Annotated in this window: 52 protein-coding genes and 1 other RNA gene (1 of these 53 running past the window's edge); 46 read left to right on the top strand and 7 right to left on the bottom strand. The window is 44.2% G+C overall.

Going from position 1 to position 57,671, the window contains the following annotated elements:
* Positions 1 to 302: 302 nt before the first annotated feature.
* From NBH03_RS03935 to NBH03_RS03745, 39 genes are all read left to right on the top strand, one after another.
* Positions 303 to 1,703 carry a citrate/2-methylcitrate synthase gene (locus NBH03_RS03935; RefSeq protein ID WP_284703425.1) on the top strand — a complete coding sequence of 467 codons (1,401 nt, stop codon included), beginning with the start codon at positions 303 to 305 and terminating at the stop codon, positions 1,701 to 1,703.
* Positions 1,704 to 2,051: 348 nt separating this feature from the next.
* Complete coding sequence (locus NBH03_RS03930; protein WP_250797328.1) at positions 2,052 to 2,510, top strand: Na+/H+ antiporter subunit E; 459 nt, start codon at positions 2,052 to 2,054, stop codon at positions 2,508 to 2,510.
* 1 nt (position 2,511) lies between these two features.
* Entirely contained in the window at positions 2,512 to 2,835 is a 324-nt protein-coding gene (locus tag NBH03_RS03925; RefSeq protein ID WP_250797326.1) for an MrpF/PhaF family protein, read from the top strand.
* On the top strand, positions 2,825 to 3,151 hold the full coding sequence (locus NBH03_RS03920; protein WP_015513986.1) for a cation:proton antiporter: 327 nt from the start codon (positions 2,825 to 2,827) through the stop codon (positions 3,149 to 3,151). The genes NBH03_RS03925 and NBH03_RS03920 overlap by 11 nt, the downstream gene beginning before the upstream one ends.
* Positions 3,148 to 3,411 carry a hydrogenase subunit MbhD domain-containing protein gene (locus NBH03_RS03915; protein WP_015513987.1) on the top strand — a complete coding sequence of 88 codons (264 nt, stop codon included), beginning with the start codon at positions 3,148 to 3,150 and terminating at the stop codon, positions 3,409 to 3,411. Before NBH03_RS03920 ends, NBH03_RS03915 begins: the two co-directional genes overlap by 4 nt.
* Entirely contained in the window at positions 3,404 to 4,378 is a 975-nt protein-coding gene (gene mbhE / locus NBH03_RS03910; protein ID WP_250797322.1) for a hydrogen gas-evolving membrane-bound hydrogenase subunit E, read from the top strand. The genes NBH03_RS03915 and mbhE overlap by 8 nt, the downstream gene beginning before the upstream one ends.
* A 1-nt stretch (position 4,379) precedes the next feature.
* Positions 4,380 to 4,751, top strand: coding sequence for a sodium:proton antiporter (locus NBH03_RS03905; protein ID WP_015513989.1), 372 nt, complete (start codon positions 4,380 to 4,382; stop codon positions 4,749 to 4,751).
* Positions 4,752 to 6,245 (top strand): complex I subunit 5 family protein, encoded by a 1,494-nt coding sequence (locus NBH03_RS03900; protein ID WP_250797317.1) that lies wholly within the window; start codon positions 4,752 to 4,754, stop codon positions 6,243 to 6,245. It begins immediately after the preceding gene.
* Positions 6,246 to 6,258: 13 nt separating this feature from the next.
* Complete coding sequence (locus tag NBH03_RS03895) at positions 6,259 to 7,734, top strand: complex I subunit 5 family protein (RefSeq protein ID WP_215689369.1); 1,476 nt, start codon at positions 6,259 to 6,261, stop codon at positions 7,732 to 7,734.
* A gap of 15 nt (positions 7,735 to 7,749) precedes the next feature.
* Positions 7,750 to 9,225 carry a complex I subunit 5 family protein gene (locus NBH03_RS03890; protein ID WP_227081412.1) on the top strand — a complete coding sequence of 492 codons (1,476 nt, stop codon included), beginning with the start codon at positions 7,750 to 7,752 and terminating at the stop codon, positions 9,223 to 9,225.
* Positions 9,226 to 9,240: 15 nt separating this feature from the next.
* On the top strand, positions 9,241 to 11,364 hold the full coding sequence (locus NBH03_RS03885; protein ID WP_117527981.1) for a complex I subunit 5 family protein: 2,124 nt from the start codon (positions 9,241 to 9,243) through the stop codon (positions 11,362 to 11,364).
* Between the two features lie 183 nt (positions 11,365 to 11,547).
* Complete coding sequence (locus tag NBH03_RS03880) at positions 11,548 to 12,756, top strand: 5-bromo-4-chloroindolyl phosphate hydrolysis family protein (RefSeq protein ID WP_250797315.1); 1,209 nt, start codon at positions 11,548 to 11,550, stop codon at positions 12,754 to 12,756.
* Between the two features lie 2 nt (positions 12,757 to 12,758).
* Positions 12,759 to 13,916, top strand: a complete 1,158-nt coding sequence (locus tag NBH03_RS03875) for a toxic anion resistance protein (RefSeq protein WP_215689372.1) — start codon at positions 12,759 to 12,761, stop codon at positions 13,914 to 13,916.
* Positions 13,917 to 14,038: 122 nt separating this feature from the next.
* The gene (mutY, locus tag NBH03_RS03870; RefSeq protein WP_250797313.1) at positions 14,039 to 15,091 is read left to right on the top strand and encodes an A/G-specific adenine glycosylase; all 1,053 of its coding nucleotides are present in this window, start codon (positions 14,039 to 14,041) and stop codon (positions 15,089 to 15,091) included.
* Positions 15,092 to 15,115: 24 nt separating this feature from the next.
* Positions 15,116 to 16,126, top strand: a complete 1,011-nt coding sequence (locus NBH03_RS03865; protein ID WP_015513997.1) for a deoxyguanosinetriphosphate triphosphohydrolase — start codon at positions 15,116 to 15,118, stop codon at positions 16,124 to 16,126.
* 15 nt (positions 16,127 to 16,141) lie between these two features.
* A complete protein-coding gene (gene dnaG, locus NBH03_RS03860; RefSeq protein WP_215689374.1) occupies positions 16,142 to 17,923 on the top strand; it encodes a DNA primase in 1,782 nt (593 codons plus the stop codon).
* A gap of 39 nt (positions 17,924 to 17,962) precedes the next feature.
* Positions 17,963 to 19,060 carry an RNA polymerase sigma factor RpoD gene (rpoD, locus tag NBH03_RS03855; RefSeq protein WP_117539431.1) on the top strand — a complete coding sequence of 366 codons (1,098 nt, stop codon included), beginning with the start codon at positions 17,963 to 17,965 and terminating at the stop codon, positions 19,058 to 19,060.
* A gap of 13 nt (positions 19,061 to 19,073) precedes the next feature.
* Entirely contained in the window at positions 19,074 to 19,793 is a 720-nt protein-coding gene (locus NBH03_RS03850; RefSeq protein WP_250797311.1) for a tRNA (adenine(22)-N(1))-methyltransferase, read from the top strand.
* Entirely contained in the window at positions 19,771 to 20,553 is a 783-nt protein-coding gene (locus NBH03_RS03845) for a Nif3-like dinuclear metal center hexameric protein (RefSeq protein ID WP_250797306.1), read from the top strand. The genes NBH03_RS03850 and NBH03_RS03845 overlap by 23 nt, the downstream gene beginning before the upstream one ends.
* Positions 20,554 to 20,586: 33 nt before the next feature.
* Positions 20,587 to 22,248, top strand: coding sequence for a nucleoside kinase (locus NBH03_RS03840; RefSeq protein WP_250797302.1), 1,662 nt, complete (start codon positions 20,587 to 20,589; stop codon positions 22,246 to 22,248).
* A 45-nt stretch (positions 22,249 to 22,293) separates the two neighbouring features.
* Positions 22,294 to 22,659: RNase P RNA component class A (gene rnpB / locus NBH03_RS03835), an RNA gene on the top strand.
* A gap of 153 nt (positions 22,660 to 22,812) precedes the next feature.
* On the top strand, positions 22,813 to 23,511 hold the full coding sequence (locus NBH03_RS03830) for a response regulator transcription factor (RefSeq protein WP_015514003.1): 699 nt from the start codon (positions 22,813 to 22,815) through the stop codon (positions 23,509 to 23,511).
* Positions 23,501 to 24,718 carry a sensor histidine kinase gene (locus NBH03_RS03825; protein ID WP_250797298.1) on the top strand — a complete coding sequence of 406 codons (1,218 nt, stop codon included), beginning with the start codon at positions 23,501 to 23,503 and terminating at the stop codon, positions 24,716 to 24,718. The genes NBH03_RS03830 and NBH03_RS03825 overlap by 11 nt, the downstream gene beginning before the upstream one ends.
* On the top strand, positions 24,715 to 26,934 hold the full coding sequence (locus tag NBH03_RS03820) for a DUF8725 domain-containing protein (protein ID WP_250797296.1): 2,220 nt from the start codon (positions 24,715 to 24,717) through the stop codon (positions 26,932 to 26,934). The genes NBH03_RS03825 and NBH03_RS03820 overlap by 4 nt, the downstream gene beginning before the upstream one ends.
* The gene (locus tag NBH03_RS03815) at positions 26,927 to 27,868 is read left to right on the top strand and encodes an ABC transporter ATP-binding protein (protein WP_015514005.1); all 942 of its coding nucleotides are present in this window, start codon (positions 26,927 to 26,929) and stop codon (positions 27,866 to 27,868) included. Before NBH03_RS03820 ends, NBH03_RS03815 begins: the two co-directional genes overlap by 8 nt.
* Entirely contained in the window at positions 27,846 to 28,823 is a 978-nt protein-coding gene (locus tag NBH03_RS03810) for an ABC transporter permease (protein ID WP_250797292.1), read from the top strand. The genes NBH03_RS03815 and NBH03_RS03810 overlap by 23 nt, the downstream gene beginning before the upstream one ends.
* 86 nt (positions 28,824 to 28,909) lie before the next feature.
* Positions 28,910 to 29,782 (top strand): CPBP family intramembrane glutamic endopeptidase, encoded by an 873-nt coding sequence (locus NBH03_RS03805; RefSeq protein WP_250797288.1) that lies wholly within the window; start codon positions 28,910 to 28,912, stop codon positions 29,780 to 29,782.
* Positions 29,783 to 30,100: 318 nt separating this feature from the next.
* Positions 30,101 to 31,192, top strand: a complete 1,092-nt coding sequence (gene recA / locus NBH03_RS03800; protein ID WP_250797279.1) for a recombinase RecA — start codon at positions 30,101 to 30,103, stop codon at positions 31,190 to 31,192.
* 5 nt (positions 31,193 to 31,197) lie between these two features.
* Entirely contained in the window at positions 31,198 to 31,830 is a 633-nt protein-coding gene (locus NBH03_RS03795; protein ID WP_250797277.1) for a regulatory protein RecX, read from the top strand.
* Positions 31,821 to 32,753, top strand: coding sequence for an AEC family transporter (locus NBH03_RS03790; RefSeq protein WP_250797274.1), 933 nt, complete (start codon positions 31,821 to 31,823; stop codon positions 32,751 to 32,753). The genes NBH03_RS03795 and NBH03_RS03790 overlap by 10 nt, the downstream gene beginning before the upstream one ends.
* A gap of 142 nt (positions 32,754 to 32,895) precedes the next feature.
* Entirely contained in the window at positions 32,896 to 34,437 is a 1,542-nt protein-coding gene (rny, locus tag NBH03_RS03785; RefSeq protein WP_117527955.1) for a ribonuclease Y, read from the top strand.
* Between the two features lie 209 nt (positions 34,438 to 34,646).
* The gene (locus tag NBH03_RS03780; RefSeq protein ID WP_015514010.1) at positions 34,647 to 35,480 is read left to right on the top strand and encodes an Mrp/NBP35 family ATP-binding protein; all 834 of its coding nucleotides are present in this window, start codon (positions 34,647 to 34,649) and stop codon (positions 35,478 to 35,480) included.
* 21 nt (positions 35,481 to 35,501) lie between these two features.
* On the top strand, positions 35,502 to 36,323 hold the full coding sequence (locus NBH03_RS03775; protein ID WP_015514011.1) for an FAD binding domain-containing protein: 822 nt from the start codon (positions 35,502 to 35,504) through the stop codon (positions 36,321 to 36,323).
* On the top strand, positions 36,317 to 36,775 hold the full coding sequence (locus tag NBH03_RS03770) for a (2Fe-2S)-binding protein (protein ID WP_015514012.1): 459 nt from the start codon (positions 36,317 to 36,319) through the stop codon (positions 36,773 to 36,775). The genes NBH03_RS03775 and NBH03_RS03770 overlap by 7 nt, the downstream gene beginning before the upstream one ends.
* Positions 36,772 to 39,102 (top strand): xanthine dehydrogenase family protein molybdopterin-binding subunit, encoded by a 2,331-nt coding sequence (locus tag NBH03_RS03765; RefSeq protein WP_015514013.1) that lies wholly within the window; start codon positions 36,772 to 36,774, stop codon positions 39,100 to 39,102. Before NBH03_RS03770 ends, NBH03_RS03765 begins: the two co-directional genes overlap by 4 nt.
* Positions 39,102 to 39,845, top strand: a complete 744-nt coding sequence (gene yqeC, locus NBH03_RS03760; RefSeq protein WP_250797265.1) for a selenium cofactor biosynthesis protein YqeC — start codon at positions 39,102 to 39,104, stop codon at positions 39,843 to 39,845. Before NBH03_RS03765 ends, yqeC begins: the two co-directional genes overlap by 1 nt.
* Positions 39,838 to 40,434, top strand: coding sequence for a nucleotidyltransferase family protein (locus tag NBH03_RS03755; protein WP_178438213.1), 597 nt, complete (start codon positions 39,838 to 39,840; stop codon positions 40,432 to 40,434). The genes yqeC and NBH03_RS03755 overlap by 8 nt, the downstream gene beginning before the upstream one ends.
* Positions 40,427 to 41,245: a selenium-dependent molybdenum cofactor biosynthesis protein YqeB gene (gene yqeB / locus NBH03_RS03750; RefSeq protein ID WP_284703418.1), complete on the top strand. Its 819-nt coding sequence runs from the start codon at positions 40,427 to 40,429 to the stop codon at positions 41,243 to 41,245. The genes NBH03_RS03755 and yqeB overlap by 8 nt, the downstream gene beginning before the upstream one ends.
* Before the next feature lie 2 nt (positions 41,246 to 41,247).
* Positions 41,248 to 42,267 carry a molybdopterin-binding protein gene (locus NBH03_RS03745; protein WP_250797263.1) on the top strand — a complete coding sequence of 340 codons (1,020 nt, stop codon included), beginning with the start codon at positions 41,248 to 41,250 and terminating at the stop codon, positions 42,265 to 42,267.
* Between the two features lie 354 nt (positions 42,268 to 42,621).
* Here the strand turns inward: NBH03_RS03745 and NBH03_RS03740 are convergent, their stop codons facing one another.
* The 4 genes from NBH03_RS03740 to NBH03_RS03725 form a co-directional block, all read right to left on the bottom strand.
* A complete protein-coding gene (locus NBH03_RS03740) occupies positions 42,622 to 43,203 on the bottom strand; it encodes a xanthine phosphoribosyltransferase (RefSeq protein WP_250797258.1) in 582 nt (193 codons plus the stop codon).
* A 122-nt stretch (positions 43,204 to 43,325) separates the two neighbouring features.
* Positions 43,326 to 44,099 (bottom strand): ABC transporter permease, encoded by a 774-nt coding sequence (locus NBH03_RS03735; RefSeq protein WP_250797253.1) that lies wholly within the window; start codon positions 44,097 to 44,099, stop codon positions 43,326 to 43,328.
* Between the two features lie 11 nt (positions 44,100 to 44,110).
* The gene (locus tag NBH03_RS03730) at positions 44,111 to 44,836 is read right to left on the bottom strand and encodes an ABC transporter permease (protein ID WP_250797248.1); all 726 of its coding nucleotides are present in this window, start codon (positions 44,834 to 44,836) and stop codon (positions 44,111 to 44,113) included.
* A complete protein-coding gene (locus tag NBH03_RS03725; protein WP_250797247.1) occupies positions 44,833 to 45,597 on the bottom strand; it encodes an ABC transporter ATP-binding protein in 765 nt (254 codons plus the stop codon). Before NBH03_RS03725 ends, NBH03_RS03730 begins: the two co-directional genes overlap by 4 nt.
* Before the next feature lie 151 nt (positions 45,598 to 45,748).
* Here NBH03_RS03725 and NBH03_RS03720 point away from each other — a divergent pair, with 151 nt between their 5' ends.
* From NBH03_RS03720 to NBH03_RS03705, 4 genes are all read left to right on the top strand, one after another.
* Positions 45,749 to 46,453 (top strand): response regulator transcription factor, encoded by a 705-nt coding sequence (locus NBH03_RS03720; RefSeq protein WP_250797245.1) that lies wholly within the window; start codon positions 45,749 to 45,751, stop codon positions 46,451 to 46,453.
* 1 nt (position 46,454) lies between these two features.
* On the top strand, positions 46,455 to 47,870 hold the full coding sequence (locus NBH03_RS03715; protein ID WP_250797243.1) for a sensor histidine kinase: 1,416 nt from the start codon (positions 46,455 to 46,457) through the stop codon (positions 47,868 to 47,870).
* 72 nt (positions 47,871 to 47,942) lie between these two features.
* Positions 47,943 to 48,623: a response regulator transcription factor gene (locus NBH03_RS03710; protein ID WP_215632763.1), complete on the top strand. Its 681-nt coding sequence runs from the start codon at positions 47,943 to 47,945 to the stop codon at positions 48,621 to 48,623.
* Positions 48,624 to 48,634: 11 nt separating this feature from the next.
* The gene (locus NBH03_RS03705; RefSeq protein ID WP_250797242.1) at positions 48,635 to 50,260 is read left to right on the top strand and encodes a sensor histidine kinase; all 1,626 of its coding nucleotides are present in this window, start codon (positions 48,635 to 48,637) and stop codon (positions 50,258 to 50,260) included.
* Positions 50,261 to 50,414: 154 nt separating this feature from the next.
* Here NBH03_RS03705 and NBH03_RS03700 read toward each other — a convergent pair whose 3' ends face one another.
* Positions 50,415 to 50,618 carry a DUF6465 family protein gene (locus tag NBH03_RS03700; protein WP_250797240.1) on the bottom strand — a complete coding sequence of 68 codons (204 nt, stop codon included), beginning with the start codon at positions 50,616 to 50,618 and terminating at the stop codon, positions 50,415 to 50,417.
* 299 nt (positions 50,619 to 50,917) lie between these two features.
* Here NBH03_RS03700 and hisH point away from each other — a divergent pair, with 299 nt between their 5' ends.
* The 3 genes from hisH to NBH03_RS03685 are packed head-to-tail and all read left to right on the top strand — an operon-like array spanning position 50,918 to position 53,016.
* Positions 50,918 to 51,529 (top strand): imidazole glycerol phosphate synthase subunit HisH, encoded by a 612-nt coding sequence (gene hisH / locus NBH03_RS03695; protein ID WP_250797234.1) that lies wholly within the window; start codon positions 50,918 to 50,920, stop codon positions 51,527 to 51,529.
* Positions 51,530 to 51,543: 14 nt separating this feature from the next.
* Positions 51,544 to 52,305, top strand: a complete 762-nt coding sequence (hisF, locus tag NBH03_RS03690; protein ID WP_250797227.1) for an imidazole glycerol phosphate synthase subunit HisF — start codon at positions 51,544 to 51,546, stop codon at positions 52,303 to 52,305.
* Between the two features lie 36 nt (positions 52,306 to 52,341).
* A complete protein-coding gene (locus NBH03_RS03685; RefSeq protein WP_015514023.1) occupies positions 52,342 to 53,016 on the top strand; it encodes a uracil-DNA glycosylase in 675 nt (224 codons plus the stop codon).
* A 292-nt stretch (positions 53,017 to 53,308) separates the two neighbouring features.
* On the opposite strand, the gene NBH03_RS03680 is transcribed toward NBH03_RS03685, so the two are convergent.
* Together NBH03_RS03680 and NBH03_RS03675 are read right to left on the bottom strand one after the other, a co-directional pair.
* Positions 53,309 to 54,973 (bottom strand): alpha-glucosidase, encoded by a 1,665-nt coding sequence (locus NBH03_RS03680; protein ID WP_250797224.1) that lies wholly within the window; start codon positions 54,971 to 54,973, stop codon positions 53,309 to 53,311.
* 316 nt (positions 54,974 to 55,289) lie between these two features.
* Positions 55,290 to 57,671 carry the 3' portion of a 2-hydroxyacyl-CoA dehydratase gene (locus NBH03_RS03675; protein WP_250797222.1) on the bottom strand. The gene runs 1,863 nt beyond the window's last position, so 2,382 of the gene's 4,245 nt are visible here — the last part of the coding sequence; the start codon falls outside the window, past its right edge; the stop codon is at positions 55,290 to 55,292.

Raw genomic sequence — 57,671 nt, 5'->3', positions numbered from 1 at the left:
AGAAGTCTCCTCCTTAACCCTACCACAACATTAGAAGAAGATTTGAATAGTAAGTTTCTGATTTATTCACAAAAAAACTTCCATATTATTGCTTTATGGGCGCAATAATATGGAAGTTTTTTGGTTGTACAGTAATTATCGCCTGTACGAAAATAAATTTTTTATAAATTATCAAAAAAAAATATGAAATATCATAAAGAAAATAGACGTTGTGTTGACTTTTAAAAATCATTCGTTATAATTAAACAATAAATCTAATTTGCATCATGAATGACTGAAAGGAGGACACGTCTGTGGACAATATGAATCACTTATTATTTGATTTTTTAGATAAGCATGCGGATATGTATGAGGGAAAAGATGCGATCAATCCGGAATTGTATGATTTATATAAGGTAAAGCGTGGTTTGAGAGACAAGAATGGCAATGGTGTTGTAGCGGGGCTGACAACGATTTCGACCATTGAGGCTTTTGATATCAGTGGAGATCAGAAAGTTCCCTGCGATGGGCGCTTGTACTACAGAGGATACGATGTGAGGGAACTGGTTTCGGGAACGGTAAGAGAGAAACGTTTCGGCTTTGAGGAAGCTGCGTATCTGCTGATGTTTGGCTGTCTTCCGGACAGGAGAGAACTGAAACAGTTTTGTGATGTGCTGGGGAGTATGAGAACACTTCCAACGAATTTTGTGCGTGATGTTATTATGAAGGCACCAAGCCGTGATATCATGAATTCTCTGATGAAGAGTATTCTGACCCTGGCATCTTATGACAGTCGTGTCAACGACCTGAGTGAAGTGAATGTACTCAGACAGTGTATGATGCTTATCAGTGAAGTACCGATGATGGCTGTTTACGGTTATCATGCCTATAATCATTACGAATGCGAAGAGAGTATGTATATTCATCGGCCGTCTCCGGAGCTGTCAACTGCTGAGAATATTCTCATGATGCTCAGGCCGGATAAGAAGTATACAGAACTGGAGGCACGTGTACTGGATGTGGCTTTGATGCTGCACATGGAACATGGTGGCGGTAATAATTCCACATTCACAACGCATGTTGTTACTTCATCCGGGTCTGACACATACTCGGTTATGGCGGCAGCCCTGGCTTCCCTGAAGGGACCGAAACACGGTGGCGCCAACATCAAGGTTATGGAGATGATGGATGACTTGAGAGCCAATGTCAGCGACACGAAGAATGAGGACGAGATCAGAAAATATCTTGACCAACTGGTAGACAAACAGGCTTTTGACAAGAAAGGACTGATCTACGGCATGGGTCATGCCGTTTATTCACTGTCTGATCCGAGAGCCGTTGTATTCAAAAGTTTTGTTGAAAGCCTTGCGAAGGAAAAGGGCAGAATGGATGATTACCATCTGTATACCACAATAGAACGTCTGGCTCCGGAGGTTATTGCTGAGAAGAGAAAAATTTATAAAGGCGTCAGTGCCAATGTGGATTTTTACAGTGGATTTGTGTACAGCATGCTTGGTATTCCGGTGGAATTATACACACCAATTTTTGCAATGGCAAGGGTTGTGGGCTGGAGCGCCCATCGTATGGAAGAGCTGGTGAATGCGGATAAGATTATTCGTCCGGCTTACAAGAGTGTTGCAGAAAAACGTATTTATCAGCCAATCGATAAAAGACAGGAGCGAGAGCTGGCCGGGGGAAATTATCGTAAAATCGAAGAAAAATAATACAAAACAGGATTGTACTTGATTTAGTACAATTTCAAAAAATGCATAACAGAATCACAAAAATATAATAACAAAAATACTTTTAATAAGTAGAAACACGATACATGTATGTTAAAAAAATATCATACCCATTTTCAATGAGTATGATATTTTTTTAGTTTGCATGCGAAATTTCTATTATATATCTTTGCCATATCTTAAAAATATACCAAAAATGTTAAATAAATAACAAATAAATAAATCAAAAATAAATTACAACCAAATGTTTTGTGGGATTTAATACTTATGGACAATAAAAAATAGAATATGTTATAATTATTGCATAAAAAGTATGAGAAGAGGTTGCGTATGTTTGTGTTATTCTTTTTGTTCTGGGTGATGCTCAACGGTCGGATAACAGTTGAGATTACTCTGTTCGGGTTGGTCATTTCAGCGGCTATGTATGTATTCGTATGCAAATTCACAGAATTCAGTTTCAGAAAGGATATGTGGATTGTAAAGAAACTGCCGTGGATCATTGGATATTGTTTCATTTTGATTAATGAGATTATTAAAGCCAACCTGACAATGATTCACTATCTGCTTTCACCGCAGATTCTTCCGGAGCCGGCCCTGGTGCGTTTTCATACGGATTTAAAGACCCGTACAGCACAGGTCCTTCTGGCAAATTCGATTACCCTGACACCCGGCACGATCACTGTAGAGATGAAGGATGGCGAATACCTGATTCATTGTTATGACAAGACAATGGGAGAGGGTCTTGATTCATCTGTTTTTGTCTCTATGTTAAAGAAACTGGAGGAATGAAATGGACGCTGCATTTAAATCATTTTTTCTTGTATGTATTATTGTCCTGGCAGTCCTGACATTTTTCTGTCTGGTCAGAACCATCAAAGGACCACGTCTTGTTGACCGCATTGTCGGAACGAATATGATCGGAACGATGACAATTGCCATTATTGCACTTCTTGCAGCTTATCTGAATGAGAGCAGTATTCTGGATATTTGTCTGATCTATGCAATTATGAGTTTTGTGGCTGTCATTGTACTGACAAAGATTTATATTGGTATTTATAAAGAGAAAAAGAGTAGACAGAGCAGAATAGAGGAGGAGAGTCAGGATGAATATTAGTCTGATTCGTTTTATCATCGCGGCTGTGTTGATCATGATCGGGATATTGATCATGGTGATACAGACTTTTGGTGTATTTAAGCTGAACTATGCATTGAATCGTATGCATGCTGCAGCAATGGGAGATTCACTGGGAATCATGATGATTGTTCTGGGCATGATGGTGATATACGGTATTTCCTTTGCTTCTTTGAAGCTTTTGACCGTACTTGTTGTTTTCTGGTTTGCATCACCGGTATGCAGCCATTTACTGGCCAAGCTTGAAGTCAGCACGAATGAACAGATTGAGGATGAATGTGAGGTGCCGAAAGAATGACTGGTTTGAGAATATTATTGCTTGTGCTGCTGATCATCTGTACTATCGCAGTGAGCTTTTCAAAAAATCTGCTGGTTTCTGTTGTTATTTATATGGCATTTAGTTTGGTTATGTCGATTATATGGCTTATTCTGGAGTCTCCTGACCTGGCGATTACAGAAGCCGCTGTAGGTGCCGGCGTTACAAGTATCCTTTTCTTTGTAACTCTTAAGAAGATACGTTCTATACGAACGACGGCAGAGGAGGACATTGATGAGTAAGAAGAATCCGAATTATCGTAATAGTTTCGCCGATAAGTTTACCCGTTGGGTAAAGGGTGATTATGATCCAATTGCGGGTCAGATGGAGATGAATGCACCGGATAAGGAAGTCTTTGGTGATGAGAGAATCCGTTACGTGCATTTACATATTGTCAAATCCAACAACTACAGTGAGCGTATGTTTGAGGAAGGGCTTGCCAAGAATGTCAGAAGGTTTACAGGACTTTATAAGGTTTTTGGTGCAATTGTGGCAATCTTTATTGCCTGTCTGCTTCTTTGGACGGTAAGTTACCTGCCGAAGTTTGGTGATCCGAACGCTCCGGAGAATAACGAAGTCGCAACCCGTTATATAGAGCAGGGATTAAGTGAAACCGGCGCTGTCAACATTGTAACCGGTATGATTCTTGATTACAGAGCATTCGATACATTCGGTGAGTCCTGTGTATTGTTTGTTGCTTCATGTTGTGTATTGATTCTTTTAAGAGTGGACAAGGATGAGGATCCTGAGTCAAGAGCTATTGAAGATATGAATGACAGACATTACGAGCCGAGAAATGATACGATTCTGCAGAACGTGGCTAATTTCCTGGTACCACTGATGATTATCTTTGGTATCTATGTGGTACTTAACGGTCATATTTCACCGGGTGGTGGTTTCTCAGGCGGTGCGATCATCGGTTCAGGATTAATTCTGTATCTGACAGCCTATGGATTTGAGAAAACACAGCGTTTTATGAATGAGAAGGTTGTTAAGGCGCTGACCGTGGGCGCACTGACATTTTATTGTTTTGCAAAAAGTTATTCATTTTATACAGGTGCGAATCACCTGCACAGCATTATTACACCGGGAACGCCGGGCAATATTCTCAGTGCTGGCCTGATTGTATACCTTAACATCTGCGTCGGCATTGTTGTTGCATGCACGATGTATTCATTTTATACACTGTTCAGAAAGGGAGGAATTTGATATGGGCTCATTTGCGACCAATTATGAAGAAATCGCAGCGGTTCTTCTTTTTGTTATTGGCATGAGTAATCTTGTTTTCCAACCGAATCTGCTCAAGAAAATTATCGGACTCGATATCATGGATTCTGCTGTTTACCTTTTCCTTGCAGCCAAAGGCTATATTGAAGGACGAACAGCGCCAATCGTTGTTGATGGTATTCTGGATGCCAGTCATTATATCAACCCTGTTCCGGCAGGTCTGGTACTTACAGGAATTGTTGTATCTGTCAGTGTCAGTGCGTTGATGATGGCGTTGACTGTCTGTCTTTACAGAGAATACCATACCCTTAACATCGATGAGATTATGATGAAGCTCAGAAAGGAGGAAGACTAAATGGCCTTTGTCCAGAATTTTCCGTTTTTCTGCATTATTTTGTCGATGTTTTCAGCTATCATTTCATTTGTAATGAATGGCAGGGTCGCAAAGTATATTCATGTGGCGATGGTCACTGCAGTATTGATCCTTTCACTGGCAACGCTTTCCTTTGTGGTTGGAACCGGTGAAAGCTACACCTTTATGATGGGGCATTTTCCAGCACCATGGGGCAATGAGATCCGTATTGGTGAACTGGAAGCACTGATGGCAGTATTTTTCAGCCTGATTATGATGCTGTCCGTTTTCGGCGGCATGGCCCATATTGACAGAGAAGTACAGGATTCCAAGAAGAACCTTTTCTACATTCTTCTGGATCTTTTGATGGCTTCACTTCTTGCGTTGATCTATACTAATGACCTTTTCACGGCATATGTTTTTATTGAGATTAATACAATTGCTGCCTGCGGTCTGATTATGATCAAGAAGCAGGGAAGAACCTATGTGTCTGCCCTCAGATATATGATTATGAGTCTTGTGGGTTCGGGCCTTTTCCTGATCGGTCTGACACTTCTTTACAGTATTACCGGACATCTGCTTATGTCTCCGGCTAAGGAAGTACTGGAACAGATTGTTGCCGTACACAGCTATCAAGTGCCGCTGATGGTTATTATTATTCTTGTAACGGTTGGTCTTGGTATTAAGAGTGGTCTTTATCCGTTTCATACATGGATTCCGGATGCCTATGGCTATACAACACCGTCTGCCAGTGCGGTTTTATCTTCACTGGTATCTAAAGGATATATTTTCCTTCTAATCAAGATTTTCTACAGAGTACTTGATTTTGATTCGGTCATCAGCAGCCATATGGTCAACATTCTGTTTGCTTTTGGTGTGGTCGGAATGATTATGGGTTCTGTGGCAGCAATCAAGGAGCAAAATATCCGAAGAATGACGGCGTATTCCTCAGTAGCTCAGATTGGCTATATTTATATGGGTATTGGTCTTGGAACGACAGCCGGTGTTGTGGCTGCACTGTTTCATATCATTTCCCATGGCGCCATGAAGTCTCTGCTGTTTATCAGTATTTCAGGATTGACGGAAGTGTCGGATGGACGCTCAGATTATCTTTCATTGAGAGGCGCGGGACTGCGCAATAAGGTTGCAGGTGCAGCTTTTACAGTGGGTTCATTTTCTATGATCGGTATGCCGCTGCTGACAGGTTTCGTATCCAAATATTTATTTGCCGCTGCTGCAACAACAGCCGGTAGTAAAATGATCACAGCATGGGTTGTGCTGGCAATCAGTACCGTGCTGAACACCATGTATTTTATGCGTACGGTATTGACGCTTTACAGACCTGTACCGGAGGAAACACATAAAGTATATACGGTTGAGAAGTCCAGGATTGAGACAGCAGCGATTATTGGAATGATTCTTTTGAATATCGGGCTGGGTGTTGCATCACAGCCTGTGATTAAGGTAATAGAAGCCGGCCTTGCAATGTTTGGCTGATAAGGAGGAAAAAATGGATATTAATAATTATTTTTTACTTTTTCCGGTGCTTCTGCCGATCATTGCAGGCGTACTGCTGATGTTTATCAAGTTCGGGAAACGGGAGCATATGCAGTTGTATATACTTCTGATACTTGTTATTGACCTGGCAAGCATTGGATGGATCGCACTGCAGCCAGAAGATACATTGACCTTAAGTCAGTTCTTCATTGCGGAAGGACTGCATGTATTTTTCCATGTGGATATGCTTTCAAAGATTTTTTCAGTGCTTATCGCATTTGTATGGCTGATGGTAGGCATTGCGTCTTTTGAGTATATGGCGCATGAGAAGAATGAACAGCGTTTTTATTGTTTTTACCTGGTTGTAGGCGGTGTCCTGTCGGCGCTTGCTTTTTCGGGCAATCTGCTGACAATGTATGTTTTTTATGAAATGATGACTTTGACATCTATGCCGCTTGTTATGCACAACCTGAGCCATGAAGCAATTATGGCAGGGTTGAAATATCTCTTTTATTCAGTAGCAGGTGCTTTTATGGTGCTTTTTGGATTTTTCCTGTTCAATGCAGAGGGAAGAGTACTGTATTTTGCACCGGGCGGTATTATTAATGAACCGAATCCGTCTGGTATCATGCTGTTTGCTGTTTTTCTGATGATTATTGGATTCGGCACAAAAGCAGGTATGTTACCGATGCATGGATGGCTGCCGACAGCCCATCCGGTGGCTCCGGCTCCGGCCAGTGCCGTATTATCCGGTGTCATTACGAAAGCAGGTGTTCTTGGTATCATCCGATCGGTTTATTATGTGGCAGGGCCGGATATGATTAAAGGTACATGGGTGCAGTATACCTGGATTATTTTGTCTATCCTGACTATCTTTATGGGGTCCATGATGGCTTATAAGGAGAAGGTGCTGAAAAAACGTCTGGCTTACTCAACAGTCAGTCAGGTATCTTATATTCTGTTTGGCTTGTCGGTGATGCAGCCGATCGCTTTTGTGGGTGCGTTGATGCATGTGATTTTCCATTCGCTGGTCAAAAATACGCTTTTTGTATCCGCAGGTGCGATTATCTGTAAGACAGGAAAGACAAAGGTGCGTCAGCTTGTAGGAATCGGCAAGGAGATGCCGGTGACCATGTGGTGCTTTACACTTGTGTCTCTGACATTGATCGGTATTCCGCCGACAAGTGCATTTGTCAGTAAGTGGTATCTGATTTCCGGTGCATTGGATTCGGGTATTCCGGGATTTTCATGGGTTGGTCCGGTTGTCCTGCTGATCAGTGCATTATTGACAGCCGGTTATCTGCTGACGATTTCTATCAAAGCATTTTTCCCGGGAGAAGATTATGATTATACGAAACTTGTAAACCATGAACCGACATGGCGGATGCTGCTGCCGATGGTTGTGATGACAGCGTTGGCAGTTATTCTTGGCATCTGGCCGGCGGGTCTGATGAAAATATTTGCAGATATTGCTGCATCAGTACTTTAAGGGAGGAGAAGAAGTATGCCATCTTATTTTATACTAGTACCGATTCTGCTGCCTGTGATCGTGGGTATTCTGCTGCTGATCTTTCCAATTGAGGATGCAAAGAAACGAAATATTTGTATTGAAATTGTGGTTGTTCTCAATACCATCCTTGTTCTGTGGCTTCTGACACACCGTCCGACAGAAAGCTTTTATATGTTCTCGCTGGGGGCACGTCTGCCGCTGACATTGAATATTGATGGTTTGTCCATGTTCTTCGGTGGTCTGGTGGCCTGTCTGTGGCCCTTGGCTTCATTATATGCCTTTGAATATATGAAGCATGAGGAACGTGTCAATACATTTATGGCTTTTTATACGATTACATATGGTGTGACACTTGGCGTTGCTTTTGCAGGCAATATCATTACCATGTATCTCTTTTATGAATGCCTGACAATGGTGACATTGCCGTTGGTGATCCACACGATGACCCGAGAGGCCAGAAAGGCAACAAGACAATATCTGTATTACATGATTGGCGGTACGGCTTTTGCTTTTATAGCTATTGTGTTCTATTCATTATTCTGCAATGATATTGCTTTTGTTCTTGGCGGCAATCTGAATCTTGCGGCCATCAGCAATCATATGGATATTGCGCTGTTGGTCTATGTCTTTGGCTTTTTCGGATTTGGTGTCAAAGCAGCGATTTTTCCGTTCCATGGATGGCTGCCTGCAGCCTCTGTGGCACCAACACCTGTAACAGCGCTGCTGCATGCAGTTGCGGTTGTTAAGTCCGGTGCCTTTGCCATTATGCGTCTGACTTATTATTGCTTTGGTACAGAGGCACTTCATGGCACCTGGGCCCAGGTTGTTGTTTTGATCGCAGCGCTGATCACGATCACTTATGGTTCTACATTGGGTGTCAGAGAAACACATTTCAAACGAAGATTGGCTTATTCGACAATCAGTAACCTTTCCTATATTCTTCTGGCAGTAGCGGCTATGTCACCATTAGGCCTGATCGCCGGTCTCAGTCATATGGCTGTTCATGCCATTATGAAGATCAGTGCTTTCTTCTGTGCCGGTGCAGTTATGCATCAGACTGAGAAGAATTATATCTATGAGCTGGATGGTCTGGGCTTTGAGATGCCGGTGACGTTTATAGCGTTGTTTATCTCTGGTCTGTCGCTGATGGGCATGCCGCTTTTTGCGGGGTTTGTAAGTAAATGGAACATCGTTCATGCATTGCTTGAGCATGAATCGATGATGGGTTATATCAGTGTACTTGTTTTGCTTTATTCGGGTCTGATGACGGGTATTTATATGCTGACGATTATCGTTCGTGCATGGTTCCCACATGTCGGTTATCATAAGGATCTGGTAGAAGAGTTCAGGGATCCGAACTGGCTGATGAAGGGACCGCTGGTTATCTTTTCCGTTTTAACAGTCGTGATTGGCTTTTATGCACAGCCGCTGCTTGATTTTATTCAGAAAATTGCTGTTGGCATTTATTAACAGGAGGGACATAGAATGATTGGTAATCCGATTTTATTGTTATTGGTTGTTGGTCCCATGGCAGCAGCAGTCATTGGATATCTGATTGGACGGGTGAATAAGTCTGCCAGAGATTATTTCGCAGATGCAGTAACAATCCTCACTTTTCTGGCAATGGCCTTTTTCTTTCTGACATATAAAGAAGGCCAGGAAGTATCCCTTGTGGTCCCTGAGGTGTGCGGGATGGGGCTTTCGTTCAAACTGGATGGCTTCAGGATTATTTTTGCCTCTGTGACGGCATTTATGTGGATGATGACCACAATTTTTTCAAAAGAATATCTTGCGCATGCAAGAAACAGAAACAGATACTATTTCTTCCTGCTGGTAACATTCGGTGCGACCATGGGTGTTTTCCTGTCGGATGATCTGTTTACAACCTTTGTTTTCTTTGAGATTATGTCCCTTGCTTCATATGTCTGTGTCATTCACGATGAGAAGAAAGAGACAATGTATGCAGGTGCTGTGTATCTTGCCGTTGCTGTCATTGGCGGTATGGTAACACTGATGGGTCTGCTGATGCTGTATCATGCGGCGGGAACACTGCAGTTAGATGCGCTGCTTTCGGTCTGCGAAGAGATTTTCCCGGAAAATGCCAGATGGCTCTATATTGCAGGCGGCTGTATCCTCTTTGGATTTGGCGCCAAAGCGGGTATGTATCCGCTTCATATATGGCTGCCGATGGCTCATCCTGTAGCACCGGCTCCGGCCAGTGCGCTGTTATCGGGTATTATCACAAAGACAGGTATTTTCGGTGTGATTGTTATTTCCTCACGTATCTTTTTGCACAACGGATACTGGGGAATGGTCATTCTGCTGTTTGGCGTGATCACGATGATGCTGGGCGGTATTCTTGCAGTCTTTTCACTGGATCTTAAGCGGACCTTGGCCTGCTCATCCATGTCACAGCTTGGTTTTATTTTTGTAGGTATCGGTATGCAGGGACTTCTGGGTGAAGAGAATGCACTGGCAGTCCGTGGTACAATGCTGCATATGTTTAACCATTCAAATTTAAAGCTTGTGCTGTTTATGGCAGCCGGCGTGGTTGTTATGAATCTGCACAAATTGAATCTTAACGATATCAGGGGATTTGGACGTAAGAAACCATTGCTGCTCTATACATTCCTGATGGGTTCTCTTGGTATTGGCGGTATTCCGCTTTTCAATGGTTATGTCAGCAAGACATTGATCCATGAGAGCATTGTGGAGTATATCGAGCTTCTGAAGGAAGGACATGGCGCAGCTACATTTGCCTTTGCATCCGGTGCAGGCGCAGCGGCATTGTTTAAAGTGATCGAATGGCTCTTTATTATTACGGGTGCCATGACGGTTGCTTACATGACAAAGCTGTTTATTGTTCTTTTTGTAGAGAAGAACAGTGATCCGGAAATTCAGAAGAAGTATGAAGCAAAGACGAATTACTGCAATAAAGTGACAGCTGCTGTTCTTGCAATCACAGCAACCATTCTGCCAATTCTCGGTGTGCTGCCGACAATGACACTTGATAAGCTGGCTGATATGGGTCAGGGATTTATGTTTGGTGTTTCACCGCATCATGCCGTTCATTATTTCTCACTGGTGAATTTGAAGGGTGGTCTTTATTCTATTGTTATTGGTGCACTGATTTATGTTGTGATCATCCGAGGATGGATGATGGTGAAGATGAAGACCGGTACAGTTGTTTATGTGAATCGTTGGCCGGAACGTCTGGATTTGCTGGAACTGGTATATTATCCGATCGTGATGATTATTTTGCCGAATGTGGCAGCATTCATCTGCAGATGTATGGACTTCATGATGGATGGTCTCATCCTGCTGGCAAGAAAGACGACGCACCGTCAGCTTCATGGAGGCAAGAATCCGCCGAAAGGATACAGAGTGTCTTTCTGGCTGGGCGGCATATTCAATACAGTGACTTTGTGGCTGAATAAGACAATTTATAAGAAACATCCGTTAAAGAGAGATTATGTGCTTCGGTTTGCGGAAAAAGAAAGAGTTTTCAAAGATGCCAACAAGATTATTGTTGCAAGTGTATCCTTCAGTTTGCTCATGTTCGGTATTGGCATCATCATTACAGTTTTATATTTGTTCATGGTAAGATAAGGATGCCGGAACACAGAAATACAGTCTTTCGAGGCTGTATTTTTGTATAAAAATATAGGCACATATTACTATGTGCTTAATGTGAACAAAAACAAAACATGTGTTTGAAGTCCTAAATACTTCTTTCTTTTTGCTGTCAAATGCGGTATAATGAAAAGCAGTAAAAAACGGAGGAAAGCGGATATGCCAGAGAAGGATAATACCGGAATGGGAGAACGGATCCAGTCAATGGTTGAGGATGCGGTGGCTTCCATGGATTTTGAGCAACTGAACAGGAACATCACAGGCTCCATACAGTCGGTCTTTGAAGAATTGAATATACAGATGCCACAGGGAACAGGACAAAAAGGCAGCAGGGCTTCGAATGTGAGGTATCATTATGGCACAGAGAAGATGGGAAAACGGGCAGTGACCAGATATGTTAAGAATCCGCCGGGAACGGTGACAGGACCTGTCTGTACCGCTCTGGGAGGTGTATTTACAGGAATATTTGGGCTTGCCTCCATTGTGATGTTTGCTGTTCAGAGTGCTGTTCCAAGTGCAGGACTTGCTATGGCAGGGCATATTACTTTGTCCGTTACTATTCCTCTGACGATTGTGTCGGCGGTTGTGATGGCGAAGGGTATCTCTCTTGTTGGAAGGGTTCGACGGTTCCGAAGATATACGAAGCTGATCGGTGAGAGAACCTATTGTCAGGTGAAGGAACTGGCGTCGGCCGTTGGGAAGAATGAGAAGTTTGTTGTCAGGGATATTCAGAAGCTGATTGAGAATCGGGCTTTTACGAATGGACATCTGGATGCGCAGAACACCTGTCTGATGCTGGATGATGTCACTTACAGGCAGTATCTTGAGACTCAGGAGGCTTACAGGCAGAGGTCGCTGGAAGAGCAGGAGAGAAAGCAGGCGGACAGAAGTATTTTTGCATCGGATGGTATAGAGAATCCTGAACTTGTCCGGGCCATGGAGGAGGGCAGCCGTTATATCGAAGCAATCCGCAGAGCCAACGATGCCATACCGGGAGAGGAGATATCTGAGAAGCTATACAGACTGGAGGCACTGATTAAGAAGATTTTTGAAGTGCTGAAACAGAAGCCGGAACAATTGCCGAAGCTTCGCAAGTTTATGCAGTATTATATGCCGACAACGCTGAAGCTTGTGCAGACCTATCAGGAACTGGATGCACAGCCCACAGAGGGGGAGAATATCCGTCAGTCGAAGGCAGAAATAGAGAAGACACTGGACACTATTAATCTGGCCTATGAGAAATTGCTGGACAGCTTTTTCGAGGATGCAGCCATGGACATCCGATCGGACATTACCGTTCTTGAGACGATGCTGGCACAGGAAGGATTGACCAAGAATCACTTTGAGAATCAAGCAGGGGGAGAATAGCCATGAGTGAGATTAAATTGGAAGAGACACCGACATTGACATTTGAGCCTTTTAAGGAGGAACCGCAGCTGCCGGTTGAGGAGGCGCAGAAGCAGATGGCGGAAGCAGCGCCGGCTTTGGATGATAGTATGCTGAGTGATGAAGAGAAGCAGATGGTGAAGGATTTTGCAGCGCAGATCGATATTGCCAATTCAGCCCAGGTGCTGCAGTATGGTGCCGGTGCACAGCAGAAAGTAGCCAGTTTTTCAGAAAAGGCACTGGAGAATGTGAGGACGAAAGACCTTGGTGAAGTGGGTGATATGATCACAGGCGTTGTCACTGAATTGAAGAATTTTGATGCGGGTGAAGAAGAGAAAGGCCTTTTCGGATTCTTCAAGAAGAATGTGGACAAACTGACAACGATGAAGACAAAATACCAGAAGGCTGAGACAAATGTGAATCATATTGTGGAGGCCCTTGAGCAGCATCAGGTGACATTGATGAAAGATGTTGCAACGTTGGATCAGCTGTATGAGCTGAATAAGACATATTACAAGGAACTGACAATGTACATCCTTGCCGGCAAGCAGAAGCTGAATCAGGTCGAGAATGTGGATATTCCTGCACTGGCGGCGAAGGCACAGGCTTCAGGACTTCCTGAGGATGCACAGGCAGTCAGTGATCTGACGGCGTTAGCGAACCGCTTTGAGAAGAAGCTGCATGATCTCGAATTGACGAGAACAATTGCCATGCAGATGGCACCTCAGATCCGGCTTGTACAGAACAATGACACAATGATGTCTGATAAGATACAGTCGACCATTGTCAATACGATTCCGTTGTGGAAGAGTCAGATGGTGATTGCACTGGGGGTTGCACATTCTGAGCAGGCGGCTAAGGTTCAGCGGGAAGTGTCTGATTTCACTAATGAGATGCTGAAGAAGAACGCGGAGCGATTGAAGACAGTATCTGTCAATGTTGCAAAGGAATCCGAAAGAGGTATTGTTGACATAGAAACGTTACAGACGACAAATGAACAGCTGATCAGTACATTGGATGAAGTGCTTCAGATTCAGAAAGACGGCAGAGCAAAACGCCAGGCAGCTGAGGTTGAACTTCAGAAGATTGAGGGCGATTTAAAGGCGAAGTTGCTTTCCATGAGAAGTTCCGTGCAGGGATAGCAGATAGTGCGTTTCAGGCTTTCAGGTGATCGGCACAGTGTATAACAGGGCAGTTTTGGACATCAGAGCTGTCCTGTTCTGATAAAACCAGACAGACGTTATATGAGGCGAAGGGGGCTGTTATGACAGAAGAAGTATACAAAGAAGCGGCACAGAATGTGACAGCCTGGTACAGGCAGTATGGTCGTGATCTGCCATGGCGTCGGACAGGCAATCCATATCATATATGGATCAGTGAGATCATGCTGCAGCAGACGCAGGTGGATACAGTCAAGCCGTATTACGAACGTTTTATTGAAACGTTGCCGACGGTGGAAGACCTGTCCGGGGCAGATGAGCAGCGTGTTTTCAAATTGTGGGAAGGATTAGGCTATTACAGGCGGGCATCACATTTGAAGGAAGCTGCATCCATGATTGTGAATGAATATCATGGCCGTTTTCCTGAGACATATGAGGAACTGCTGAAGCTAAAGGGCGTCGGTATGTATACAGCAAGCGCCATTGCCAGTATTGCTTTTGGCATTCCGAAGGGCGTTGTGGACGGCAATACACTGAGAATTGTTGCCAGATTGTTTAACCGGGAGGACAACATAGCGCTTCAGAAGACGAAGAATGCTTTTGGGGAGATTATGGATGCCATGATCCGTTATGCGGAGCCCTCTGACTTTAATCAGGGGATGATGGATCTTGGTGCAATGATCTGTACCCCATCAAAGCCATCCTGTGATGAATGTCCGGTGGCTTCATTATGTCAGTCAAGAAAATGTCAGACAGTTCTGCGGCTTCCGGTCAACAATAAGGTTGTGAATAAAAGTATTCTGGAGTATATGACAGTTGTCATCAGAGATGGAGACCGGTATTTCATGGTACAGAATGAGCAGGGACTGCTGCAGCATTTGTATGGTTTTGCCCAGTATGGCTGTGATATGCCGTCAGAATTTGAGAAGGCCTTTTATGATGATTATGGCGTGAAGATACGGCTGACACAGTATATCAGTGATATTAAGCATGTCTTTACACACAGAGAATGGCGGATGCATGTATACGGCGGTGAAGTTGTCGATCCGGCCACCAGGCCTATGAGAGATTTTTACAAGCTTGAAGAAATTGAGCAGCTGCCGGTTTCAACGGCACATTTAAAAGTATTAAAAGCTTATTTGAAGGTACTGCAGTGATTGATTTTCTGAAGGAGGGATGCAATGAATATTCGTGAAGAGAGAGAAGCATGGGAAAGGGCGTATTTGAGTCCTTATGCATCCAGAAGCAGTGAAACACGTGGAAGAGACCGGGAAGAACAAAAGTGCGATATACGGCCTGAATATCAGAGGGATAGAGACAGAATCCTTCATTCCAAGGCTTTCAGACGGATGAAGCATAAGACACAGGTTTTTCTTGCCCCAAGGGGTGACCATTACAGAACAAGACTTACGCATACACTGGAGGTATCCCAGACTGCAAGAACGATAGCAAGGGCATTAAGACTCAATGAAGATTTGACGGAAGCGATTGCATTGGGGCACGATCTGGGGCATGCACCTTTTGGGCATGCCGGTGAAGCGGTTCTGAATGAGATATGTCCGGAGGGATTTAAGCATTACATACAAAGTGTTCGTGTTGTAGAAGTTCTGGAGAAGAACGGACAGGGGCTGAACCTGACGAAAGAAGTCAGAGACGGTATGATGAATCATTCTACATCCAGAATGCCTAAAACGCTGGAGGGCAAGATTGTGAGACTGTCTGACAAGATTGCTTATATCAACCATGATATTGATGATGCGATCAGAGGAAGAATTATCACAGAGGAAGAGCTGCCGGACAGGTATACGGATGTTCTGGGACATGATTCAAAGGAACGACTGAATACATTGATCCACGATGTGATCGACAACAGTATGGATCAGCCGGATATTTTGATGTCATCGCATGTGGAAGAGGCGATGCTTGGCATGCGCCGATATATGTTCGACCATGTGTACACGAATCCAAAAGCTAAGAATCAGGAGACAAAAGCTCAGAATCTGCTGAGAGAATTATATGAATATTATATGAAATATACAGAACAGATGCCGGAGGAATACAGGCGATTGATTACAGACGGGCGATGCTCCAGGGAACGGGCTGTGTGTGATTATCTGTCGGGAATGACGGATCAGTATACAATTGAGACGTATGAGGAACTTTATATTCCGAAGGCATGGAAGATATACTAGAAGGATGTGACAGGTATGTATTATCCTGATGAAGTGATAGAAGAAGTCAGAAGCAGCAATAATATTGTGGATATTATCGGCGGTTATGTCAGACTTCAGAAAAAGGGCAGTTCCTATTTTGGCTTATGTCCGTTTCATAATGAGAAGTCACCGTCTTTTTCCGTCAGCCCGAATAAACAGATGTATTACTGTTTCGGATGCGGAGCGGGCGGCAACGTGTTTACTTTTATTATGGAATATGAGAATCAGACATTTCCGGAGGCTGTAAAAATACTGGCAGACCGGGCCGGAATTGCGCTTCCGGAGGCAGAGCTGACGGAAGAACAGAAAAGAGAAAGAAATAAACGTCAGCTGCTGCTGGAAATCAATAAGACAGCCGCCAATTATTTTTATTATCAGCTGAATGGGGATCAGGGACAGCAGGCGAGAGAATATCTTGAGAACAGGAGACTGTCAAAGGAGACACAGATTCATTTTGGATTGGGGTATGCCAGCAAGTACAGCAATGATCTCTATCTGTACCTAAAGAAAAAGGGCTATCAGGATCAGATTTTAAAGGAGACAGGGCTTCTTACTTATGATGAGAAAAGAGGTGCCCATGATAAATTCTGGAATCGTGTGATGTTTCCAATCATGGATGTGAATAATCGGGTCATTGGTTTTGGCGGTCGTGTTATGGGAGACGGAACGCCAAAGTATCTGAATTCACCGGAAACGATGCTCTTTGACAAAAGCAGGAATCTTTATGGACTTAATTATGCCAGAACATCAAGAAAGCCTTATATGATCATTTGTGAGGGATATATGGATGTTATCGCCATGCATCAGGCGGGTTTTACCAATGCCGTGGCATCCTTGGGAACGGCATTTACAGCACAGCACAGCGTACTGCTTAAACGATATACACAAGAGGTACGTCTGGCCTATGACAGTGATGGTGCAGGGCAGAAAGCGGCACTCAGAGCCATTCCTATTCTGAAGTCTGCAGGTATCAATGTCCGGGTAATACACATGGATCCTTACAAAGACCCGGATGAATTCATCAAGAATCTTGGTACGGAAGCCTTTCAGGAGAGAATCGATGCGGCCGAGAGCAGTTTTATGTTTGAAATTTCTGTATTGGAGAAAAATTATAAACAATCAGATCCTGAAGGAAGAGCTTCCTTTATGAAGGCGATGGCCAGACGACTGCTTGAATTTCCGCAGGAACTGGAGAGAAATATTTATATTGATGCGATTGCCGGACGTTATGGTATTGCTTCAGAAGAATTAAAACGTATGGTGAACAGTTTTGGTGCTTCCATGAGCAGGGAGCAGGTGGAGGCGGCCATTTATCAGCAGCAGGAACGGGAAGAAATGCCGGCAAAAAAGCGGGTTGAGAAGGAAGATAGTGTGCTGACAGCGCAGAAGTTTTTCCTGACATGGCTGATTGAGGAACCGTCGATTTATGATAAGACAAAGGACTATATCAATGAGGATGATTTTGTGGAACCATTATATCATCATGTGGCTGCACTTGTTTTTGAAGAACTGAGAGCAACGGGACAGGTGATGCCGGCCAGAATTCTGAATCAATTTGAGGATGTAGAGGAACAGAAGACAGCAGCGTCACTGTTTAATACAAGGCTTAAAACCGATGATGACCCTGCAGTCAGAGAGAAGGCGTTGAATGAAACCGTGAAGCGCATCAAGAAGAACAGTCTGGAATTGAAGAGCAGAAGTGTCAGAGAAATTGCAGATCTTCAGAAAATCATCAAAGAGAAAGCACAGCTTCAGAAACTGTATATTTCTCTTTAAAAATGGAAAACTACTAACAACTTGCCCGGAGGAAAACAAATGGACGAAAATATGGCGTTTTTTATGGATAAACTAAAAGAACTGGTTCCTTTTGCAAAAGAAAGGGAACAGGAGCTGACATCGGATATGATCAGTGATTTCTTTGGTCATATGCCGCTGACAGAAGAGCAAATGGAGAAGATTTATGATTATCTTGAATCAAACGGCATTTTTGTAGATCGAAGCAACGATGAACCGGATCGCAGAATGCTTGATGAGGCGGAAGAGGAGATTGATCCGAATGATATTTCAGTACCGGAGGGAATCGGAACGAATGATCCGGTCCGGATGTATCTCAAAGAGATTGGGAATATTCCACTTTTGACACCGGAAGAGGAAGTTGAACTTGCCAAAGAGATGAAAGAAGGCAGCAAGCAGGCGGCTAAGAAGATGGCAGAAGCTAATCTTCGCCTTGTCGTCAGCATTGCGAAGCGGTATGTAGGGCGCGGTATGCAGTTTCTGGATCTGATTCAGGAAGGCAATGTGGGCCTGATCAAAGCGATTGAGAAATATGATTATACTAAAGGCTATAAATTCAGCACATATGCGACTTGGTGGATTCGTCAGGCAATCACCCGGTCTATTGCAGATCAGGCAAGGACGATCCGTATTCCGGTGCATATGGTGGAGACAATGAACAAGCTCACAAAGGTTCAGCGTTCATTGACACAGGAACTGGGCAGAGAGCCGTCTGTGGAAGAAATTGCCGAGAATGTGCATATGGATGTAAACAGAGTACGGGAGATTTTGAAGCTGGCTCAGGAGACGGTTTCTCTGGAGACACCGGTCGGAAGCGAAGAGGAGAGCCATCTGGCTGATTTTATCGAAGATGATCATACGCCGCTGCCTTCGGATGAAGCCGCATTTGGACAGCTTAAGGATGATATCAGAAGTGTCCTTGACAAGTTAAATGAGCGTGAACAGAAAGTGCTGAGAATGCGTTTTGGTCTGGACGATGGCAAGGAACATACATTGGAAGAGGTAGGTCAGGAACTGCATGTTACCCGTGAACGTATCCGGCAGATAGAGGCGAAGGCCCTTCGCAAGCTGCGTCAGTCTGGTAAGTCTGCAGGCCTTGAGGGCTATTTGAATCAGTAGGCGGGGTGAACAGATGCAGTTATCAATACGAATGCAGGCCGTGGCTGATATGGTGACGCCTGGAGGAAGAATAGCGGATATTGGTACAGATCATGGCTATGTGCCAATCTATCTTGTTGAACAGAATAAAGCAGATCATGCGATTGCAATGGATGTGCGAAAGGGGCCATTGGCCAGGGCTGGTGAGAATATTGTCAGATTCGGGTGCAGCGACAGAATAGAAACACGTTTGTCGGACGGATTAGCTATGCTGAAACCGGGAGAGGCTGATACAGTGATTATTGCAGGAATGGGCGGATTGCTGACGATCCGTATCCTGGAAGCGGGGCTTAAGGTACTTCAGAGTGTCAGCGAATGTATCCTGCAGCCGCAGTCCGATCTGGACAAAGTCCGGCAGTTTCTGCATCAGCATGGTTTTCAGATCGTACAGGAAAAGATGCTGATCGATGAAGGCAAATATTACGTTGTGATGCGGGTGCTTCATGGTGAAGAGAGGATTTATACAGAGGCAGAAGATATCTATGGCAGATTTCTGATCAATGAAAAGAATCCGGTATTGAAAGAATACCTTGAGAAACAAAAAGCGGTCAAAGAGAAACTGCTGTTGGCGCTTAAGGACAAGACATCTGAGAAGAGTCATGAACGGCAGCAGGAACTTTTGCATGAGCTTCAGATCATAAATGAGACGATAACAAGGATGGTGGATGAAAATGCAGAGCAGAGACCTGATTAAGAAACTGGAAAAACTGGCACCGCCGGAATATGCGGAGAGTTGGGATAATCCCGGACTTCTTGTGGGGAGTGCCGACAGAGAAGTCCATAAAGTATACATAGCGCTGGATGCTGATGGCGGAGCAGTTGAAAAAGCTGTACAGTGCGGCTGTGATATGATTCTGACACATCATCCGCTTCTGTTTTCAGCCATTAAATCTATCAGAGATGAAGATTTTATTGGTCACCGACTGATGATGATGATTGAAAACAAGATCAATTATTTCGCTATGCATACCAATTTTGATGTGGCAGTGATGGCAGATATTGCTGCAGACAGGCTAGGGTTGAAGAACCGAATGCCGCTGGCGATGGTCCGGGAGACGGAAAGCGGGTTAAAGGGCATTGGGGCTTCGGGAACACTTGACGATGAGCTGACGCTGGCAGAACTGGCGGCGCTGGTCAGAAAAGCCTTTGATTTGCCGCAGGTAAGATGTTATGGAGATCCGGAGACGACAGTCAGAAAGATTTCCATGTGCCCGGGATCCGGAAAGGGGATGGATGCCGATGTCCTGAAGGCGGGCAGTCAGGTGTTTATTACAGGAGATGTGGATCATCATTACGGTATTGACTGTGTCGAGAAAGAAATTTGTGTGATTGATGCAGGGCATCATGGACTTGAACATATTTTTGTGCCGTATATGGAACAATGGTTGAAAGAAAATTGTCCGGAGATTCAGACAGTCACAGACGACAATCAGTCACCGTTTTTTGTCATATAGAGAGAGTGTTTGGTATATATGGGGGATGTGAGTATGTCAAAGATTCATTTAAAAACAGGCAAAGGCTGCTTTACATATGAGGCCGGAACAACGCTGGAGGCTATTAGCAGGGATTTTCAGGAAGATTATCCGCATGATATTATCCTTGCCCGTGTGGACGGTAAGCTGGCAGAGCTGAACAGTTGCATGGACAGAGATGCAGAGATTGAATTTATCACAACAGGAGAAGCTGTCGGCAATGAAGTTTACCGGAGAACAGCCAGCATGATGATGCTGAAGGCATTTCAGGATGTAGTGGGCAGAGATAATTTTGAACGTCTGACTGTACAGTATTCACTTGACAGAGGGTATTATTGTGAACTGGTGTCAGATACAGCGGTGACAGAGAGGCTGTTGGACAAGGTGAAGACGCGTATGATGGAGATTCAGCAGGCAAAGATGCCGATCATCAAGAAATCTTTGCCGAAGCGGGAAGCAATTGAAATGTTCAGAGAACATAAAATGTACGACAAAGTGAATCTTTTTCACTATCGCCGCAGTTCCAGGGTCAATATTTATATGTTGGAGGATACTATTGATTATTTTTATGGATATATGGCATCCAATACAGCTTATATTCGCTATTTTGATCTGTATCTGTATGATGATGGATTTGTTCTGCAGATGCCGGAACCTTCAGCACCGGAAAAAGTGGATGCCTTTGAACCGCCTGAGAAATTATTCAATGTTTTGAAGCAGTCAACCCGGTGGGGAGAACTTTTGGGTGTGCGTACGGTAGCAGATATTAATAATGCACTGGCAGACGGCAGCTTTCCTGAACTTATGCTTGTTCAGGAGGCATTGCAGGAGAAGAAAATCGCAGAGATTGCAGAGAATATAATTGAGAGCGGCAAGCGGATCATTCTGATCGCCGGACCGTCGTCGTCGGGAAAGACAACATTTTCACACCGATTATCTATTCAGCTTCGGGCCCATGGCCTGAGACCGCATCCGATTCCTGTTGACAATTATTTCGTCAACAGAGAGGATACACCTCTTGATGCGTACGGCAAGCCTAATTTTGAATGTCTTGAAGCATTAGACATCAAAGAACTGAACAAGGATCTGCAGGGACTTCTGGCAGGAGAAGAAGTGGAACTTCCGATTTTCAACTTTGTATCCGGCAAACGGGAGATGAGCGGCGAGAAACTCCAGATTGGAGATAGGGATGTACTTGTGATAGAAGGTATTCATTCATTGAATGATGCCATGACCTATTCTATTGACAAGGAGAATAAATTCAAGATTTATATCAGTGCCCTGACCCAGTTGAACATTGATGAACATAATCGGATACCGACAACCGATGCAAGGCTTTTGCGGCGTATTGTTCGTGATGCGGCCAAACGCGGTGCAAATGCGGCAAAGACGATTTCTATGTGGCAATCTGTCCGCCGGGGGGAAGATGAGAATATATTCCCTTATCAGGAGAACTGTGATGTCATGTTCAATTCCGTCCTGATCTATGAACTGGCTATTTTGAAACAGTATGCGGAACCGCTGCTTTTTTCCGTCAGGGAAGATCAGCCGGAGTACGAGACGGCCAAATACCTTATCAAGTTTCTGGGATATTTTCTTGGGTCGAGCAGTGAAAATGTTCCACAGAATTCCATACTTCGAGAGTTTATCGGCGGCAGCTGCTTTAATGTCGGATAATAAAACAGTTTACATTTGAAAATGAATGTGATATGATAGGGAACGTAAGTCTGTCGGATAATCGCGGCTGCAAGCGTCGAAAGACCGCAGGTGAGGAAAGTCCGAGCTTCTCAGGGCAGAGTGCCGGATAACGTCCGGTGGAGGCGACTCCAAGGCCAGTGCAACAGAAATAAACCGCCTGCTTCGTCAGGTAAGGGTGGAAAGGCGAGGTAAGAGCTCACCGCTCCTCTGGTAACAGAGGAGGCTCTGTAAACCCCACTCGGAAGCAAGACCGCATATAAGACGATACGTCGGCCCGGCGTGTTTTAGGGTAGGTCGCTCGATCCTGCTGGCAACAGCAGGGCTAGATAGATGATTATCGTTTCCGGTTTCCCGGATTCACATAACTCGGCTTACAGACAGGCTTACATCATAAGGATTCATAGAGGGAGCTGTCGCTTTTACTAACAGAGATTAGTGAAGCGTCGGCCCCCTTTTCTTTTCAGAGTATGTTAAGGTTTTTGTAAGGACTTAACGGCTGCGGCTGTGTTAGAATAAAAACAGCAAAAAAAGAGGAGAGAGACAATGGCTGAACAAATTGAAATACTGGTAGTAGATGACGATAAGGAAATTGCGAATCTTGTAGAGATCTATCTGTCAAGTACAGGCTATAAGATCCATAAAGCGTACAATGCAGTGGATGGTTTGGCGTTGCTGCAGAAATATGATATTAAGCTGGCGATCATTGATGTCATGATGCCTCAGATTGACGGCATTGAGATGTGCCGTAGAATTCGTACATGCCGGAATATTCCGATTATTATATTAAGTGCCAAATCGGCAGATGTGGACAAGATTCTCGGCTTAAGTGTCGGAGCGGACGACTATATGATCAAACCTTTTAATCCGATGGAATTACTGGCCAGAGTGAAGTCTCAGCTGAGACGTTATCTGGAGCTGAATCCGGGAGTGGTGCCGGACAGCAATATGATCGAAGTGCAGGATGTGGTCATTGATACGAAGAAGCATCGGGTAACGGTGGATGGCCGGGATGTTGTACTGACTCCGATTGAATTTAATATTCTTCAATTGTTGGCAAGTCATCCGGGACGTGTTTTCAGTACAGATGAGATTTATGAAAATGTCTGGAATGAGAAGCTGTATGAAGCGAATAATACGGTGATGGTACATATGCGTCGGCTGAGGGAAAAGGTTGAGAAGAATCCGAGATCACCGCAGTTGATCAAGACAGTCTGGGGAGTGGGATACAAGATTGAAGGTTAAATTAACAGAAAGTTTTAGAATTCGCATTATGCTTTATACATGTATCAGTCTGCTGGCGGCCGTTTTGGTGGATATGGCAGTGCTGTTGTTTTGTATTCGTTCGCGCATACTGGTCAGTGATTATGGATTGAATGAAAAAATAAATCTTCATGCACACAGCAGCAATTATATGATCAACAACCAGATTCACGCATCAACAAAGAGTATGCTCGGTGAATCGGATATTTTTTACAGGATATTTGGTGTGGGTATCAAGGTGCAGCTGATCATTGTACTGATCATACTGGCACTGATTATTTTTTTGATGGTATTTTTTCTTTTGACGCGTCGTGTGATGGCATATATGATGAATATTCTGCAGGGAGCCTGCACAATGGCGGATGGAGATTTTTCTCATAGAATTGATGTGCGTTATCATGATGAATTTTCAAGCATCGCAGACAGCATCAACCGGATGGCGGATACTGTTGAGGCGATGAAGCAAAAAGAACAGGAAGCGGAGGAGACAAAGAATGAGCTGATTACGAATGTGGCCCATGATCTCCGAACGCCGCTGACATCTATTATCGGTTATATCGATATTGTCAACAATATGCCGGATCTTTCGGAAAAACAACGATCAGAATACCTGAAGATTACATGGGAGAAGGCTCGAAAGCTTGAGAAACTGATTAATGAACTGTTCAGCTTCACAAAAATCAGTTATGGCGGTATGCCAATGCGTATGGAGAAGATTGATGTCATCAAAATGCTTGAACAGGAAGCGGACGAACTTTATCCCACATTCAAAGAGAACGAGCTGGAATGTCTGCTGGAGACAGATGCCGACAGTTGCATGATCATGGCAGACGGGGAACAGCTTGTGCGCGTATTTGATAATTTGTTGGGCAATGCCATCAAATACGGCCGATATGGCAAGATGATCCGAATTCGTACATTAACAGAGAATACACAGATCCAAATTCAGATTGTTAATTACGGCAGTGTGATCCCAGCTGAGAATCTGCCATTTCTCTTTGAGAAGTTTTACAAAGTAGATGCTTCCAGACAGCCTTCCAGTGAAGGCACAGGGTTGGGGCTTGCCATAGCAAAAAGTATTGTAGAGAGTCATGGAGGAAGTATTTCTGCCAGAAGTTCCTTTGAGGGAACAGTATTTGAGGTCGTACTTCCGACGGCAGGGGCATATCAGAATGGGGTGGTGGCATGACAGGTGTACGAAACAGAATAGGTTTAGTTGTTGTTTTGCTTCTGATATTGATTCCGGCTGTTTATGTCCTGGCAGATGAGGCATATATAGATAGTGATCGATTCACAGTGAATACAGCGGAGATTGACGGGGATATTCAGTTTACGGATGTGACCGGATGCAGTGTTCGGATGCAGGTGACGAATCATGGTGATGACTTCGAGGGAACATTAAAGATCCTTCGTTATGAATGCACTGACGGCAGTTATGTGTCTGCTGTGGGAAGAACCGTGCATATCAAGAGCGGGGAAACCCAGGATATTTATCTCAAGCTTTCCAATATTGCTTATGATGGGACACCGTATCATGTCCCTTTGCGTGTAGATTTCCTGGATAAGGATGGACAATTGCTGTGTCAAAAGATTACGGATTTCCAGGTATCACCGGACATCACAACGAAAGTGGCAGCAGGTGTTTATACGGATGATGCACAGAAACTGGCTGTCATTGATCAATCCAGATTTAAGTATGAAACAACCAACATTTCCGGTGATATTACCATGAAGTCCAGACAGATGACAGACGAAGAACTGGCGAATATCAAGCAACTGAATATCAATCTTCTGATTTTGGATAAAGTCGTGTCGGAAAGCACCTGGGAGAATGTTTCCGAATGGATTATGTGCGGCGGATATGCAATGATGGAAAAAGCGTGCTGTCAGAATATGATCCATAAGATGCCGGATGACAACGGTCTGGTGGATTGGGGCAAGGGTCGGATTCTTGTTTATGATGCATCTGAGTGGAATGGCATCATGTTTCTTAAATCTGTCAGAAATTTGTTTGGAACGGATGGCATCCATGCATTGATCGCGGGAGACTATAGCGGATATTACTGGAATGTCCAGTCCATCCTTAATTATGATATTGCCAGTAAATTACCTCCGGTGACGATTTATTTCGTTATTTTGCTGATTTATATTTTATGTATAGGACCGGCGGTCTATATGATCCTGAAAAAAAGAGATAAGCGGGAATATATGTGGCTGTGGATTCCGTGTCTGGCGGTATTATTTTCGGTGATTGTATATAAAGCGGGCAGCAGTGTCCGTTATGCAGAACCGTTTATACGATATTATTCTGTTGTTGATATAACGGAGGAGGCAAACATTGAGCAGACAAAGCTTGTTCTGATCAGTCCGAATAAAGGTCGCTCTGTGTTTAGTATCGATAGCAAATATAATCTGAAGCTTCTGAATGATATGTATTTGCTGTATGATGATCAGAATGACAGGTTGACGGCGCTGAAAGAAAAATTCGGAGATGCAGAATATAACGTGGCCATGTCTGTTTCAGATACAAGGACAGATGTTATGGTAAACAGTGCGGCAACCTTTGATGAAGACCATTTTTCTAATGAGCGGATTCTGAATTCTGAGGGTGGAATAGATGTGGATGCGGCTTATTATCGAGGTGAATTGACTGGAACGGTGACGAATACAACACCGTGGAATCTACATGATGCGTTTATTATTCATAAGGGGCTGCTGTTCCAGCTCGGTGATCTTGATGCCGGTCAGACAATCATCTTGGATCATCTGAAAGAAGCCCAGTTGGTAAAGAGCCGGAATGATGTCTTAGATACCTGGGAGATGAAGAATGAAGGCAATACAGCTGCAGTTTCGGCTGTGATGAGCGATTTGATCGGCAATATTACATCTGCATCAAGTATGACACTTGCGGATGATATTGTGGGCGGTTTTTCTATGGATTATGATATCGGTGTGCAGATCAGTGAAGATATCGCGTCCGTAGACGGCATAACACTGATCAAAGAGAAGACGGCGATAGCCGACAGCGGCAGCGGATGGGCAACACAAGCATTGATCGGACCGGAAGAACCGGAGAGTGAAGAGGAGCTTTATGCTTATGATACGGACAGTTATATGATTTATGGAACAGATATGCTGAATGTGTCTTATGTGGTTGAAAGGCTGTCTGGTGAACTGTATTTGAAGTGGCTGAATCCGGATGCAGGTATGAGCGTTTCGTTTTATAATCTTTCGACCGGGGTATATGATACAGTGTTTCGGGACAGTGACGAGATGGCAGAAGATGATCTGAAGAATTATATTGCAAAGGACGGTAAGATCAAAGCGCATGTTCAGGCAGCAGATGCCAATGAAGATCATTATATGCCTGTATTTACCGTGTCAGGAGGCGAAGAGAATGATTGAGATCCGACATCTGTATAAAGCTTTTGACAATCATATGGTTCTCAGAAACCTGAATATGAAGATTAATGAGGGTGCGGTGTATGGGTTTGTGGGACCGAACGGAGCCGGCAAGACAACAACCATGCGTATTATTGCCGGTTTGCTGAAGGCTGACAGCGGACAGATTCTGATCGATGGTGAAGATATCGATGCCAGACATAAAGAGCTGATCGGCTATATGCCGGATTTCTTTGGTGTCTATGACAGGCTGAGAGTAAAAGAATATATGGCCTTTTTTGCTTCTATTTATGGTCTTGATAAGGAAGAAACAGAGAAAAAGATCAGGCAGCTTCTGGAGCTTGTAAGGCTGACAGAGAAGAAAGAGGCATATGTAGACAGCCTTTCAAGAGGCATGAAGCAGCGCCTTTGTCTGGCAAGATGTATGATTCATGACCCGAAACTGCTGATTCTTGATGAACCGGCGTCAGGTCTTGATCCAAGAGCCCGTTATGAATTCAAGGAAATTATCAGACAATTGAGAAAAGAAGGCAGAACTATCATGATCAGTTCGCATATTCTTTCCGATCTTTCAGAAATGTGTACGAACATTTGTATTATTGATGAAGGAAGATGCGTGATGGAAGGCAGCGTGGATGAGATTGAGTATCACATGATCACGGCTTCTCCGCTTGTTATCCGTACGGCAGGAAGACAGGAAGATGCGATCCGTCTGATCAGACAGAATGAAATGGTGGAGACGCTTTCTTATAATGAAAATGAGATTCAGGCAGTCTTTAAGGGTGAACGGGAAGATGAGGTTATGCTGCTTCATGAACTGATGGCAGCAGATATTCCGGTTTATTCCTTCGGCAGAGACAGAAGCAGTCTTGAGACGTTATTTATGCAGATTACGGACCGGGAGGTGAAAGAACATGCGCATGAATCCGGTCTATAAAAATGAACTGAAGATGTCGGCCAGATCAATGCAGCTTCCGGTGCTGGCTGTGATTTTTAACAGTATTCTGTCGGTTGTTGCTTTGATTGCTTTATATGGCATTCGACAGAACTATATTAACAGCGGCGGAAATCCGTATCATTCAATGATGATACTTTATGTTGTTGTCCTGACTATAGAAGTGGTTTTACTCTGTCTTTTTGTACCATCGGCAGCCGGTGGCAGCATTGCCGGTGAGCGGGAACGTCAGACGCTGGACATTCTGCTGTCATCAAGGATGACGGTAAGGGAGATTGTTACGGGCAAACTGCTGTCTTGTATCAGTATGGCAGTGCTGCTTGTTGTGACAAGCATTCCAATTTTAGCGGTGACATCTATGTATGGCGGCATGCAGCTGGGATTACTTTATCAGTCAGCAGCCTATGTGGGATTTTTTATTCTGTTTGCCGGAAGTATCGGTGTTTTTTGTTCCTGCCGTTTCAAAAAGACAACTTATGCTTCTATATCGGCTTATGGTTTGCTGATTGTTTTGACAATAGGAACCGGTTTGCTGGTTCTTCTCCTTAATATGGTTTTTGGCGGCGGATTTGGGCAGTTTTCGGTGACAGCCTCTGTGTCGGATATTTCCTGTGCATACAGCAGCGAGGTAGATATGGGTACGGAGGTGTCTACAGTGCATGCAGTTGCCGGAATTATCTACCTCTGGCTGTTGAATCCGGCCATTACCTATGGTATGCTTATTTCTCATCAGATAGGAGAAATCGGCATAGTGGAGGAATTATTGCATCGAATGGGAGCGGCACAGGTGGTAGTTGAACACTGGCTTGCTGTCAGCGTATCTGTTCAGGCTGTTTTCATCATCATTATGACAGCTTTGTCGACAAAATACCTGGATCCTCAGAATGAACGCTTTAAAGCGGGCAATAAAATATTAAAAAAGCATAAATCTCAATAAAATCAGTTGCATTACCTTTACGAATCGTGTATAACAGATGAAAGGTATCTTTGGATATTCATTTGAGATAAAAGGAGTTTGGTAAAGTGACACAGGAAAGCTGGTTTCAGAGATTATGGCGTCTGATTACGCCGGAGCTGATATATCTTGCGATATGTTATATAGTTGATCTTGCGGCAGCTGCTTATTTGAGATTTTCAATGGGCGGAGAGTATTCATCAGGGGATTTTGAGAAATTTACGGTAGTTTTGTCTGATAAACTGATTCAGTATGCGGTATTGCTGCAGACTGTGGCAGCGTTTTTCAGTATATTGATCCTGCTTTGGATGTATTTTAAAGACTACAGAAAAAGACGCTTTGTCTTTGAAAGGAAGAGCACTGCATGGCCATGGTGGGGACTCTTGATCCCGATTGGTATACTCGTTTCTCTGGCAGGCAATCTTCTGATCAATTTGACGAATCTGACAGAGGTATCTGAGAACTTCGAACAGTCCCAGAAGCTGCTGTTTTCAGGTCCTTTTGTAATACAGATTATTGGCATCGGCATGATCATTCCTATATGTGAGGAACTTATTTACCGCGGTCTGATCTTTATGCGGATGCGTCAGTATTGCAATGTGAATCTGGCCATTGGCCTGTCGGCACTTCTGTTTGCTGCCTTTCACGGCAATGTCGTTCAGGGAATTTATGGCTTTGCAACCGGTGTCTTATTTGCGTATGTGTATGAGAAATACGGTTCATTAAAGGCACCAGTGCTGGTTCATGTCTCAGCTAATCTCATGTCGCTGGGACTCTCGTATGTGAACCCTTCCTTTGCGGACAGAGGGAGAGTGTTTATAGTAGGAATTGCAGCAGCAGCGGTATGTCTTTTACTGTTATGGGCAGTGGACGGACATGTTGCAGCCAGGAGAATCTATCTGAATAATGCAGATGCAGCTGCCGGAGCGCAGGAAGATTAAGCAGGCGTATTGAAAACGGGAAATTTCAACAGGAAATTTCCCGTTTTTTTGAGGTATAAGTGCCTTTTGTCCATCTATCAGGGTCGTGATTCGTCAATGAATGATGATTGCCGTATATTTTTGAGTATGCTATACTTTTAATGTCAGGGAATGACTGAACATTTGAAAATGGCATTGACTTTTCAGACAAGATAGTGTAATATAAACATTAGTTCGAAGAACGAATGTTCACAAAACGCATGAAAGATGTGTGATCATATATAATGAATCAGAGTCATTAAGGCCGGTTGGCTGTCAGAGAATAAAGGAGATTTTGGGATGGATAACAGTGAAAAGTTGAAAGCTTTGGATGCAGCGATTTCAAAGATTGAGAAGGATTTTGGCAAGGGTGCGATCATGAAGCTCGGGGACAAGAGCAAGAACATGGATGTGGAGACGGTTCCCACCGGTTCTTTGAGTCTGGATCTTGCGCTGGGGCTTGGCGGCCTTCCGAAGGGACGTGTTGTAGAGATCTACGGACCGGAATCTTCCGGTAAGACCACAGTGACATTACATATGGTTGCAGAAGTGCAGAAGCGAGGCGGTATTGCAGGATTTATCGATGCTGAACATGCCTTGGATCCCTCTTATGCCCGCAGGATTGGTGTAGATATTGACAATCTTTATATTTCACAGCCGGATAATGGCGAGCAGGCACTGGAGATCACTGAGATGATGGTTCGTTCCGGTGCTGTGGATATTATCGTTGTGGACTCTGTTGCGGCACTGGTTCCGAAGGCGGAGATTGATGGCGATATGGGCGATTCTCATGTGGGTCTTCAGGCAAGATTAATGTCCCAGGCGCTCAGAAAGTTGACAGCGATCATCAGTAAGTCCAATTGTATTGTTATTTTTATTAATCAGCTGCGTGAGAAGGTCGGCGTTATGTTTGGCAGTCCTGAGACGACAACCGGCGGCCGTGCACTGAAATTCTATTCATCGATCCGAATGGATATCCGTCGTATTGAAGCGATTAAGCAAGGCGGAGAGATCGTCGGTAACCGTACACGTGTGAAGGTTGTGAAGAATAAAGTGGCACCGCCGTTTAAGGAAGCGGAATTTGATATTATGTTTGGTAAGGGCATATCAAGAGAAGGTGATATTCTTGATCTGGCAGCCAATACAGGGATTGTCAACAAGAGCGGCGCGTGGTATTCTTATAATGATGCCAAGATTGGCCAGGGTCGTGAGAATACGAAGAACTATTTCCGTGAGAATCCAGAGATTATGGAAGAAATCGAACATAAGGTTCGTGCGCACTTTGGTCTGGAGGCAGAAGGAAACGATGAAAATGTAGGCGGTCAGAGATCAGACAGTGTGAAAAAGGGTTCTGATGTGACTGCTTCTGAGACAGTGACGGAGAATGAATAAGAATAATGACAGTTACAGCGATTGAGTCTGTGACACGACATAAGATGCGGGTTTCCTTGGATGGGGAACCTGCATTTGTGTTCACGGACAAGGAGATAAGAGAGTGGAATCTGGAAGAAGAAATGGTGCTGGATGACTCGGAGGAACAGGCCCTTTTACAGTATGTCAGCCGTGAAGCGGCACGCACAGCGATGAATCTTCTTGTGAAGCGGGATTATGCTGAGGTAGAGCTTTATCGAAAGTTGAGAGATAAGGGATACAGTGAGTTTTTTGCAGGGAAAGGCATTGAGTACGTATCGGCCTATCATTATCTTGATGATGCACGTTATGCAAGACAGATGATCGGGAGTCGGAAGGACACGATGAGCCGGAAGATGATGGTGAGTAGGATGCGGCAGAAAGGACTTTCAGATGAAGTGATCCAGGAGGCGATGGAAGAGGCAGATTGGACAGATGAAATGGGGATTGCAAGAGAGATCCGAAGACGTTTTTCTTCAGCAGAGCAGATAGAATCGCTGACAGATAAGGACAGACAGAAGCTGATCCAGTCACTGATGCGCAAGGGATATGGGTACAGTGACATTCAACATGTGATCCGGCATTTAGATGAATTGGAGGAAGGTACAACATGGAATTGAGTATTCTTTTGGCAGAGCAGATTTTTTCGCTTCTGTTAATGGTATTGACAGGCTATGTGGTACGCAAGCTGAATGTTGTGCCGAAAAGCGGCAGAAAGGTTTTGGCTTCCATTGTTCTCTATGTGTCAGCGCCGTGTATCGTATTTGATTCTTTTCAGATTGAATATTCTTCAGAGAAACTTTTTGGCCTTGTGGTTGGATTTGCAGCAGCTTGCATTGCACTGGCGGTTTTTATATGGGCAGCTTCTGTGTGCAAGAAGATTTTTCATTTGTCAGCTTCAGAACAGACATCGGTTACTTATGCGAATACAGGCAATATGATCATTCCGTTGGTGAATAATATACTCGGTTCGGAATATGTGCTGTATACGAGCCCTTACAATTGTACCCAGACAGCTCTTCTCTGGATCCATGCCTATAATCTGATCACCGGGAATAAGAATGTTCAATTGAAGAAGATTTTGCTGAATCCCAATATCATAGCAATGGTAGCAGGCCTGATCTTCTTTTTACTGGGTATCCAGCTTCCGGGACCGCTGCACCATACAGTGACTCAGCTGGGCAGCCTGATCGGACCTTTAAGTATGCTGAATGTAGGGTTTATTATGGCCGAAGAGAATCTGCTGGATGTATTTAAAGGAAGGAAGATATGGCTGGTGACGATTCTGCGTCTGATCATTCTGCCGATGATCATGATCTTTTGCGTGCGCCTGACGGGGATAACATCCAGATTTCCCCAGACGAAAAGTGTATTGCTGATCTCACTGTTGGCAGCAGCAGCACCGACAGCTTCATCTATTGCACAGTTTGCAGAGATTGCGGACAATGATGCTGTTCCGGCAGGAAAGATCAATATACTGTCAACTTTGTGCTGTATCATTACAATGCCGGTGGTGATCATGATTTATCAAGTGCTGTGTTAATGTTTTAACCAAAGATAAATAGTCACAAAATTTTGACAATTCAAGGGGTTTTATGCATAGGATACTTGACATAAGTTCAAAAAAAGTATAAAATTTAAGTGTTGTATTCTAATACAATGAAATTAAATAAGGAGGTGCTCCTGTGCCAGTAATAGCTATTATTGTGCTTGTTCTTGGCATTCTCCTCATTTTAGCTGGACTTTATCTGATCAAAAGCAATAAAGATAAAGCTGAGAAGATTGGCAATGCAGAAGAAAAGGCCCGTAACATTATTGATGAGGCTTTGAAAGCTGCAGAGACCAAGAAAAGAGAAGGTTTGTTGGAACTTAAGGAAGAAACTTTAAGAAACAAGAACGAACTGGAGAGAGAGAGTAAGGAACGTCGCTCTGAACTGCAGAAGTTTGAGAAGCGTGTTCTTGCTAAGGAAGAAGCACTTGACAGAAAGGCAGATTCACTTGAGAAGAGGGAGAGCCAGCTGACTTCAAGAGAAGACAAGCTGAACAAACGTCAGGCTGAAGTGGATGCTCTGAGCGAAAAGAGAGTACAGGAACTTGAACGAATCTCAGGTTTGACCTCCGAACAGGCAAAAGATTATCTTCTGAAGACTGTGGAAGATGAAGTGAAACATGAAACAGCAATGTTAGTGAAGGAACTTGAAACCAGGGCAAAGGAAGAGGCAGGAAAGAAAGCCAAAGAGTACGTGGTTACCGCAATCCAGAAATGTGCAGCTGACCATGTTGCTGAGACAACGATTTCCGTTGTTCCGCTTCCGAATGACGAGATGAAGGGACGTATTATCGGTCGTGAAGGCCGTAATATCCGTACACTTGAGACGATGACAGGTGTTGATCTGATTATTGATGATACACCGGAAGCCGTTATTCTTTCCAGTTTTGACCCGATTCGTCGTGAAGTTGCCCGAATTGCCCTTGAGAAATTAATTGTCGATGGACGTATCCATCCGGCCAGAATCGAAGAAATGGTAGAGAAGGCGCAGAAGGAAGTCGAGACAATGATTCGCGAGGAAGGTGAAGCAGCAACACTGGAAGTTGGTGTACATGGCATTCATCCGGAACTTGTACGTCTCCTGGGTAAGATGAAGTTCAGAACAAGCTATGGTCAGAATGCGCTGAAGCATTCTATCGAAGTAGCTCAGTTATCAGGTTTACTGGCAGCTGAGATCGGCGTTGATGTTCGTATGGCGAAACGTGCGGGATTATTGCATGATATTGGCAAGTCTGTTGACCATGAGATGGAAGGATCTCATATCCAGATTGGCGTTGATTTATGTAAGAAGTACAAAGAGTCACCGATTGTTATTAATGCTGTTGAATCACATCATGGTGATGTTGAACCGACATCGTTGATTGCATGTATTGTACAGGCCGCAGATACTATTTCTGCTGCAAGACCTGGTGCAAGACGTGAAACACTTGAAACCTACACAAACAGATTGAATCAATTAGAAGATATTACCAACAGCTTTAAGGGTGTTGAGAAATCTTTTGCAATTCAGGCAGGTAGAGAGATTCGTGTAATGGTAGTTCCAGAGCAGGTAAGTGATGCAGATATGATCTTACTTGCAAGAGATATTGCGAAGCAGATTGAAGCGGAGCTTGAATATCCGGGCCAGATTAAAGTAAATGTAATCAGAGAGTCAAGAGTAATGGAATATGCGAAATAACTTGCATTGAGTGAGTGTATATCCGACAAACGATTTGTTTATAAACTTTGATAGGGAATAATAGAGGCAGAATAGATCAGTGATCAGGATTCTGCCTCTTTTTATGTGATAATCTTATGTATACTTGGGAAAATGTTAGTACTTTGCAGAAAAAGTGAAATGTGATATAGTGGTAGTATATGTTGAAAAGAAGAAAGGGTGTAAATATAATGAGTGAAACATGTAATGAATCAAGCTGCAGTTCATGTTCCGTAGAGGGATGTTCATCAAGAAAAGCAGCAGATATGAAGGAACCAGCCAATCAGTACAGTCATATTAAGCATGTGATCGGTGTTGTTAGCGGTAAAGGTGGTGTCGGCAAGTCACTGGTTACATCAGAACTGGCAGTGAAACTGCACAGACAGGGATATAAAGTCGGTGTTTTGGATGCGGATATTACAGGACCATCTATCCCGAAGGTATTTGGTATTCATGAGAAGGCTGTGGGCAATGATAAAGGTGTATTTCCTGCACAGACACCGGAAGGCATCAAGATTATTTCTGTCAATCTGATGTTGGACAATGAAGAAGATCCTGTTATTTGGAGAGGCCCTGTTATTGCAGGCGTGGTGAAACAGTTCTGGAATGAAGTTATCTGGGGAGATCTGGATTATCTTCTTGTTGATATGCCTCCGGGCACCGGGGATGTTCCTCTGACAGTTTTCCAGTCTCTGCCGGTGGATGGCGTTATCATTGTTACGTCTCCTCAGGAACTGGTAGAAATGATTGTCAAGAAAGCTTATAATATGGCGAAGATGATGAATGTACCGGTACTTGGTCTTGTTCAGAATATGAGTTACTTGCTTTGCCCAGATTGCGGCAGAATGATTTATATTTACGGTGAAGGCAAGGGAGAACAGACAGCTAAGGAACTTTCTATTCCATCCTATGCAAGTCTTCCAATCGATCCGTCCATTGCAGCTTTATGTGATGCCGGCAAGATTGAGGAATTCGATCATCCTTATCTGGATGCAATGGTGAAATACCTGTCATCTTTAAACTAATTCACACTAAAGGGAGAGAACATGTTTACTATCAGAGAATATGCCATGCCTGAGACACTGGACGAGGCCTATACAATACTGAAATCCAGAAAAGGCAATCAGATCCTTGGCGGATGTGCATGGTTACGATTAGGGAAAAAAAGAATTAATATCGCAGTTGATCTGACAAAATGTGGTCTTGATTACATTAGAGAAGATGACGAACAGATAGAGATCGGGGCCATGACTTCTTATCGTAGTGTGGAAACCTGTGATATTCTGAAGAAATATTTTAACGGTGTGATCGCCGACTCAGTTTCTTCTATTATCGGTACACAGTTTAGAAATACGGTGACAGTGGGCGGTTCTGTCTACGGCCGTTTTGGTTTTTCGGATTTTCTGACACCGCTTTTGGCGTTGGATACATCTGTCGTACTCTACAAGAGAGGAAGCATTTCGCTGGAGACATTTATGACGATGCCTTATGAAAAGGAGATCATTGAGAAGATCGTGATCAAGAAAGACGGACGGAAGTCCTCTTATCAGATGTTTCGCAATTCCAGAGGGGATTTTCCTATTCTGAATCTTGCAGCCAGCAGGACAGAAGCAGGACAGTGGATTGTGACTGTGGGAGCCAGAGGACCGAAAGCCATCAGGGCGGAGAAGACAGCGGCTTTTCTGAGTGACAAATTGTCACAGAATGCATTGAAAGCGGAAGATGTTGAAGCTGTTATTCAAGAAGCAGGAGAAATCCTCGTCAGTGAAGTGACGTTTACAAGTAATATGCGGGCAAGCGCAGAGTACAGACGTATTCTTGGCAAAGTGCTCTTAGGTAAGGCAGTCAGGGAGGTGATGGCATGCTAGTTCATATTTTTATCAATGGAGAAAAGAGAAAAGTGCATTGCCAGCCTGATGCCATGCTTTTGGAAGTACTCAGAGATGCTGGCTGCAAGAGTGTCAAATGCGGCTGTGATACGACCAACTGCGGTCTTTGTACCGTATGGCTGGACGGCAAACCGGTGCTGTCCTGTTCTGTTCCGGCAGCCAGAGTGAATGAACGACATGTGACGACACTGGAAGGTATTCAGGATGAAGCGGAAGCTTTCGGTAAGTATCTGGTGGGCGAAGGCGCAGAACAGTGCGGTTTCTGCAGTCCGGGACTCATTATGAATGTTGTTGCCATGAAGAAAGAACTGGATCATCCGACAGATGATGAGATTCGTCACTATTTGGAGGGCAATCTCTGCAGATGTACCGGATATATGGGACAGATGCGTGCCATCAGACAGTATGTGGATGAGGAGGTAGAAGCATGAGATATGTCAGCCAGCCTGTAAAGAAACTGGATGGTATGCCGATCATCAAAGGCAAGCCTCTTTATACCAATGACCTGGCTCCGAATGAGTGTCTGATAGTTCTGGCCCTCAGGAGCCCTTATGCTTACGCAAGGATCAAATCCATCGATACAAGCAAAGCAATGCTGGTTAAGGGTGTTGAATGTGTTCTGACGTACAAGGATGTCCCACATGTGAGATTTACCAATGCCGGACAGACTTATCCGGAATGCTCGGCTTATGACCGCCTGATCCTAGATGAATATGTCCGTTATGTGGGTGACGAAGTGGCATTAGTGGCTGCCAACAATGAGAAAGCAGCCCAACAGGCACTGAAGATGATCAAGGTTGAATATGAAGTCCTTGAGCCGGTCCTGGATTATAAAAAAGCTGTGGATAATCCAACGATTGTGCATAATTATGATGATTATTTCATGCATATTCCAAGCTTCAATGCGGACAATAAGCGTAATATTGTTGTTGATGGCGTGGAAGAGCACGGGGATGTGGAGAAGGAATTTGCTGAGAGCGAAGTCATCGCGGAGGGCGAATATGAAGTTCAGGCTCAGGAACAGTGTATGATGGAGTCTTTCAGAACTTATACTTATCTGGATCATATGAATCGTCTTGTTGTGGTATCTTCAACGCAGGTGCCTTTCCATGTCAGAAGATCCCTTGCCAGAGCACTTCAGATTCCACAGTCCAGAATCCGTGTTGTGAAGCCTCGAATCGGCGGTGGTTTTGGAGCCAAACAGACCATTGTTTCCGAATATTACCCGGCGATTGTGACTTTGAAGACCGGCAAGGCAGCGAAGATGATCTATTCCAGAAAAGAGACATTTTCCTGTTCCAACAGCCGTCATCAGATGTGCATCAAAGTCCGTGTCGGCGCAGATAAAGAGGGCAATATCCATGTGATTGAGTTGGATACATTGTCTAACCAGGGTGCTTACGGCGAACATGGTACAACGACCATTGGTCTGTCCGGTCATAAAGCAATCCCTCTGTACAATCAGGCGAGAGCCCATCGATTCAAATACCGCGGTGTTTACACGAACATGATGCCTGCGGCTGCATTCAGGGGCTATGGTGCGACACAGGGGCAGTTTGCACTGGAATCCACTGTGAATAAACTGGCACATATGCTGAATATGGATCCATTGCTGCTTCGAGAGAAGAATATGCTGCGTATGGGCGAAATCATGCCGGCTTATTACAATGAACCCCTTAACAGCAGTGCATTGGATCGTTGTATCCAGCGTGGTCGGGACATGATCGGATGGGACGAGAAATATCCATGCAAAGAGATTAGTCCGACAAAAGTCAGAGCTGTCGGTATGTCTATTTCCATGCAGGGTTCGGGTATTTCAAATGTAGATACAGCCGGTGCTGAGATCAAGCTCAATGATGATGGCTTCTATACACTGAAGATTGGTGCAACGGATATGGGAACCGGATGTGATACATCTATGACCCAGATTGCGGCTGAAACGCTGCTGGCTGACATTGATCAGTTTATTGTTGCAGGTGTAGATACAGATATTTCACCTTTTGACCCAGGATCTTATGCCTCCAGCACAACCTATGTGACAGGTATGGCTGTTTATAATGCAGCCTGTGACCTGAAGAACAAGATTATCACTGCCGGAGCGAAGATGATGTATCCGGAACGTTTTCTTGATGAGACAGACAAGGTGAATCCGAAAAAATTTTACTTTGACGGCAGCAGAGTGATGGAAGTGTCAACGGGCAAGACAATAGCCCTTCATGATATAGCCGTGCATTGTGCCGGCACAAGCGATGGTAATTATTTAAACGGCACAGGTTTTTATTCAAGTCCAGTGTCACCGCCGCCTTTGATGGCTGGTTTTGTTGAGATTGAACTGGACAAAGAAACAGGTAAGTTTGACATTGTAGATTATGTGGGTGTTGTTGACTGCGGTACGATCATCAACAGCAATATTGTCCGCGGACAGACAGAGGGCGGTATCTGTCAGGGTATCGGTCTGGCCATGTATGAGGACGTTCAGTATGATGCCAAAGGTCGTATGATGACAGATTCCTTTATGCAGTATAAGATCCCGAATCGTGTGGATGTGAAGAAGATCCGTGTTGAATTTGAATCCAGTTATGAACCAACAGGACCTTACGGAGCAAAGTCCATCGGTGAAATTGTTATCAATACACCGGGACCGGCCATTGCAGAAGCTGTTTATAATGCCTGCGGTGTACGTGTCACATCATTGCCGATCACACCTGAAAAGGTCAAGATGGGTATGATGAAGAACGAACTGGAGAAACGGAAATAATGAAAGAGTATCGGATTCATGTTGAAGAATTGCTGGATCCGCTGTATAGGCATGGCTGCAGGGTGTTTTCAGTCGTCGGTTCCGGCGGCAAAACAACATTGATCCGTCAGGCGGCCATGCATTATGCCAGATTATATCAAGTGGGAGTTGCTGCTTCAACAAAAATGTGTCTTCCGGATGGGCAGTGGGAATATCAAGGCTGTTCTCCGGCTGTTGTGTCGTCTGACGGGCAGGGAGATGCGAAGAGGCAGGCGGCTCCTATTTGTTTTTATACGGAACGTATTCTTCCGTCAGGCAAAATCTGGGATCTGGGCGAGCAGATGTTAGGGCAGGCACTGGAAGAAAGTGATCTGCTTTTGATAGAAGCAGACGGATCCAACCGAAAGCCCTTAAAGGGCTGGAGAGAAGATGAACCGGTCATTATTCCGGCAACAGAAGCCACCATTGGTATTTTGCCGATGCATTGTCTGGGAGAGATCCTTGATGTGACAAAGGTGCATCGCATGGAGAAATTTACTGCAATAACAGGGTTAGAACCCGGTGATGTGATGACAGAGAAAGCCTACTTGCAGCTGATTATAGCGGAAAATGGCCTTTTTGGGCATAGTCTTGGCAGCAGATGGCTGGTACTTAATCGAGTAAATGATCCGCAGCTTTATCAGTCTGCAAAGAAGATTGCCGAAGCTGCTGTGACATCAGGTGTCATAGACGGATGGATTGCGGGGTGTCTGGAGAATGAATAATCCGACAGCGGGGATAACGGCTGTAATATTGGCATCCGGTTTTTCAAAAAGAATGGGGTGCAATAAGTTATTGCTGCCTGTGGAAGGCAAAGCGATGATCGCACATGTTTTTGATGCGGTCAGACAGGTGGGATTTGAGCAGACTGTTGTTGTGACGGGATTTGACAGCATTGCACAGCTGGCAGTTGGAAATGGCTTTCAGGCGGTGGATAATGACAGCCCTGAGATAGGACAAAGCCATTCGGTTGTGTTGGGGGTACAGAAAACGTCACAATCGGCAGGATGGATGTTTTTTAATGGCGATATGCCCTGGCTGAAATCGGATACCATTGGAAAATTGCTGGAATATGCGGATGCAGCACATATTGTGGTGCCAAGGTATGGCAGCCGTCCGGGGCAGCCGGTTTATTTCCCGGCTGCTTTTAAAGCAGAATTACTGGCTTTGACAGGAGACCATGGCGGACGGACCATCATACGCAATCATCCGGATCGAGTCTGTTATGTGCCCATTGACAATATCAGACAGGGCGTGGATGTTGATACGCCTGAGGGTTATGAGAAGGTAAAAGGGGGAGATTGGGTTGAATAAGACGATTATTATCAGAGGCGGCGGAGACCTGGCAACAGGAACCATCAGCTGTCTGCATCAGTGCGGGTATCAGGTACTGGTTCTTGAAATCGCAAAACCGACGGCTATTCGGAGAAGTGTTGCTTTTTCTGAGGCTATGTATGATGGGGAGACAGAGGTTGAGGGGATCAAAGCCAGAAAAATTACGCAGTTTTCAGAGGCAGAGGCCTGTTGGCAGGATGGGATTATCCCGATTATCTGTGATGAAAAAGCAGAAGCAGTCAAAGCAGTACCACATTTTGCTTTTGTGGATGCGGCTATTGCTAAGAGAAATCTCGGAACCACCATCGATATGGCGGATTATGTCATTGGACTGGGGCCGGGATTTACTGCCGGCGTGGATGTTGATGTGGTCATTGAGACAAAGAGAGGACATCGTCTCGGACGTATTATCCGGGAGGGTCAGGCCATTGCCAATACAGGTATCCCGGGTATTATCGGCGGTTATGGCAAAGAGCGTGTCATTCATTCCGAGAATGCAGGTGTTTTCCATGGTATTGCCCATATCGGAGATCTGGTGAAAAAGGGCGATCTCATCGCGAAGGTTGATGATGCACCGGTGTATGCGACACTGGATGGTGTACTCAGAGGTATTCTAAGAGATGGCTTACCGGTACCGGAGCATTTTAAGATTGCGGATATTGATCCACGTTTATCAGAAAGAGAGAATTGCTTTACTATTTCAGATAAAGCAAGCGCCATTGCAGGCGGTGTTCTGCGGGCCATTTGTATCTATGAAAATGGGCTTCGCAGCGGAGAAGGGAGAAAATAATTATGAAATGCATACCTGTTCAAGAGGCAGTGGGGTCTATTTTGTGTCATGATATTACCCAGATTCTGCCTGGAGAATTTAAGGGACGTCGTTTTAAGAAGGGACATATTATTCAGGAAGAGGATATTCCGGTGCTTTTGTCCCTTGGTAAGGATAATATTTATGTCTGGGAAAATCTGCCGGGGATGGTCCATGAAAATGATGCGGCTACTTTTTTGAAAGATATTACCATGGGAGACGGTCTGACTTTTGGAGAAATCAAGGAAGGCAAGATTACTTTTACAGCAGCCCATGACGGCCTTCTGAAGGTGGATGCAGAACGGTTATTCCAGCTTAATATGCTGGGAGAGATTTCATTTGCCAGTCTTCACAATAATCTGCCAGTGAAAAAGGGTGAAGCTGTTGCCGGAACCCGTGTCATTCCGCTGGTCATTGATCAGAAGAAACTGGATGAGGCCAAAAAACTTCTGGATGGCCATAAGATTATTGAAGTGAAGCCAATGAAGTCTTTTAATATCGGTATTGTGACAACGGGCAGTGAAGTTTATTATCATCGTATTAAAGATAAATTCGGCCCAATCCTCAGAGGCAAAATGGAAGGCTATCATTGTACGGTTGCCGGTCAGACTTTTGTGCCGGATAATAAAGAGATGATTGAACAGGCTATCAAAGACTGGTTGGATAAGGGTGCTGATATGGTCTTTTGTACAGGCGGTATGTCTGTGGATCCTGATGATCTGACACCATCGGCCATTCGAGATACGGGATGTGAAATCATTACTTATGGTACGCCGGTGCTTCCGGGAGCTATGTTCCTTTTGTCCTATTATACAGACGGCAGACCGGTACTGGGGCTTCCAGGATGCGTCATGCATTCCAAAGTAACTGTATTTGATCTGATCTTTCCGAGAATCCTGGCGGGAGAGAAGATCACAATGGCAGATATTGCGGCCTTTGGACATGGCGGTCTGTGCAGCAACTGTGCGGAATGTCATTATCCAAACTGCCATTTTGGCAAATAAGGGGCGAAACGTCCAGGACTTTTGAAGAACATAAAAACAGCCATTCAAAGCATGCACGCTCGCGTTGCCCAACATTGGCAGCGGTACATAAGGCGTCAAAATACGACGCCTAAGTACCGGCCATGTTGTAAGCACATGCTTTTGAATGGCTGTTTTTATGTTCTATCAGAAGAATTATTGACGTTTTACAGTTAGATTAGCAGGAAAATGGCATGCTCGGATGATGACAGTTCGCAATAAATAATTTGCGAACGAATCTTGAATTCTAATAAAATGACGCCTGAACAAAGACAATTGCTGTTCTATGTTCAGGCGTTTGTACACTATAAGTAAATATAAAACTTTCAGAGAATGTTATAAGTCGGCTTCTGTGAATTCGATGAGTCCGCGTCCGAGTTTGGATACTCTGGCGAGGGAGCGTACTTCGTAGCCCTTGTCTTCAAGACGCTTACGACCGCGCTGGAAAGCCTTCTCGATGAGGATGGCAATTCCTGCGATGCGGGCACCACCCATTTCAACAAGGCGTGTTGCGCCGGTGGCAGCTTCGCCATTAGCCAGGAAGTCATCGATAACAAGAACAACATCATCCGGCTGAATATAATTCTGAGATAATGTCAGTTCATAGCTGGTTCCCTTTGTGAAGGAAGTGATGTTGGTCTGGAATACATCGCCTGTCAGTATCTTGGATGTCTGCTTCTTCAGGATCACCATTGGTACACCAAGTTCCATGGCTGTGTAAACAGCCGGTGCAATACCGGAACTCTCAATCGTAAATACTTTGGTAACGCCTTTATCCTTGTAATAAGAAGCAAGTGTCTTGCCAATTTCACTCATCAAAACAGGATCAACCTGATGATTGATGAAGCCATCTACTTTAAGAACGGTTTCGCTGAGAGCCTTACCCTCGGATCGTATCTTTTCCTCTAATAGTTTCATTATTTTATACCTCACAACTCTTTTATGACATTATAGCACATAAAATTCGTCAATTAAAGTCAATTTGTCACTAAAAAAAAGATATTTTCTCTCTATTTCATCCACAGATTGATCATAAATTTTTATTTCAGTAAATCTGTTTGTTTGCCAAAGCGACTGGCGGATATGAAAAGAGCCGAAAGAAAAATCAATAGTGCGCAAGGGATAAAGGGAAAAAGCTGTAAGGCGGTACCTGCAGTGCCCTCTGTGGTGAATGCATGCAGAGAAAGAGAAACAAGATAGCCGCTGTAACAGTAGGGGTAAAGAAACCATACCGGGGAGGCACCTGCCAGAAGGCCGGGGATCACAAGCAGAAGATTCAGCCCCACGGAGAATAAGGTTTTTTCGAACAAAACTGTCAGCATCCACATAACAGCCAGGCTTGGGAGCATGGTTAGAAATAATCCGACGCACCATTTCAGAAGGTAGGAAATCGGCAGGGCTTCTGTGATGTCAAAGGTCGATACGGCAATATAGCCTGCAATGACAAAAACGGCCAGGAATACAAAGATTTCCATGAACAAATAGAAAATCAATATGCAGAATTTGGCCAGTGACAGAGCCTGGCGGCTGACAGGAAGTGACATCATTTTGAGCAGCCCGTTGTGATTGGTTTCCTGACTCGCAATCATGACGCAGACAACGATCATGCTGAAAGGCAGCAGGTAGTAGGCGTAGAGCAAAGCGCTCTGAATAAACATGGTAGGCCATGCGTTGGTGTATTCCGGAGTGAAATACGCACTAAGATTTGCAATACCGGAGCTGACTACCAGGATCGGGGCAATAAAAATCAATGGGATTATTTTGGAACGTCTGTATTTCATCAGTTCTATTTTAAGCAATTCAGAAAAACGCATTTTACAACCTCCTATTCATAATGGGTATGGGCGGACATCCATAAGCCTGCCAATAGAAACAGCAGTGTTTCAATGATGGCGATCACCATCACAGATACATCCGGTTCGGCAGACATAGAAACAGCGGGTTTTAATATCACCACGAAAGGGTCTGTAAGAAACAGGCTGATTTTTGATGTTCCAAGGGCCATGCCGCTTAAGAATCCTGCAACACCTATACCAAGCGGTACCCACATATTTTCAAAGCGGGAGGCGATGAAGAGCATGAAGGATAAGGCAGGCATTGCGGTGATTAAGGAATAAAGGGCAAAGATAATCAGGGTGCACAGCTCAAATGTGCCTTCTGGCAAAGATATAATGCCGATTTGAGTCAGCGCCAGATTTTGAAGTGCTGCGGCAACGGAAAGCAGGATGGTCAGAATCAAAAATTTGCACAGGTACATGTCAGGAACATGTATAGGTAGCACATACATTTTTTTTACGGCGTTTCCTTTGAATTCTATGTTGTAGATCATACAGGCGGCAACGATGATGCCAAACAGATTCAGCGTCATGATCATACCGTAAAGCTGTGTCAGCAAAATGGTCATAGGTGCCAGGGGTAGACTTAACAGGGTATCTTTTCGGACAATGAAATTGAGTAAAGCATATGCACCGCCTAAAAGACCCAGGGCGGGCATAAGAAAAATGATACCGGTTCTTTTTTCTTTCTTAAGTTCGATGATCAGTGTTTTCATAGCTTTGCCCTCTGCTTTCTGCTTAGATTGTCCTGCTCGATCATGGACAAGAACATGTCTTCAAGATGATCTGCCGAGAAGCCGCGCTGCAGGGCATAATGTCGAAGTTCGTCCAATTCGCCTTCGAATAACAGCCGTCCGTGGTTGAGAATACCGATATCATCTGCTATTAATTCAATTTCCGACAACATATGGGAGGAAATAAGAACAGTACAGTCATAAAGTGCCGGCAGAGATTTTATCAGATTGCGGATTTCATGAATGCCGGAAGGGTCAAGGCCGTTGGTGGGTTCATCCAGAATCAGAATGGGCGGACGGCCAAGAAGTGCTTCTGCAAGGCCTAATCGCTGCTTCATGCCAAGGGAATATTTTTTTGCAAGGCGGTTTTCAAACTCTGTCAGTCCCACAAGGGCCAATGCGTCATCCACCGCATGTTTCGGTAAATCCAGAATACGGCGGATAATGTCAAGATTTTCTCGGCCGGTCAGATTGGCATAGAAGGAGGGCGCTTCGATCAATGAACCGATTCCTTTTAAAATTTCAAGACGGTCATCGGGAAAATGTTTGCCGTTGATGGTGAAACTGCCCTTTGTGGGGGCGGTCAGCCCAAGCAGCATTTTCATGGTGGTGGATTTACCGGCGCCGTTGGGACCGAGAAAACCATAGATTCTTCCCTTTTGGATGTGCAGGGAGACATCGTTGACAGCTGTAAAGGATTTGTACTTTTTGGTTAAATGGCAGGTTGTGATCATATTGTTCATATCTGTGACTCCTTTCTTTTTTTTAGCATACCGGATCTGCCTTGCATCAGCATTGCCGCAGCCTTACATTTGCCTTACATTTTGGCGGCAAGCAAAAAATCCCGGAATTCTATGATAGAATAAGAAAAAAAGGAGAAGGGAGAATAGGAATATGAGTGATAATTACCTTTTGCATAAACGAATTCTGGTGGTTGATGATGAGCAGGCACTTTTGGATATGATTTGTTCTATTCTGCAAGCGTATGGATTTCAAAATACAACAACTGCGAAAAGTGTCAGGGAAGCATTGATGGAGGCAAAAAAGTGTCCGCCGGAACTGGCGATATTGGATGTGATGCTTCCTGATGGGAATGGGTTTGATCTGATGACACAGTTAAAGAAAAAAGGAGATTATCCGGTTTTATTTTTGACAGCCAGGGGAGAAGATGAGGACAAGTTTCGAGGTTTCGGTCTGGGAGCCGATGATTATATGGTCAAACCGTTTTTGCCAAAAGAATTGCTATTTCGTATCATGGCCATTTTGAGAAGATGTTATAAAGATGAAAATCCTCTGGTGCAGTTGCAAAACAGTCAGATTGATTTTGCCCGGGCGGAAGTGATTAAAAGTGGTATGCATATTCCTTTGACTGCAAAGGAACATAGGCTGCTGTGGGCATTGTACCGCAATGCAGGCTGCATTGTTACAATTGATGCTTTGTGTGAGGCTGTATGGGGTGATAATCCTTTTGGCTATGAAAATTCTTTAATGGCACATATACGCCGTATCAGAGAAAAAATAGAACAAAATCCGTCACAGCCTGTTTCGCTGGTGACCATTAAAGGATTGGGCTATAAACTCAATGTGGAGGGCAGATAACATGAAAAGTGCTGCGAAACTGATACGGCGTTTTGTGAGCATTCTGCTTTTGAGTGCAGTACTGCTTGTTATCATTAATGTGGCTGTCTATGCGGTATTGGTGTCAGAAAAAGCGCCCACGGAAACAACCTCTCCGTATGATATCGCAGAAAAAGCCGGGGAGGCATTGCGGGTCTTGCCGGATGGCACATACTGTCTTTCGGAAGAGGTATCTTCTGAATTAGAAGAAAAAAATATATGGGCGATTTTTATCGGCAATGATACCTTGCAGACCGAATGGAAAAGTCATAATGTACCCGAGATGATTCCGAATCATTACAGTTTATCTGACATTGCAGCTTTAAGTGTTGGCTATCTCAAGGGGTATCCCACCTATGTGGGGAACAATGAAAACGGGATTGTGGTATTGGGATTCTCAAAGGACAGCTTTTGGAAGCACATGAGAGCCAGTTGGGATTACAGTCTGATTCGTGATTTGCCGTATATATTTTTGAAAATACTTCTGATTAATCTGGTACTGATACTTGCCATTTATATGTTGGTGAATGGTAAGCTTTTGAAGTCGGTCCAACCTATGATCAAAGGTATTCAGAATTTATCAGCTGGTGAGCCTGTGCATATTCCGGAGACAGGGGTGCTTTCAGAAATCTGCACGAATATTAATCGTGCTTCGGATATTTTGCAGAAGCAGCAGGAGCAGCTGAGAAAAAAAGAAAGGGCAAGGGCCAACTGGATCGCCGGTGTTTCCCATGACATCCGGACGCCGTTGTCTGTGGTGATGGGGTATGCCGGACAGCTGGAAAATTCACATCATCTTTCAGAGGATGAACGTAAAAAAGCTGCTGCGATTGTGAAGCAGAGCGCACGGATAAAAAATCTCATCAATGATCTGAATCTTGCCTCAAAACTGGAATATCATATGCAGCCGTTAATGAAAAAGCGGGAGAACGCCGTTGCCATCGTCCGTCAGGTGGTGGTGGATTTTATGAATATGGCCGTGGATGACAGATTTCTTATTGAATGGAAAACGGATGCTGCATTGCAGGTATGTGAAATAGAGGCGGACAGGGAATTGCTGAAACGTGCCGTTGTCAATTTGCTGCAAAACAGCATGGTCCATAATGAGAACGGGTGTCAAATCGATGTGTCTGTTGAGGCAAAAGACGGCAGCTGCATGATTTGCGTGGATGATAACGGAGAGGGTGTTTCTGATGAACAGATTGAAAAGCTTAACCATGTGCCTCATTACATGGTCTGTGACACGAATGTGGATGGACAACAGCACGGATTGGGACTTTTGATCGTTAGGCAGATCATAGAGGGACATGGCGGAGCAATGACAATCTCCCGCGGAACCTACGGAGGCTTTCATGTGACACTGATAATTCCATGTGAAAAAATCACACATTTATCATAAATCTCTGGTATACTATAAATACAATATGAAAATGGAGAAGAATACCCAAGCGGAATGTGAGGTAGAGTATATATGGAAAGTTTGAAGATTTTAGTGGTAGATGATGAGAGCAGAATGAGGAAGCTTGTGAAGGACTTTTTGACGAAGAAAGGATTTACTGTTATTGAGGCCGGAGACGGCGAGGAAGCGGTGGACAAGTTCTTTGAAGTGAAGGATATTGCACTGATCATTCTGGATGTGATGATGCCAAAGATGGATGGCTGGCAGGTATGCCGTGAGATCAGACAGTACTCCAAGGTTCCGATTATTATGCTGACAGCCAAAAGTGATGAGAAGGATGAGCTGCAGGGCTTTGATCTCGGCGTGGATGAGTATATTACGAAACCCTTCAGTCCGAAGATCCTTGTGGCGAGAGTCGAGGCCATCCTTCGGAGAAGCAATGTGCTGGCGGCAGATGATACCATGGAAGCCGGCGGTATTGAACTAAATAAGGCTGCCCATGAAGTACTGATTGATGGCAAGTCTGTAGAACTCAGCTATAAGGAATTTGAATTGTTGGCTTATTTCATGTCCAATCAGGGGGTGGCCTTGTCCAGAGAACGTATTCTGAACAATGTATGGAATTATGATTATTTTGGTGATGCCAGAACCATTGATACCCATGTGAAGAAGCTCAGAAGCAAGCTGGGAGCTAAGGGCGAGTATATTAAGACAATCTGGGGTATGGGCTATAAATTCGAAGTCGATCAGTAAGAGGCGGTAGTATGTTTCGAAAAAAATCATTAAAGGTCAAATTATCGTTGATCCTCATTGGAATAGTATTGCTGATATCTGTTTCGTCTGTGCTGCTCAGTAATATTTTTCTGAAGAGGTTTTATCTGGCCAAGAAGAATCAGACGCTGATTTCTACATTTGAGAAGATTGACGATATGTATGCGGCGGAGCTGCAGGGGAAGACGACAGAATCCGGGGAAAGCAGCAGTACAGATGAGAGTTTGGAAAGCTATGCTATACCAGACAGCGGTATTTCCGATGAACTTTATCTGCAGTTGGACAAACTGAGCCAGACAAGAAATCTGTCGGTTATTATTTACAGGGATATGAGCAGCCCGATTTTTGATTATATGCTCAAGAGCAATACGAAACTGCTTTTATATTCATCTCTGGGTATGAATCAGAACAGCAAGGTTGAGAGCAGTAATATTTACAGCGATTATATCAATGCGGACAAGTCCGGTGATGCAGCCTCGGTTAAGACGGATAGCTATGAGATTGAGAAAGTCAATGTCAAGCGTCTGGGTGCATCGTATATCTATCTTGCCGGTACATTTAAGAATGGAGATCATATTTTGATCCGTGCCTCTTTCTCAAGCATTACAGAAAGTGCAGCACTGTCGAACCAGTTTTTTCTATATATTTCCCTGGTTGCCGCGCTTATCGGGTTTGTGGTGATGTATTTTGTCAGCAATCGCTTTCTGGGCCCGATCACTGTGCTGACGAATATTGCAAAGCGAATGTCTGAACTGGATTTCACGGCCAAATACGAAGTGAAGACAGAGGATGAAGTCGGTGTTCTCGGAAATAGCATGAATATGTTGTCTGAGACGCTGGAACAGGCGTTGGCAGAATTGAAAGAGGCCAATACGGAGCTGAAGAAGGATCTTGAGAAGAAGGAACAGATCGATGCTATGCGTAAAGAGTTCCTGTCCAATGTATCCCATGAGCTGAAGACGCCGATCGCTTTGATCCAGGGATATGCAGAGGGCCTGATGGACAACATCAATGACGATGAGGAGAGTAAAGAGTTTTACTGTGAAGTCATTGTGGATGAAGCCCGCAAGATGAATCAGATGGTGAAAAAGATCATGGATCTGAATCAGCTGGAGTTTGGCTACAATACAGTGACTATGGAACATTTTGATATCATTGCCATGATCCGTGCAGTGATCGCCAAGTCAGATATTTTATTGAAGCAAAAAGAGATCAATCTTGCCTTTGATGAGGATGCGCCAATCTACGTATGGAGTGATGCGTATATGTCAGAAGAGGCATTTACGAATTATCTGACCAATGCCATCAACCATGCAGATGGGGAGAAACGCATTGATATTCAGCTTGAGAAGAAGGAAAAGACGGTTAAGATTACGGTTCACAATACCGGTGAGCAGATACCGGAGGAAGATCTGTCAAAACTCTGGGATAAATTCTACAAGGTGGATAAAGCGAGAACAAGGGAGTACGGCGGCAGCGGTGTCGGCCTTTCCATTGTCAAGGCATCCATGGAGCAGCTGGGACAGCCATACGGCGTTTACAACTGTGAGGACGGCGTTTCCTTCTGGTTTGAACTGGATTGCCAGGATGCGGCGGAGATGATCCAGGAACAGGCATAAGGGAGTTTTGGCGGAATGATGGATGTCAGAATCTTTATAAAGATCATAGAATTCTGATAATGATAAAGAGGCTTTTGCATCAATTGATCCAGAAGCCTCTTTGCTGTTTGTATGTAGAAATCGATTCGCAATAACGTGTTGGGTTATGCTGCCATTATTCATACAATTTGATATGACCTGAAAAGTTGCCGTTAATAGTATAGTAGCAGGCGTCATCTTCAGGTTTTGCATAAATATTTAAATCCTTGATGTCTTTGATCTTGTTGCCTTCTGCAACCCAGATCTCTTTGATCTTGACGATCAAAGCCTTTTCTTCAACCTGTCTGCCATAAGATTCTACGTAAAATGCCGTTTTCATATAAATAGCCTCCTTACTTTACCTTATGAATAAAAACATACATATTTATCATATTACAAAACGTCTTAAAAAGCAAATGTAAATGTAACATAAATTTCCTGTGGATTTGAAGAAATACAGACAAATATAACTAAATTGCAGATAATTTGATAAAATATCTGGCACAGATGGTGATGATGTGGTAAAATCGAAGAAACATTAACTGTTGCGTGCTAACGTAAGAAAGTATAGCAGCCTGAAAAAGGATTTTGTTTGCTATACCTTTGGAAGCGAGTTTTGAAATAAATGGAGGATAACCTATGATAGCGATCATCGACTATGATGCGGGCAATATGAAGAGTGTGGAGAAGGCTTTTCAGTATTTAAATGAAGATGCAGTCATTACAAGAGACAGGAAAGCGATTTTGGGGGCTGACCGGGTGGTACTTCCGGGCGTAGGTGCCTTCGGTGATGCTATGGAGCGGCTTCACAGCTATGACCTTGTGGAGACCATTCAGGATGCTGTGAAGTCAGGAAAGCCGTTTCTCGGTATCTGTCTCGGATTGCAGCTGTTGTTTGACAGCAGTGAAGAGACGCCGGGGGTAAAGGGCCTGGGTCTGCTTCCGGGGGAAATCCTTCGTATACCGGCGGCAGAAGGGCTGAAGATTCCGCATATGGGCTGGAATTCTATTGATATTAAGGAAGACAGCAGGCTTTTTGAAGGAATAGACCGTCAGTCGTATATGTATTTTGTACATTCTTATTATCTGAAAGCAAGGAATCCTGAAGATGTGGCGGCAACAACCTGGTACAGTACGGATATCCATGCTGCTGTGGAACATGATAATATTTTTGCCTGTCAGTTCCATCCGGAGAAGAGCAGTGAACTGGGTCTTAGAATTTTGAAGAATTTTGCTGATTTACGGCTGTAGGACGGAGGAAAGATATGTTTACAAAGAGAATTATTCCATGTCTGGATGTCAATAACGGACGTGTTGTCAAAGGTGTGAATTTTGTGAATCTGAAGGATGCCGGTGATCCGGTGGAGATTGCGGCAGCTTATGATCAGGCCGGTGCGGATGAAGTTGTCTTTCTGGATATCACAGCTTCCAGTGATGGAAGAAATACAGTGGTGGATCTTGTGCGCAGAGTGGCAGAAAAGGTGTTTATTCCTTTTACTGTCGGCGGCGGTATCCGTACAGTAGATGATTTTCGCGAAGTTTTGCGGGAAGGTGCAGATAAGGTTTCTGTTAATTCAGCGGCCATTGACCGTCCGGAACTGATCCATGAGGCGGCGGAGAAGTTCGGCAGCCAGTGTGTGGTAGTGGCCATTGATGCCAAGAAAAGAGCCAACGGCGAAGGCTGGACAATTTATAAACATGGCGGTAGAATAGATACAGGTATTGATGCTGTTGAATGGGCGAAGAGAGTCTGTGATCTCGGTGCAGGTGAAATCCTTCTCACCAGTATGGACTGCGATGGCACAAAGGCCGGATATGATATTGAACTGACAAGGACTGTAGCAGAAGCGGTTTCAGTTCCTGTCATTGCTTCCGGTGGTGCAGGTACAATGGCGCATTTTTATGATGCGTTGACGGAGGGAAAGGCAGATGCTGCACTGGCGGCTTCACTGTTTCATTACAAAGAGCTTGAAATCCGGGATTTGAAAGAATATCTTGCCTCCCGTTCAGTCAGTGTCCGATTATAAACAGTTACTATTATTTTATGAATGGGGGAACTTTGCATGGGAGCAATCGCCAATGACTGGCTGGAACCGTTGAAACCGGAATTTGCCAAGCCTTATTATGCGCAATTATATAAGAAAGTGAAAGAGGAATATACGACACATCAGATTTTCCCGCCCTCGGATATGATTTTTCATGCTTTTGAGGTGACACCTTTAGAGGATGTCAAGGTGGTTATTCTGGGGCAGGATCCTTATCACGGGGATGGACAGGCGCATGGACTGTGTTTTTCTGTTCAGCCTCAGGTGGCGATCCCGCCGTCACTGGAAAACATCTACAAGGAACTGCAGGATGATCTCGGATGCTATATTCCAAATAACGGCTATCTTGAGAAATGGGCGAAACAGGGTGTGCTGCTCTTGAATACAGTTTTGACCGTTCGTGCTCATCAGGCAAATTCCCATAGAGGAATCGGCTGGGAACAGTTCACAGATGCAGCTATTAAGATATTGAATCAGCAGGACAGACCGATCGTGTTTATTCTCTGGGGGCGTCCGGCACAGCAGAAGAAAGCCATGCTGAACAATCCGCATCATCTGATACTGGAAGCACCGCATCCAAGCCCTCTTTCGGCTTACAGAGGATTTTTCGGCAGCAAACCATTCAGTCAGACAAACAGGTTTCTGGAGGAGCATGGTGTAGCACCTATTGATTGGCAAATTGAAAATATATAACTGTTCAGAGCCAAGCACAATTTCATATAACTGACAAAATGCGAAGCATTTTGGAAGTTGGCTTTGAACAGTTGTTTTATAGAAAAACAGCAGTTGTTTTTTGACAATTCACGTTATACAATTCATTCGCTAAATGTTTATTGGATGAATTGTATAATGTTGTAAATGTGAATTGATTCAAGAGACAGGCTGTTTTTCTTTTATATAAAAATAGTTGTCGAATTATGAAACTGTATAATGAAACTGTATAATAGTACGTGTAAGAAGTCGTCGATTTTAGTATGGCAATGAGCTATAAAAGAACAACAGCGCTTTCCTGTGGTGCAAGTATAATATCCTGACCAATTTCTGTGTGGTTCATGTTAGATAAAAGGAGCTTCTTTGGTTCGGCTGACAGATGAAGCGCTTCTTTCTTTTCACCGAAGTTTCCAAGAACAAGAATACGTTTGTCGTCTTTTTCGCGGCAGTAAGCCATCAGCATCTCTTTTTCCAGAAATACAGGAATAGTTTTTCCGTAGGTAAAAATATCTTTGTATGTATCGGATTTACGCAGTGCAATCAGTTTTTTATAGTAGTTTAAAACAGAGTCGGTGTCTTTCTCCTGGGTTGCCACATTGACATCCGGGTAGTTGTCATTTAAGCGGAGCCATGGTATTCCTGTTGTAAACCCTGCATTGGAAGAAGTGTTCCACTGCATTGGGGTTCTGGCGTTATCACGGCTGAGTCTGCCGATTTTATCTAAGGCATCTTTTTCTGATAAACCGGCTTTCAGAGCCAGATGATATTGATCAACGGTATTGAGATCGTCAAATTCATCAACACTTTGCCAATTTGTGTTGGTCATGCCGATTTCCTGCCCCTGGAAAATAAACGGCAGACCGCGAAGCAGCAGACTCATAGTGCCGAGCATTTTGGTGCCGCAGGAATTACGGGCATAAACCGGAAGATATCGAGAAACACCCCGGGGCTCGTCATGATTCTCGATAATATTGGATTCGAAACCACAGCCATAAGCTTGATCCTGGGCATGAAAAATAGCTTTTTTCCATGCAGGGAAAGCAACGTCAGGGGCATCATACCAACCGTGTTCACCGGCGGAGAGAAGTTCCGTACTGAAGTCGAAAATAGTTGAAAAATAACCATTTTCTCCGATAAAATCAGACAGATCATCATCGGTAATATTAAAAACTTCACCCACAGTAAAAGCACCATGCTTATCAAAGGTTTCACGTTTTAATTCGCCGAGCATTTCAGAGACCCCGTCTTTTGTACCAAGGGTTTTGGTACAGAAAGCAAGACCGTCCAGGCCGTCCGGCTCAAGCATTGGAAAATCAAGATTCTTTTTGATATTGATAATAGCATCAATTCGAAAGCCGGCCAGTCCTTTGTCCAGCCACCAGTTGACCATTTTGTAAATCTCCTGTCGAACCTTTGGATTCTCCCAGTTGAGGTCAGGCTGTTCTTTGGCAAACATATGAAGGTAATATTTGTTAGTGCCCGGAATCGGTTCCCAGATATTGCCACCGAAATAAGAGCGGGCATTGTTGATGGGCTGTCCGTCTTTGCTCTCACGGATATAAAAATAATCGCCGTATTCACCCTCCGGGTCAGTCATGGCTTTTTTAAACCATTCGTGTTCACTGGAACAGTGATTGACAACCAGATCCATCAGCACATACATATTTCTTTTCTTCGTTTCTGCGATCAGTTCATCAAATTCCTCCATAGTACCGAACTGCTCACCAATGGCATAATAATCAGAAATATCATATCCTTGATCAACAAGGGGAGAGCGGTAGATAGGGGAAAGCCACAGAATATCTATACCAAGTTCTTTCAGATAATCCAGTTTCGAAATAATGCCACGCAGATCGCCAATGCCATCACCGTTGCTGTCCATAAAGCTCTTTGGGTAAATCTGATAAGCCACCTTGTCGTGCCACCATTGCTTCTTCATATCAAAACCTCCTAAAGGAAAATAAAATCAAAATTGCGTAAATATTCTATCATGAAATCCGTTACATTGGAAGAAAACTTGATCAAACAAATATATTGCTGTAAATGGAAAAATCCCAAGCCTTCAAATTGATACTCAGAGTGGAATAAAATTGCCATAAAAATATCGTGATAGGAGTGACCTATTATGAATATAGAAAAAATACAACACGTCAAAATAATTACGAGATGCATAACTTTCTGAAAACGTTTGGCGATGAGCCTGTTTGCAGATAGTTATACAATCTGTAATGACTGGACGTGTTGTATTTTATCTTTTATGCGTCAAGTTTCTTATGTAAGTTTTTGTTGGCTGTTGCCAGCATCAGTTTGATTCGGTTGACCTGGTTGACTTCACTGGCACCCGGGTCATAATCAATGGCTACGATATTGGCTTCAGGATGCTGATGGCGCAGTTCCTTGATAACACCTTTGCCAACGATATGGTTTGGCAGGCAGCCGAATGGCTGTGTACAAACGATGTTCGGTGCACCGTTGTGGATCAGTTCCATCATTTCACCTGTCAGGAACCATCCTTCACCGGTCTGATTGCCGATGGAAACAATTGGTTCTGCGTATTTCGCCAGATCACGAATGTTGGCAGGCGGGTCAAAGCGTTTGCTGGCTTTTAATTCATCGCTGGCGGTCTTGCGGATGGCTTCAAGGAAAGCGATACCGGCATTGCCGAGAATCTGTCCCTTCTTGGATTTGCCAAGCTTCTCATACTTAAAATTCGAGTTGTAGAATGAGTAGAGAAGGAAGTCCAGAAGATCAGGCATGACAGCTTCAGCACCCTCGGATTCGAGAAGATCCACAAGATAGTTGTTGGCAGACGGTGAGAACTTAACAAGGATCTCACCTACAATACCGACTCTTGGCTTCTTGATGGTTTCATCCAGCGGAAGATTATCAAAGTCATGGATAATACCTTTGACGTTCTGTTTGAAACTGTTTTTGCCTTTGCCGATCATGGAATCCAGACAGATATTCTTCCATTTCTCATGGAGCGCATTGGCAGAACCTGGAACCTTTTCATAAGGACGTGTCGCATAAAGTATGCGCATGAAAAGATCACCGTAGACAATCGCCTGGAGGGCATTCTTTAACATTGGCAGTGTGTATTTGAATCCAGGATTCTTCTCGATACCCTGCGCACTGATGGAGACAACCGGAATCTGTGACATACCGGCATTGCCAAGGGCACGGCGGATAAACCCAACATAGTTGGTTGCACGGCAGCCGCCACCGGTCTGGGTCATGGCGATAGCTACATGATTTAAGTCATATTTGCCGGAGAGCAGTGCCTTCATAATCTGGCCGACAACGCAGATGGATGGGTAGCAGGCATCATTGTTGACGTATTTCAAACCGGTATTGATGGCTTCTTTATCGCAGTCAGGCAGCAGTTCGCAGTTCAGACCTTCATGGCGAAGAGCCGGGATCAGCAGATCGAAATGAATCGGTGACATATTCGGAACAAGAATGGTGTAGTTGTCTGCACGCATTTCTTTTGTGAACAGCTGACGATGATGGGCACTGCTTTCAATATGACCGTGGATACCATGCTGCTCACGCAGACGGATAGCTGCAATCAGAGAACGGATACGGATACGGGCAGCACCGAGGTTGCTGACTTCATCAATCTTCAGACATGTATACAGGCGTCCGGAACCGTTTAAGATATCCTTCACCTGATCTGTTGTAACTGCATCCAGACCGCAGCCGAAGGAGTTCAGCTGAATCAGTTCCAGATCTTCGTGTTCTTTGACATATTCAGCGGCACAATAGAGTCTGGAATGATACATCCACTGATCGGAAACGATGAGCGGACGGTCCGGTTTGGCCAGATGGGAGATGGAATCCTCTGTCAGCACTGCAAAGCCATAAGAAGTGATCAGCTCAGGAATACCATGGTTGATCTCTTTATCAATATGGTAAGGACGTCCGGCAAGGACAATACCTTTCATATGGTGCTGCTTCATGTAAGCCAGGGTCATCTCACCATGGCGCTGAACAGAAGTGTGGACAAGTTCAAGCTCTTTCCAGGACTTCTGGACGGCTTCTTTGATCTCACGAGGGTCAATACTGAAGCGTGCAGCAAACTCTTCAACAAGACGTTCTTCCAGATGACGTTCACTTTCAAAAGTCATGAAAGGATTCATAAACAGAATGGAAGGATCAGCCAGTTCTTCAACGTTATTCTTGATATTCTCAGCATAAGAAGTAACAATCGGGCAGTTGTAGTTGTTGGTGGCACCTTCTGTTTCCTTGCGCTCATAAGGAATACATGGATAGAAGATGAATTTCACATCATGCTGCAGCAGCCACATAATATGACCATGAACAAGCTTGGCCGGATAGCAGGCGGATTCACTCGGAATGGATTCAATACCAAGATTGTAAATTTCATGGGTAGATTCCGGTGAAAGCACAACAGAAAATCCGAGCTCAGTAAAGAAAGTATGCCAGAACGGATAGTTCTCATACATATTCAGAACTCTCGGAATACCGACGATGCCTCGTGGGGCAGTGGCCTTGTCTAATGGTTTGTAGTTAAAAATACGATTGTATTTGTATTCAAAAAGGTTCGGCACGTCGCTGTTTGTCTTAGCACGACCGAGGCCGACTTCACATCTGTTGCCGGAGATATAGCGTCTGTT

The organism is Coprococcus intestinalis, assembly GCF_023656595.1.
GTDB lineage: Bacteria > Bacillota > Clostridia > Lachnospirales > Lachnospiraceae > Coprococcus_A > Coprococcus_A intestinihominis.
This window is presented reverse-complemented; position numbering and strand designations above follow the sequence as displayed.

Coding starts and splice junctions, on each gene's coding strand:
- NBH03_RS03935 (WP_284703425.1), top strand. CDS start 303: ATGAATCACTTATTATTTGATTTTTTAGATAAGCATGCGGATATGTAT.
- NBH03_RS03930 (WP_250797328.1), top strand. CDS start 2,052: ATGTTTGTGTTATTCTTTTTGTTCTGGGTGATGCTCAACGGTCGGATA.
- NBH03_RS03925 (WP_250797326.1), top strand. CDS start 2,512: ATGGACGCTGCATTTAAATCATTTTTTCTTGTATGTATTATTGTCCTG.
- NBH03_RS03920 (WP_015513986.1), top strand. CDS start 2,825: ATGAATATTAGTCTGATTCGTTTTATCATCGCGGCTGTGTTGATCATG.
- NBH03_RS03915 (WP_015513987.1), top strand. CDS start 3,148: ATGACTGGTTTGAGAATATTATTGCTTGTGCTGCTGATCATCTGTACT.
- mbhE (WP_250797322.1), top strand. CDS start 3,404: ATGAGTAAGAAGAATCCGAATTATCGTAATAGTTTCGCCGATAAGTTT.
- NBH03_RS03905 (WP_015513989.1), top strand. CDS start 4,380: ATGGGCTCATTTGCGACCAATTATGAAGAAATCGCAGCGGTTCTTCTT.
- NBH03_RS03900 (WP_250797317.1), top strand. CDS start 4,752: ATGGCCTTTGTCCAGAATTTTCCGTTTTTCTGCATTATTTTGTCGATG.
- NBH03_RS03895 (WP_215689369.1), top strand. CDS start 6,259: ATGGATATTAATAATTATTTTTTACTTTTTCCGGTGCTTCTGCCGATC.
- NBH03_RS03890 (WP_227081412.1), top strand. CDS start 7,750: ATGCCATCTTATTTTATACTAGTACCGATTCTGCTGCCTGTGATCGTG.
- NBH03_RS03885 (WP_117527981.1), top strand. CDS start 9,241: ATGATTGGTAATCCGATTTTATTGTTATTGGTTGTTGGTCCCATGGCA.
- NBH03_RS03880 (WP_250797315.1), top strand. CDS start 11,548: ATGCCAGAGAAGGATAATACCGGAATGGGAGAACGGATCCAGTCAATG.
- NBH03_RS03875 (WP_215689372.1), top strand. CDS start 12,759: ATGAGTGAGATTAAATTGGAAGAGACACCGACATTGACATTTGAGCCT.
- mutY (WP_250797313.1), top strand. CDS start 14,039: ATGACAGAAGAAGTATACAAAGAAGCGGCACAGAATGTGACAGCCTGG.
- NBH03_RS03865 (WP_015513997.1), top strand. CDS start 15,116: ATGAATATTCGTGAAGAGAGAGAAGCATGGGAAAGGGCGTATTTGAGT.
- dnaG (WP_215689374.1), top strand. CDS start 16,142: ATGTATTATCCTGATGAAGTGATAGAAGAAGTCAGAAGCAGCAATAAT.
- rpoD (WP_117539431.1), top strand. CDS start 17,963: ATGGACGAAAATATGGCGTTTTTTATGGATAAACTAAAAGAACTGGTT.
- NBH03_RS03850 (WP_250797311.1), top strand. CDS start 19,074: ATGCAGTTATCAATACGAATGCAGGCCGTGGCTGATATGGTGACGCCT.
- NBH03_RS03845 (WP_250797306.1), top strand. CDS start 19,771: ATGCAGAGCAGAGACCTGATTAAGAAACTGGAAAAACTGGCACCGCCG.
- NBH03_RS03840 (WP_250797302.1), top strand. CDS start 20,587: ATGTCAAAGATTCATTTAAAAACAGGCAAAGGCTGCTTTACATATGAG.
- NBH03_RS03830 (WP_015514003.1), top strand. CDS start 22,813: ATGGCTGAACAAATTGAAATACTGGTAGTAGATGACGATAAGGAAATT.
- NBH03_RS03820 (WP_250797296.1), top strand. CDS start 24,715: ATGACAGGTGTACGAAACAGAATAGGTTTAGTTGTTGTTTTGCTTCTG.
- NBH03_RS03815 (WP_015514005.1), top strand. CDS start 26,927: ATGATTGAGATCCGACATCTGTATAAAGCTTTTGACAATCATATGGTT.
- NBH03_RS03810 (WP_250797292.1), top strand. CDS start 27,846: ATGCGCATGAATCCGGTCTATAAAAATGAACTGAAGATGTCGGCCAGA.
- recA (WP_250797279.1), top strand. CDS start 30,101: ATGGATAACAGTGAAAAGTTGAAAGCTTTGGATGCAGCGATTTCAAAG.
- NBH03_RS03795 (WP_250797277.1), top strand. CDS start 31,198: ATGACAGTTACAGCGATTGAGTCTGTGACACGACATAAGATGCGGGTT.
- NBH03_RS03790 (WP_250797274.1), top strand. CDS start 31,821: ATGGAATTGAGTATTCTTTTGGCAGAGCAGATTTTTTCGCTTCTGTTA.
- NBH03_RS03780 (WP_015514010.1), top strand. CDS start 34,647: ATGAGTGAAACATGTAATGAATCAAGCTGCAGTTCATGTTCCGTAGAG.
- NBH03_RS03775 (WP_015514011.1), top strand. CDS start 35,502: ATGTTTACTATCAGAGAATATGCCATGCCTGAGACACTGGACGAGGCC.
- NBH03_RS03770 (WP_015514012.1), top strand. CDS start 36,317: ATGCTAGTTCATATTTTTATCAATGGAGAAAAGAGAAAAGTGCATTGC.
- NBH03_RS03765 (WP_015514013.1), top strand. CDS start 36,772: ATGAGATATGTCAGCCAGCCTGTAAAGAAACTGGATGGTATGCCGATC.
- yqeC (WP_250797265.1), top strand. CDS start 39,102: ATGAAAGAGTATCGGATTCATGTTGAAGAATTGCTGGATCCGCTGTAT.
- NBH03_RS03755 (WP_178438213.1), top strand. CDS start 39,838: ATGAATAATCCGACAGCGGGGATAACGGCTGTAATATTGGCATCCGGT.
- NBH03_RS03745 (WP_250797263.1), top strand. CDS start 41,248: ATGAAATGCATACCTGTTCAAGAGGCAGTGGGGTCTATTTTGTGTCAT.
- NBH03_RS03740 (WP_250797258.1), bottom strand. CDS start 43,203: ATGAAACTATTAGAGGAAAAGATACGATCCGAGGGTAAGGCTCTCAGC.
- NBH03_RS03735 (WP_250797253.1), bottom strand. CDS start 44,099: ATGCGTTTTTCTGAATTGCTTAAAATAGAACTGATGAAATACAGACGT.
- NBH03_RS03730 (WP_250797248.1), bottom strand. CDS start 44,836: ATGAAAACACTGATCATCGAACTTAAGAAAGAAAAAAGAACCGGTATC.
- NBH03_RS03725 (WP_250797247.1), bottom strand. CDS start 45,597: ATGAACAATATGATCACAACCTGCCATTTAACCAAAAAGTACAAATCC.
- NBH03_RS03720 (WP_250797245.1), top strand. CDS start 45,749: ATGAGTGATAATTACCTTTTGCATAAACGAATTCTGGTGGTTGATGAT.
- NBH03_RS03715 (WP_250797243.1), top strand. CDS start 46,455: ATGAAAAGTGCTGCGAAACTGATACGGCGTTTTGTGAGCATTCTGCTT.
- NBH03_RS03710 (WP_215632763.1), top strand. CDS start 47,943: ATGGAAAGTTTGAAGATTTTAGTGGTAGATGATGAGAGCAGAATGAGG.
- NBH03_RS03705 (WP_250797242.1), top strand. CDS start 48,635: ATGTTTCGAAAAAAATCATTAAAGGTCAAATTATCGTTGATCCTCATT.
- NBH03_RS03700 (WP_250797240.1), bottom strand. CDS start 50,618: ATGAAAACGGCATTTTACGTAGAATCTTATGGCAGACAGGTTGAAGAA.
- hisH (WP_250797234.1), top strand. CDS start 50,918: ATGATAGCGATCATCGACTATGATGCGGGCAATATGAAGAGTGTGGAG.
- hisF (WP_250797227.1), top strand. CDS start 51,544: ATGTTTACAAAGAGAATTATTCCATGTCTGGATGTCAATAACGGACGT.
- NBH03_RS03685 (WP_015514023.1), top strand. CDS start 52,342: ATGGGAGCAATCGCCAATGACTGGCTGGAACCGTTGAAACCGGAATTT.
- NBH03_RS03680 (WP_250797224.1), bottom strand. CDS start 54,973: ATGAAGAAGCAATGGTGGCACGACAAGGTGGCTTATCAGATTTACCCA.